Source organism: Iodobacter fluviatilis, from assembly GCF_004194535.1.
Taxonomy (GTDB): Bacteria; Pseudomonadota; Gammaproteobacteria; order Burkholderiales; family Chitinibacteraceae; genus Iodobacter; species Iodobacter fluviatilis_A.
Genome location: NZ_CP025781.1, coordinates 980,414 through 1,036,196, shown reverse-complemented (window position 1 = coordinate 1,036,196; position 55,783 = coordinate 980,414). Strand labels below are relative to the sequence as shown.

The window sequence follows — 55,783 nt, the reverse complement described above, 5'->3', positions numbered from 1 at the left end:
TTGCTCGATGGAGATCGCTGGGCTTAAGCCCTCAATCAGATCGACATCGGGTTTTTCCATCAATTGTAAAAATTGCCGCGCATAAGCCGACAGCGATTCCACATAGCGACGCTGGCCTTCGGCGTAGAGCGTATCAAACGCCAAAGACGATTTGCCCGAGCCAGAAAGCCCCGTAATCACAACTAAACTGCCGCGTGGCAGGTCGAGATTAACGTTTTTTAAATTGTGCGTGCGAGCGCCGCGAATACGAATTTGCGGGGCTTCGGATGATTCGATACGACGGTACGACATAAAGGCCGGTATCTGCAGTAAAGAGGAATCGGATAATATACCGGACTTTCCTGTCAAAAGCGTGTTGGAAGCATTTACTTGACCATGACATTTGCTGCAGATGGGTAGGGTGGGCCGTTTTTATATGCCCACGCGGCTCTGTATGCATAAACGCGTGGGCAAGATACCCACCCCACATTGATCTCTGATATTTGAAGCCCATGACTCCTATAGAACTACGTGCCTCGCTTGGCTTAGCTGGGCTTTATGCCCTGCGTATGCTGGGAATGTTTCTGATCTTGCCGGTGTTTGCTGTCTACGCTGGCAAACTACCTGGCGGTGATAATCACGCCATGGTTGGCTTGGCGTTTGGCGCTTACGGCCTGACGCAAGCCTTATTGCAACTGCCTTTTGGCATGTGGTCGGATCGGGTTGGCCGCAAAAAAGTCATCTATATTGGCCTTGCCCTGTTTGCCGTGGGTAGCGTGATGTGTGCTATGGCGGATCATGTGGCTTGGCTGATTGTGGGCCGCGCGGTGCAGGGCGCAGGGGCTATTTCTGCTGCCATCACCGCCTTATTGGCCGATTTAACCCGCGAAGAAAACCGTACCAAAGCCATGGCGATGATCGGCGGTAGTATTGCCAGCACCTTTGCGATTTCTTTGGTGGCCGCGCCCACGCTGGCTGCATGGATTGGTTTACCTGGCATCTTTTTGCTGACGGCCGGTTTAACCATTGCCGCCATGATCGGTGTGAAGCAGATTATTCCTAATCCAACCATTTCGCGTTTTCATTCTGACGCTGAAATCAGTGCCACCCGCCTGCCCGCTGTATTGCGCCATCCACAGCTTTTACGCATGAACTACGGCGTATTTGCCCTGCACGCTGCGCAAATGGCCATGTTTACCGTCATGCCGCTGCTGCTGACTCAATTAGGCGGGCTAGAGCTTACGCATCACTGGTGGGTGTATTTACCCGTGGTGCTGGTCAGCTTTGTACTGATGGTGCCGGCAGTGATTTATGGTGAAAAAAAACAACACTTAAAAGAAGTGTTTATTTTTGCAATTAGCCTGATGCTACTTGCCCAGCTGGGGATGGCGCTGTATATGCCCAATCTCACCATGATTGTGGTGTGGTTGTCGGTGTACTTTATTGCGTTTAATATTTTAGAAGCCACCCAGCCTAGTTTGATTTCTAAAATTGCCCCAAGCGATGCCAAAGGCACAGCGATGGGCGTTTACAACACTTGCCAATCCTTGAGCATGTTTTTAGGCTCCGCAATTGCAGGTTGGCTGTATCAGCAGCATGGTAGCGTTACCGCCATCTTCTTGCTGTGTGCCGCGTTGATGGTGATTTGGTTGTTTTTTGCCGCAGGCATGCAGCCACCGCTACCCGTTAAAACACAAATGTTCCATATTGGCGATAATTGGGAAGGCAGCGCACAGGCTCTGTCTGTTAAACTTGCCGCTATTGACGGCGTAAAAGAAGCCGTTGTGTTAATTGACGAACGCGTGGCCTTGCTGAAAGTCCTGCAAACAGGCTGGGACGAAGCTGCGGCGCGGCAACTTATTGAAGAGACGCGGCAGATTTAACTCCCCCGTCTATCCCGTAAAAGACAAAAGAAGAGACAAGCAAATGGCTTCATTGAATAAAGTAATTCTGATCGGCAACTTAGGTAAAGATCCTGAAAATCGCTTCATGCCATCGGGCGGCGCAGTGTGTAACTTCAGCATTGCCACTACCGAAAGCTGGAAAGACAAAGCCACAGGCCAAAAGCAAGAAAAAACCGAATGGCACAACATCACCATGTACAACCGCCTAGCTGAAATCGCCGCGCAGTACCTGAAAAAAGGCTCATCGGTTTATATCGAAGGCCGTCTGCAAACGCGTAAATGGCAAGACAAAACCACCGGCCAAGACCGCTACACCACCGAAATTATCGCCGACCAAATGCAAATGTTGGGTGGGCGCAGCGGTAATAGCAGCGGCCCAGCCGATACTGGCTACGACGACGGCGGCTTTAATCAGCAGCCCGCCTATCAGCAACAACAAGCCGCCCCAGCTCCAGCCCGCCAACCAGCACCCGCGCCAGCTGCCGCAGCACCGAAAAGCTTTGATGATTTTGAGGATGATATTCCGTTCTAATCTGCAGCATTTCTTGAGTGAAAAGATTTCAACCCCTCTTTATGAGGGGTTTTTCTTTTTCTTGGCAATGGGAAATGGATGTGGGGGAAATAAGCGTTTGAATTCGGCCTAAGTCTCTGTAGATCCTCGCTCCATGCTGCGCTTTGCCAGTTATAATCTGACGCAACCTTTCGCTAGACATAAAGAAAACAAACATGCTCCAAGACATCCAAAAAACGCTCTGGTCAGCAGCGGATAAGCTGCGTGCCAATGTTGACGCGGCAGAATATAAACACATCGCACTCGGCATGATTTTTCTGAAATTCATTTCTGATTCGTTTTCCGCCCGCCGCGCTGAACTCACGCGCCGCTTTGCTGACGAAAACGACGAATATTTTTTGCATGATTGCGATGAGCAATTACTGGCCGAAGAGCTGGAAGACCGTGATTACTACAAAGAAGTCAACGTATTCTGGGTACCGGAAGGCGCGCGTTGGGAAGCTTTGCGGGCCAATGCTAAGCAGGCCGACATCGGCAAACGCATCGATGATGCGCTGGCGATTCTGGAGCTGGAAAACCCCAGCCTGAAAGGGATTCTGGATAAACGCTACGCCCGTGCGCCCTTGCCGGATGGCAAGCTCGGTGAACTGGTTGATTTGATTTCTACCATCGGTTTTGGCGAAGACCAAGGCAAAGCGCGCGATATTCTGGGACAGGTATACGAATATTTCCTCGGCCAATTTGCCAGCGCCGAGGGAAAAAAGGGCGGGGACTTTTACACACCTTGGAGTGTGGATTGGCTGATCGTGTCAGTCCTTAGTCCAATTCGTGGCAAGGTTTATGACCCGTGTTGCGGTTCAGGAAATACTTTGGCGCTCGCGCAAAAATACTCACAACAAAATGGCGGCAAGGCTGGAGATGTTGCACTGTTTGGTCAAGACTCCAACCCAACTACTTGGCGACTCGCGTCTATGAATCTCGCCCTTCGCGGCATCGACTTCAACCTTGGCCGCGAGCCGGGCGACACCTTCACTAAAAACCAGCATCCAGACCTGCGTGCCGACTTTGTTGTAGCTGGACCGCCGTTCAATATCAGCGATTGGTGGCATGGCAGTTTGGAAGGCGACTCGCGCTGGGTGTACGGCACGCCGCCGCAAGGCAACGCCAACTATGCGTGGCTGCAGCACATGCTTTACCACCTTAAATCCGATGGCCGCGCCGGTATTGTGCTGGCCAATGGCTCGATGTCGTCCAGCCAGAATTCTGAAGGACAAATCCGTGCCGCCATGGTCGATGCCGACGTAGTCGAAGTGATGATTGCGCTGCCCGGTCAGCTGTTCTTCAACACCCAAATTCCCGCCTGCCTGTGGTTCCTCGCCAAAAACAAAACCACCCGCCAAGGTGAAGTGCTGTTCATCGACGCGCGCAAGCTCGGCAAAATGATTTCGCGCGTGCAATGCGAGCTGGATGACGAGGCGATTACCCGCATCGCCAATTTGGTGAAGGCTTGGAGGGGAATAGAAACCGAGAGTACCTACCAAGACATCCCCGGCTTCTGCCGCAGCGTGAAGCTGGCCGAAATCGCCGAACACGGCCACGTACTCACCCCTGGCCGCTATGTCGGCGCGGAAGAAGTCGAAGACAACGACGAAGACTTCGCCACCAAAATGACTGCGCTCACCGAAAAGCTGGGCGAGCAAATGGCCAAAGGCGCAGAACTCGACCTACTGATCCGCAAAAAACTGGGGGAATTAGGGTATGAGTTTTGAATGTGAAGAAACGGTTCTGATTCTTGATGAAATGGTCAACCTTGATAAAACCGAACTGCCCTTTGGAAAACGCTGGGGCGGACAATTAGTGCGATTAACTCCAGCGCACCTTGAAGCGCTGCAAGCTGGGAAATTTCTCGCCATTGATGACCAAAACGAATATGTGGTTTATTTAGCATTGGAAAAGGATAAATCATGAGCGGTCAAACACTCAGCAGTAGTGAATACACGTATTGGCTCCGCGAACTGAAAAGTCGTTTCTCTAGCCTGCAACTCAAAGCCGCCGTAGCCGTTAATACCACGCTGCTGCAGTTTTATTGGGAGCTGGGGCAGGATATTGTGGCCAAACAGCAAAATCACGCATGGGGCGATGGGTTTCTGGCGCAGCTAAGCTAAGACTTAAGGCGTGAATACCCTGAAATTAAAGGATTTTCGCTGCGAAACCTTAAATATATCCGCCAATGGTTTGTATTTTGGAGTGATCAATCAATTGGGCAACAGGCTGTTGCCCAATTATCGCCCCCTGCAATTGCGCAACAGGCTGTTTCGCAATTACACAGCATCCCTTGGGGCCATAATTTAGCTATTATTGCTAAATGCAAAGGCCAGCAAGAAGCGCTTTATTATGTGCAGAACACGCTGGCTTACGGCTGGAGCCGCAGTGTTTTAACCCATCAGATTGCAAGCGGGCTGTGGCAGCGCGAAGGTAAGGCCATCAGCAATTTTGCGCAAACTCTGCCTGCCGCCCAATCTGATCTAGCCACGCAAACGCTAAAAGATCCTTATGTATTTGATTTTCTTTCGCTAAGCAAAGAGCACAGCGAGCGGGAACTGGAGCTGGGGCTGGGGCTAATCCAGCATATCACCCAGTTTTTATTAGAGCTTGGCTCAGGCTTTGCCTATATCGGCCGACAAGTGCCCTTGCAAGTGGGCGAGCGCGATTTCTTCCTCGATTTACTGTTCTATCACACCCGCCTGCACTGCTATTTGGTAATCGAGCTGAAAACGGTTGAATTTGAGCCGGAATACGCTGGCAAGCTTAACTTCTACCTCAAAGCCGTGGACGAGCAGCTGCGCAGCGAGCACGACCAGCCCACCATTGGTCTGTTGCTGTGTAAAAGCAAAGACAAACTGGTCGCCGAATATGCGCTCAGCGACATCCACAAACCCATCGGCATCGCCGAATATCAACTGCTGCGCGAGCTACCCGCAACGCTAATCAGCAATTTGCCGAGTATTGAAGCAATTGAAGCGGAATTAAGTGGCGAGATGGGGAATGGCGATGAGGAGTAATGCAATTGTGCAAGCGGCGCTTGCACAAATTCGGTATGTCAGCGAGAACAAGCCCATATGTAGCTTTGATGAATATACTAATGGAACGATGGGAGGACTGGGGTATGAGTTTTAAACCCTCAATTCATCATCGGCAATCAATTCGCCTGCAAGACTATGACTACAGCCAAGCGGGAGCCTATTTCATCACCATTTGCACACAAGGCCGTGAATACAATTTAGGTGTGATTGAAAATGGCGCCATGCTTCTATCTTTAGTGGGTGAGTGTGTCTGTGCCGCATATCATGATTTACCCAAACGATTCCCGAATATCTCGCTCGACGCTTTCACCATCATGCCCAACCACCTGCACGGTATTTTGGTCATTACCCCCGTAGGGGCGCCGCTTGCTGCGCCCTTATCCACTATTGCGCCAATCACAAGCAAGGTCGCAGCAAGCAGCGCCCCTACGGTCGGCGAAATCATGCGCGCATTCAAATCATTGTCGGCTATTGCCGCAAATCGCCTATTGAACCGTGTAGGTCAGCCGTTCTGGCAACGCAATTATTGGGAGCATGTCATTCGTGATGAGAATGAGTTGAATGCTCTGCGCGAATATATTCACCACAACCCACAGCAATGGGAGCAAGACAAGTTGTATGTTTCCATGGGAGCTGGGGTATGAGCTCTGAACACAATGTCGTAGGGGCGCTGCTTGCTGCGCCCGCCGTTGTGCCCTTTTCCAATATCGCGCCAATCACAAGCAAGGGCGCAGCAAGCAGCGCCCCTACGGTGATTGCACTTATTGGGTATGTGGCTACAGCTTTCTATAAATTTGACCCGCAGAGATATACCTATAGCAACGGATACAGTAATCGATGCGCTGATTCGTCAGAAACAAGGAGGGCTGGGGTATGAGTTCTGATGTGCAAACTTGGCCGCTGGTAAAACTATCTGACTTGATTACCATCAAGCATGGATTTGCCTTTAAGGGTGAGTTCTTTAGTGATGTGCCAACGGAATTTCAATTAACCACGCCTGGGAATTTTGCAATTGGCGGTGGGTTTCAAATTGGAAAAGGGAAGTACTACGCGGGTGAGTGCCCCGCAGAGTATGTTCTAAAGCAAGGTGATTTAATTGTCACCATGACGGACTTGAGCAAGGCTGCTGATACTCTTGGATATGCTGCAATTGTTCCAGAAACAGAAGGAACAACATGGCTTCATAATCAACGCGTTGGCTTGATTCAGATAAAGCCAGATGCGCCTGTGGTACTGGAGTTTTTACATTATTTGATGCGGACAGCAGAGTACCGTCATAGTGTTGTTTCAACAGCAACTGGTTCGACAGTAAAACACACATCACCTGGCCGTATTTGTGAGTATGAATTTCGGTTGCCACCTGAATGGATTCAGGTAGAAATAGGAAAAATACTCACTGCGCATGACGACCGCATTGCGCTGTTGCGTGAGACCAATGCGACGCTGGAGGCGATGGCGCAGGCGCTGTTTAAGTCGTGGTTTGTCGATTTTGATCCCGTCTACGCCAACGCCGGTACCAAGCAAATGATCAACCCTGCGTCATCCCCGAGTGATTTTGTCGGGGATCCAGCCGCGCCACTGGATTCCCGCCTACGCGGGAATGACGATCTACTCCCCCCGAACTCCAAACCCTCTTCCCCGCCACCTTCACCGAAACCCCACAAGGCTTGGTGCCGGAGGGGTGGGAAATAGGGGCTTTACAAGATTTACTAGTCCTTCAACGGGGATTTGATTTACCTGCATCCGATAGAACAGAAGGGCTCTATCCAATTATTGCGGCCAGTGGTCCTAGCGGCTCGCATGAAAAAGCAATGGTAAAAGGCCCCGGAGTGATAACTGGACGCTCAGGTGTTTTAGGAAAGGTATTCTTCACTTTGGAAGACTACTGGCCACTCAACACAACGCTATGGATTAAAGAATTCAAGCGTGCGACGCCGTGCTATGCACTTGAAGTGCTTAATCGACTAGATATGCTGTCATTTAATGCAGGCTCTGCTGTTCCGTCACTCAACCGAAATCACATTCATGGCTTGCCATATTTGTTACCTCCGATTGAATTGGTTAATCACTTTGAATTGATAGCAATGCCTATTCAGCAAAGAATGCATGCAAATAATCAACAAGCCCAAACCCTCGCCACCCTGCGCGACACGCTGCTGCCGCGCCTGATCTCCGGTCAGCTTCGCCGCCTGCCCGAAGCTGCGCTAGCGGAGGTGGTGTGATGTTGAATAGGTCTATATTGCCCCGCTGTGCCTCGGTGGCTTACGCCGCGAAGCATATTTCCTTGAACACATGCATCGCGGCTAACCCACCCTACAAATCGCCTCATCTCCGGCCAGCTCCACCTGCTCGAAGCCGAAGCTGCACTAGCGGAGGTGGTGTGATGTTGAATAGGTCTATATTGCCCCGCTGCGCCAAGGCGGGTTACGCCGCGAAGCACATTTCCTTGAACACATGTATCGCGGCGCGGCTAACCCACCCATTAATTCAAAAACAGGGCTCAATACAATGGCTAAATTAGGTAGATGGCAGCCTGTGCTTGCTGAACAGCTCCACTGATAGAGCGATGAAATCGATACATCAGCAAAACGTGTCGATTTTTGGTGGTTTTTTAAACATATTGTTTGGGCGTGTCGATTAAATCGACATGATTGGGAGTGGTCATGCTGGTTTTTCATTATTCAACAGCGGCGGGTGCGGAATTGAAAGCGCCCGAGAAAAAAGCGGCTCAGTCTGAAGCTGCGCTGGATATTCCTCAGGATGCATGGCATTGGCAGCTGCATGCAGTACGCATTAAGCGCAAGCTGGTGTTTGTGGTCATGGAGCAGCAAAGCCGCTTTGTGATGGTATTTTGGGAGCTGAAAAAAGGCGATGTTGTTGGTTTGGTTCAGCAGTTTTTAGAGCGTCTGCTCTTTTTGCTGGGTATGCAATGCAGGGAAACGGGGGCGCTAGACGAAGCCAGTATGCAGTTGGCTCTGCAGCGGGTGGTGGAAAAGTGTCAGCAAATCCACTTTACCAAGGGAACCGACCGCAGCGTACAGGCGCACATCAACGAAGTCATTATGGTTTGCCGTCGTGAAGTGGGAAGCTGCGGTTGCCTGCCTGATGGTATCGCTGAGGCGGCTTGGTTTGATAATAACCAGAACGGGTTTCTTCGCACGGTACGCGGTGGCGCTTATTTTTATCCGAAAGAAGCGCTGTTTCGTAGCTGGTTACACAGCTACAGCACGCAGAGCGAGGATGATATTAGTGCCGCCATCGCGCGCCATCAGCAATTGCGTCTGGAAGAATTAGCAATGCGACTTAATCCAGTGTTGACGCAGAGCCTGCCGGACGATGTTAACGCGAACGCTGCGGTGCAGGCGATGATGGCGAAGCTGATGAATAGGGCTGGCAACTAGCAGCAATAATCAGATTTAAACAGGATTGAGTATGACCGAAGACCAATTAGAACAAGAAGCCCTGAGCTGGCTCGTTGAAACAGGTTATCGCCATCTCTGCGGCTATGATATTGCGCCCGATGGTAAAGACGCTGAGCGTGGTGATTATGTGCAGCCGGTTTTAATTGAACGTCTGCGGTCTGCTATTGCACGATTAAATCCTTTGATTCCCTTGGTGGCGCGTGAAGATGCTATTAAACAGGTGCTGGATTTAGGAACACCTGCTTTATTGGCGGCGAATCGGCATTTTCATGGCCTGCTGGTGAATGGTGTGCCAGTGCAATATCAAAAAGATGGCGAAACGCGCGGAGATTTTGTGCGGCTGATTGATTTTGCAGAAGTTAGCACAAATGAATTTCTGGCGGTTAATCAGTACACATTGAAAGGCGCAAAACATACCCGTAGGCCGGATATTATTTTGTTTGTAAATGGCTTGCCGCTGGTGCTTTTGGAGCTTAAAAATCCTGCCGATGAAAATGCGGATATTTATAAAGCATTCGAGCAGATTCAAACTTATAAAGCGCAAATTCCTGATGTGTTTCAGTACAACGAAATTCTGGTGATTTCGGATGGGTCTGAGGCGCGGATGGGATCTTTATCAGCTAATGCCGAGCGCTATATGCAATGGCGCACGATTGATGGCATTAGCCTTGATCCATTAGGGCAATTTAATGAATTAGAAACGTTGATTCGCGGCATTCTTGCACCGGAATATCTGCTGGATTATTTGCGCTTTTTTGTACTGTTGGATGATGATTTCTTGGCTGAAGTGCGTAATCTGCCTGAGAGAAATCTGGCCGTAGAATTGCTGGAGCGCTTGCTGGAAGGGGAAATCAAATCCAAGTTTGCCAGCAATGTGGTGCAGCAGAAGAAGTTTTCTGAGCTACTGACTGATGTGGTTAAACGTTATCAAAACCGTAGCATCGAAACCGCACAAGTGATGGAAGAGCTGGTCGCCATGGCCAAGAAATTTCGTGAGGCGGCTTTGCGTGGCGAATCCTTGGGATTATCAGAAGACGAAGTGAAGTTTTATGATGCACTGGCCAATAATGAATCGGCAGTACGTGAGCTGCCGGACGAAACCCTTAAACGCATTGCGCATGAGCTTACGACCAATTTGCGAAAAAATATCAGCGTGGATTGGTCGCAACGGGAAAGCGTGCGTGCCAAATTGCGGATTATGGTGAAACGCATCCTGCGTAAATACGGCTATCCGCCTGATTTTCAGGAAGAAGCGATTCAAATGGTGCTGCAACAGGCTGAGGCACTGGGGGCGGAGTGGGTGTGAGCAAGTAGCCCAATTCTATCAAATGTAGATGTCTGCCACCCACGGTGTGGGTGGCACTTGCTTACAATTGACCAGCTTGGCTGGTTTTGCGTTGCTGAGCCATAGCCCCATGCGCTTACTGATCACCGTGGCCTTGTTCATATTTTTTGATCGAAAAGCCAGCCGAGAAGCGTTATGGCTAGAGGAGCGTTGCCCCACCTATCCGGCTTATAAATTGCGGGTAAAAAAAGTGAATTCCGTGGCTGTATTGATTTTGAATTGCAAGCAATAGATGGGCGTTTTATTTGTGATCGTTATGCCGTTACGCCACTTTGCTAACGCTACGGATAGTAAAACGGGGAGGCATGTGCTCCCCGTTTTTTCTAGTCGCTCATTATTCAATCAGTGTTTTTTACCCCACAGCCATCGCAGCAAACTCACGCCTCCAACGATCATTGCAATAGGGTCTAGCATGGCATCCCATAGGTTGCGGCTTTCTAAAACGCCTAATGAGTAGAGTGCCAGGGCGGCAAGCCAAGCGTAGGCGAGGGCGCGGTGGCCTTGTTGCCAAGCTAGGCCTAGCGAAATAGCACACCAGATTAATATGACTTGGGGTGCATAGCCTAGGGCGTAAATATCGTAAGCGATAAAGCCGAGTGCAGAGGCATAAAGTACTAGGCCGCTTAGCAGCAGCCAAGCTGCCAGTAGTGGGCGTAGTTTGTGCTTCAGTAGCAGGCCAGTGGCCAGCCCCAGCGTGGCCAGGCTGGGGAAGCTAAGCAGGCCCAGCAGCCAGGGGGAAGCCAGCAGAATCAGCAGGCCAAAGCCCCTCTGTAGACGGTTGTTGCCTGCGGCGATCAGGCTGGTGGCGGTCAGCGCCCACAGTAGTAGCCCGCTAAATGAGGCCATCATGGCTGAGCTCCATCTAGCCAAGCGCGGTTAAAGCGCACATGGTGGATCTCAGAGCGTTCCCATGTGTAGACTAAATCCATGATTTCGTCGTTAACCAGCAGGGTGGGGTAGGAGAATTCCATGCCTGGGGTGTTTTCGATCACTTTGATTTTTTTCCAATTTTTGCCGTCTTGCGAAACACTGAGCGCCAGCTCGCTGCGCCCGTCACTGCGCGGGTTATGCGCCATGATGAGCCGGCCATCTGGCATGCGTTCTACTGCAATTGCGGAGTCAGGATTTTTGATGTTGAGCTGTTGAATCGGGCTCCAATGCGCACCGCCATCATGGCTTTGTTGCAGCATTAATTGGCGGCTTGGGCCGCTGTTTCTTAATAGAGCAAAGGCATCGGTTGGGCTGTGGGCGATTACGGCGGGTTGCAGGTTTTCGCCCTCGGCATTCATGCGAATTTTGCGTACCAGCTGGCCTTCGCGGTTAAATTGCAGTAGCTCACCAAATTTACGCGCTAGCTCGTGATACACCGGTAGCAAAAAGCCGCCGTCCTCCAGCTGCACGGCGTGGGTACGCACCAGTGTGGATAAGTTAAAGAAAGGGCTGGTAATTATTTTGCTGGCAGGGCCCCAGCTCTGGCCGTTGTCGGTCGAGGTCATGCGGTTGAGCGTGCTGGTCGCCCAACCGCCCATGGATACCGATACATAAAACAGCTGCAAACGCCCTTGGCTATCGAGCACAGGCACAGGATTGCCCACTTTTTTAATATAGCGCCATTGGTCTTTTGAGCTTTGCGCGGGCGTGGCCACAATCCAAGGCTTAATCCATTTGCCATTTTGATAACGAGAAGCCCAAACGCTGACGTCGGTAGCGCCTTCACGCGAGCCGCCAAACCAAAATGCGATGCGCTCACCGTTACGTAGCGCGATGATGCTGGCGCTATGCGCAGCAGGCACAGGCGCACGCAGGCGTTGCACTTCCATTTGCGGCGTGCTGGCGGATATTTTAGGCTGCTTGGCTAAGGCAAAGCGCATTTCACTTGGCGCTTTTTGGGCGTTGATGGCAAGTAAGCAGGCTGCGGCAAGGCCAAACAGCAAAGTCCCTTTAAACGTCATTATGCTTTGATCAATCGTGTTGGGGCTGCAAGTTTACCTGAAACTTGGCTTAAACCATTCAGCGACATCCTTGATTTGTGCATGAAGCATGCCCATCTCTATTGATATCTTCCGCTGGAATTCGCCTATGTTTGATTTTTTGCGCCAGCGCCGCAGGCGGCAGTATTTATCTAGGCAGCCGATTAAAGACGCTTTATGGCAAAACATGCTGGCACTGCCATTATTGCGCGGCTTAAGCACGGCCGAGCTTGCGCAGCTCAGGGATCATGCCGCGTGGTTTTTACATACAAAAACCATTACACCCGTGCATGGGCTGGAGATTAACGATGAGCTGCGTTTGCTGATCGCGGTGCAAGCCGCCTTGCCGGTGATGAATCTAGGCTTTGATGCCTATGATGATTGGCAAGAAGTGGTGCTCTATCCTGGGCGCTTTATCAGCCGAGATCTATATACAGATTCGATTGGCCTTGTGCATCAGGAAATGCGGGTGTTATCGGGGCAAGCGCGGCATAAAGGCTCGGTATTGCTATCGATGCAAGACGTGATTGAAGCGCCCTATCATCCAAGTAGTAATGTGGTGATTCATGAAATGGCGCATAAGTTGGATATGCGCTCCGGTAGCGCTAATGGCTGCCCGCCTTTGCACCAGGGCATGAGCTATGCTCGCTGGAAAAAAGTGTTTTCTCGCGCTTATTTACAGTTAAGTAGGCGGGCTCAAATGGGGGAAGAAAGCACAATTGATCTCTATGCTGCAGAAAATCCGGCAGAATGTCTGGCTGTGTGCAGCGAAACGTTTTTCGCCGCCCCCCATTTATTGCTTGAGAGTTATCCTGACGTGTACCAACAACTCAATTTATTTTATCGCCAAGACCCAGCTGCACGTAGGCCGCAGTATCAATACAGACCCGTGTTTATGATGGGAGGCTGGGCATGATAGGCCTATTGCAAGCGGGTGCTAGCCCTGAAATATGTGAGCAAATAGCCGCCTTAGGACTGCCGCTTTGGAGTGAGTTGCCTTGTGACGCTGCCCATTATCTTTGCTGGCAAAATGAGCGACTAGAGCTAGTCACGATCGGCGAGAAAGGCACGGTTGCGGTCGATTTTGTTGGCGGAGCGGCGGCGCACCGTCGGCAATTTGGCGGAGGCCGTGGCCAGCCGGTGGCCAAAGCGGTAGGAATTAAAGGCGAGTACGTGCCAAGAGTTCTCGATGCTACGGCAGGTCTTGGCCGGGATGCTTTTGTTTTGGCATCTTTAGGCTGTGAAGTCACGCTGATTGAGCGCTCACCTGTGGCCGTGGCCCTATTACTAGATGGCTTACGCCGCGCTCAGGCCGATACCACCATTGGCAAGATCGTGGGCCGAATGCGTTTAGTGTTTGGTGATGGCCATCAAGAGCTGGCTAAACTACTGGCGGGGCAGGCGTTTAACTATTTATTTAATCCACCTGCTACCGTGCCTGAATTTGACGTAGTGTTTTTAGACCCGATGTTTCCAGACCCAACAAAACGCGCCAAATCTAAAAAAGAAATGGCCGCGTTTCAAACCGTGATTGGCGACGACCCAGATGCGAATGATTTGCTGCTACCCGCAAGGAAAATTGCTAAAAAACGCGTGATTGTTAAACGTCCTCGCATTGCCCCCCTTATGGCAGGGGTAAAGGCTGATTTTGTATTGGGTGGAGAAAGTACGCGTTTTGATGGCTATTTGCCATTGAGCCGCTAGCATCGAATCACGCAGGTGGCTGTGGCATGCGCTAACAGGGTGCTATCGGCTGATTTGATTGATCCTTCTGAAACACCGATGCTCTTGGAAATATGCAAAACCTTAACCTCTGCCAGTAGCTCGGTGTTTTTAGGAATTGCTTTTACCATTTTCACATTTAAATCGACAGTGGCGTAGCTTGCCCCTGCTTCTAGCATGCTGTGTACGGCGCAGGCGGTGACTGAATCTAGCACCATGGCGGCAAAGCCACCGTGTACGTCACACATAGGATTCAAACGTCGCTCATCGGCCTGTGCTGTAAAGCGTACCGAGCCTTCGTTGGTGCACTCCATGCTTTTGCTTTCATGGAATGGTTTGTGTGATGGAAGAAGCAGGAAGCTTGCTATCGGCCATGGCTTGCAGTAATTGCAGTCCGGTGAATTCTTTTGGATGCATAAATTAAGAGTGGTACTTGAAGATAAGGAAAGCTCAAAGTATCACTGTTAGCGGAACATGGGTGCAAAAAAACCACAGCCTAGGCTGTGGTTTTTTTAACTGGCTCCCCGACCTGGACTCGAACCAGGGACCTGCGGATTAACAGTCCGTCGCTCTACCAACTGAGCTATCAGGGAATAAAACTTGGTATTGTTTACTGAGTAACTAAAATATGACTCAGTAATAAGTGCTGTCTTTCAACAGCACTTTGAATTTTGGCTCCCCGACCTGGACTCGAACCAGGGACCTGCGGATTAACAGTCCGTCGCTCTACCAACTGAGCTATCAGGGAATAAACTACTCTACCTCATCGGAGCTTACTATCGTAAAATAGCTTGGCTCCCCGACCTGGACTCGAACCAGGGACCTGCGGATTAACAGTCCGTCGCTCTACCAACTGAGCTATCAGGGAATCGATGAAGGCCCGTATAGTAGAATCCGAAGTTCTTTCTGTCAACACAATGCGTAATATATTCGAGATGGTAATATGAAAAAGATAAGAATGATGTTGATTTGTTTGCTTTTTTTGTTTGTTTTAATTATTAGCTTACCTTTGCTTATTCCCTTAAATAGCTATAAACCGCAGCTAGAAACACGCCTTTCTGCACTACTACAGGCGCAAGTTCAGCTAGAAAACATCGAATTTGCCTATCAACCACTGCCTGTTTTTAGCCTAAATGGCGTAAAAATAGATGGTGGGGCTGGCTCTATTGAAAAAATTCGTGTGCCTTTAAGTGTTTTTAATTTGTTTCATTACGGAAAAAGTTTGAAAAATGTTGAAGTTGATGGGGTGAGATTGTCTCCGTCCTTTGCTTTTTCTTTGCCGAAACGCTTTGCAGCTTTAGAGCAAGGGCGTATTACGCTGGGCGATGTGCTGCTCACTAAATCCAGCGTGGTATGGGATCAAAATGAATTAGGCCCGATTGATGGGCTGATGAAGTTTGCTGCTAATGGGGCGTTTGCTGATTTGCAATTGGCCGATAAGCAAGGTCATATTGAGGTGCATATCCAGCCAAGCGGGGAAAATATTCGGCTGATAATGCAAGCCACAAGCTGGGAGATTCCTTTAGGTTATCCCGTGGTGTTTGAAAAGCTATATATGAGCGGTGAAGGATCATCTACTGGCTTGTTGATCGATGATATCCGTGGTGAATCTTATGGCGGCGTATTACGTGGCAAGGCCCTGCTCACTTGGGACGATGATTGGGTGCTGGCGGGGCAGGTCAGTGTAAAGGGGGTACATACCGAGCCATTTAGCAAAGTATTTAGCACAACAACCTTTGTTTCTGGGCGTATGGATGGGGAGGGGGTGTTTAATTATCATGCTAAAGATTATTTAAAACTGTTTGCTTACCCTATGGTGGATGTCGATTTCTTATTGCGTGATGGTGCTCTGCATAATCTTGATTTAATTACGCAATTAAGGTCTGGTAGCCCAGCATCTGGGCGGGGTGGGCAAACACGTTTTGATACGCTTAAAGGTAAAATGGTGTTTAAAGACAGTACATTACAGCTCAAAAACTTAGCCCTAGATGCAGGTAAATTTAGTGCGCAGGGTGCTGTCAGTATTGCTAAGGCAGGGCGGTTAGAAGGCGGTGTTTCAGCGCGTTTGCAAAGTGGCGTTTTAGCGATTTCTAACCATATTCGTATCGGGGGGATTTAAGCCGCCCAGCGCTTAGCTCCGGAGATGCAGCAAGACCCACAGCAGAGTAGCAGCACCGCATGCCGTGCCGGTGTGCTATCCCAAGGAGGAATGCCACAGCCATGCGTTTTGGTCATTTCTCCACTCTTGCCCCGCCTGATGCATGCCGTGCTGCCTACCAATGTTCTATATAATGGCGGTTTTTCTAGCATACGGCGGGGCATATCATGGCTTGGACTGATCTTTTGGCGCATACACCACTCGATGCGGCTCTCGCCGATTTAGAGCAAGGCGCTGTGATGAGCCCGCTGGATGCGTTTGGCGTGATTGCGTTTAGTGGTGAAGAAACTCAACCCTTTTTGCAAGGGCAGCTTTCTAGCGATGTGCGTGCCTTAAGGGAAAATGCGGCTCAGTACTCTAGCTATTCCACGCCTAAGGGCCGGATGTTGGCGAGCTTTTTAGTGTTTCGCCGTGGGGATGATTATTGCCTGCAAGTGGTCGCAGAGTTGCAAGCCGCCATCCAAAAGCGTTTAAGCATGTTTGTGATGCGCTCCAAAACCAAGGCCAGAGACGCCAGTGGTGAGTTATTTTTACTGGGCGTGGCAGGCCCTTTGGCTGCAGCAAAATTAGCCAGTGTTGTAGGCGCATTGCCTGAGAGTGATTTTAGCAGTGTGCATAGCGAGCAATGCACGGTGATTGCTTTGCCTGGCCAGCGCTATCAATTAGCGATTGCCCACGATGCCGCCCTAGCGCTTTGGCAGCAGTTGTTGGCAGCGGGAATTTTGCCAGCCGATGAATCACTATGGCGTTTAAGCGATATTCGCGCAGGCGCTCCTTGGGTTACCACGGCAACACAGGAAGCCTTTGTTGCGCAGATGGCTAATATGGAGCTAATCGGCGGTGTGAGTTTTACCAAAGGCTGCTATCCAGGGCAAGAAATTGTGGCGCGCACCCAATATTTGGGTAAATTAAAGCGCCGCATGTATCGTGCTAGCCTTGCAGTAGATCACGCTGAAGCTGGGCAAGATGTATTTAGTAGTGAAATGAATGGCCAAGCAAGTGGTAAGCTAATGTTGGCTGCAAAGGCGGGTCAAGGCCGGTGGGAAGTGCTGGTGGTGGCACAAATTGCTAGCTTAGAGCATGGTTTACACCTTGCTGCAGTGGATGGCCCTGCGCTTGAAATCCTTGATTTACCCTATGCATTAGCGTGAAATAGCGCCTTTTTGCGCAGGTTTGCAGCGCTTATCTTACTTTTATCGCCAGTGATGCAAGTAATTGATTTGCTTCATTGGCGTACATTGATGCGGTTTCGTCTATAATCCGCCCCCTGTGTCTTAATTACATATTAAAGGTGTTTGTATGGGCTTTCTCGCCGGCAAAAAAATCTTGATTACCGGTCTATTGTCAGACCGCTCTATTGCCTACGGCATTGCTCAGGCAGCTAAACGTGAAGGTGCTACGCTGGCCTTCACTTATGTAAGTGAAAACTTGCGTCAGCGTGTAGTTGATCTGGCAAAAGACTTTGATACCGATTTGGTACTGCCCTGTGATGTAGCCAGTGATGAGCAGATTACTGATTTATTCGTAGAGCTTGCTAAGCATTGGGACGCAATTGATGGCTTGGTTCACTCGATTGGTTTTGCCCCACGCGAAGCCTTGAAGGGCGATTATCTGGATGCGGTCACGCGTGAATCTTTCCATATTGCGCATGACATCAGCTCTTACAGCTTTGCTGCTTTAGCTAAGGCCGCGCGCCCAATGCTGAGCGATGGTGCTTCGCTCGTGACCATGACTTATCTGGGCGCTGAACGTGCTATCCCTAGTTACAATGTAATGGGCTTGGCAAAAGCATCATTAGAAGCCAATGTACGTTATATGGCTGCAGCATTAGGCCCAGATCGCGCGATTCGTGTGAATGCCGTTTCTGCAGGCCCGATCAAAACGCTAGCCGCTGCTGGGATTGCCAACTTTGGTACGCTGCTGAAAAAAGCGGCCGAGGGCACTCCGATGAAGCGTAATGTCACGCAAGAAGAAGTCGGCAATGTAACCGCCTTCTTGTTATCTTCGCTGTCCTCAGGCATGACGGGTGAAGTTGTGATGGTCGATTGTGGCTTTAGCCATGGTGCGGGCTCAAGCGGTGAATAAGTGGTACTAATCATCGAAAAACGCCCATAAGTGGGCGTTTTTTTTTGTAAAAGGAATACGTATGTGCCAATTACTCGGTATGAATTGTAATGTGCCTACCGATATTGTGTTTTCGTTTGAAGGGTTTCGCCAGCGTGGTGGTTTGACCGATCAACATTCTGATGGCTGGGGCATCGCTTTTTTTGAAGGGGATGGTTGTCGCATGTTTTTGGATTATCTGCCATCGGTTAGCTCACCGATTGCAGAGTTTGTGCGTGCTTATCCCCTCAAATCGACCAATGTGATTGCGCATATTCGTAAAGCCACGCAGGGGCAGGTTAGCCTTGCCAATACCCATCCGTTTCGGCGTGAGCTATGGGGGCGTTATTGGATATTTGCACATAATGGTAATTTACCAGAGCCGCCAAGCTTAACAAGTAGTCGTTTTCTACCTGTAGGAAGCACCGATAGCGAGCATGCATTTTGCTGGATTTTATCTGAGCTAGCCCAACGCTTTGTGAGCTGCCCACCCTTGGCGGTATTAAAACAAGCATTGGCTGAGCTGGCGCAGGTCTTGATGGCTCTAGGCACGTTTAATTTCTTACTTTCTAATGGCAGCGCTCTGTTTGCCCACTGTAGTACCGATTTGCACTATCTGATTAGGCAAGCGCCTTTCACGCTTGCACACTTAAATGATACCGATGTCAGCATCGATTTTTCTGAAGTCACCAGCAAAAATGATAGGGTTGCGGTGATTGCCACCCAGCCACTCACTGATAATGAAACATGGATCAAAATGGCACCGGGAGAATTGCTATGCTTTGTGGATGGCATGCCAAGCGCTTAAAAGAAGCTAAGGGCAAAACGCTTGCCCTCAGCTTGGTGTAGTTTGCTTACAGTTCTAGTGCAATTAATTCTTGTACCGTTTGACGGCGGCGTATTTGGGTGATGGTCTCGCCATCGACCAATACTTCAGGGATTAAGGGGCGGGAATTGTAGTTGGACGACATGCTGGCACCGTAGGCTCCGGTATCGTGAAACACAAACAGATCGCCAATTTCGCAACTGGGTAAGTTCTGGCTGGTCACTTCGCCGCCCTCAATCTGGGTAAATACATCGCCTGATTCACATAGCGGCCCAGCCACAACGGTAGGGTGGGGGGCAGAGCTGCGGGGGGTGCCATCCGGTGCATAAGTGCTGATACGGTGATAGCTACCATACATGGCGGGGCGGGCCAGATCATTAAAACCCGCGTCGACCAGTGCAAAGAAGTTATTCCCCACTTGTTTTTGCGCACGTAACTCAGAAATTAAGCAGCCCGATTGCGCCATTAGAAAGCGGCCAGGCTCGATCTCCATGCTGATTTTATGCCCTAAAAAGGCTTCAATTTCCTGGCGTGCGCTATTCCAAATCTGAAAATAATGATCGGTGTCGACTACATCCTCGCCATCTTGATAAGGGATAGACAAGCCGCCGCCAATAGAAATGGCCGATAAATCGTGAGCGCAGCTTTTTACTTGGGCAATCATCGCATCGCACACGCTTTGCAGGTGATCGTAATCCACGCCGGAGCCAATATGCATATGCAAGCCAATTAGCTTTAGGCTGTACTGATCGATAATGGCTAAGCTTTGCGCGAGGTGTTCAAACCAGATGCCATGCTTACTTTGCTCGCCACCGGTATTGGTTTTACGGCTATGGCCGTGTCCAAAGCCTGGGTTGATTCGTAGCCAGACTGGATGCCCTGGATGAGCTTCACCCAGCTGCTGCAGCATCTGTGGTGAGCCACAGTTCACTGGGATATTGAGCTCAACCACGCGTTGCAGCGCGGTTTTATCTAGCAAATCTGCAGTAAAAACAATCGGTGCGTGCTGGGCTGCATCATCTGGCACGTAGCCCGCCACCAGTGCACGCTCTACTTCACCAACTGAAACCGAATCCACCAGCACGCCTTCCTCACGCATCAGTCTTAATAAATGCACATTGCTGGAGGCTTTTTGCGCAAAGCGAATCACATCAAATTGGCGCAGACGGGCGATTTGTGCGCGGATGACTTTGGCATCATAGGCCCAGCAGGGGGTGGAAAATTGTTCGGCAATCTGGGCAATCTGGCTGTTAGCAATCATGGCGTGACTCTGGCGAGTGTGTGGGTGAGATTGCTGATAATTTAGCAAGTGATTGCCTTGTTATGAAGGGCAAATCATCGGTATATTGCCGAGTAGCCCTTGGATTACCTTGAAATAAGCGATAAATACCTATGAATCCTAAAATTGACTCTTTTGACCAGAAAATCCTGCAACTTTTGCAGCAAGACGCAAGGATATCGCACGCAGAAATTGGCCGGCAGGTGCATCTAAGCCAACCTGCGGTATCGGAGCGGATTAAAAGATTGGAGAGTAATAATGTGATTCGTGGCTATCGGGCCGATATTAACCCACGGGCGCTGGGCTATCAGATTACGGCGATGATCCGGCTTTCTACCCAGCAGGGTAGGCCTTACGAGCAGTTTGCGGCAGATTGCCCAGAAATTATTGATTGCTATACCGTAACGGGCGAAGACGGCGCAGTGATGCGGGTGCTGGCCACCGATGTAGAGCACTTGCAGCGCATTATCAATAGGCTGAACGCCTTTGGCTCCACCTCTACCGCCATCGTATTAACCACGCATGTGGTGGGGAAAACGATTTCAGTGCCGTGATAATGGTTTAAGCCCTCATCTTGAGCCACTGAGTAAATATCACTTTGATTTTCTCTGTGATTCAAGATTTGGCTTTGGGAGGTTTACTGCCCCGACACAGCAGAGGCGACGGGTGCGCTGGCCGTGCTGTTGGACTTCGGTAAGTAAAGGCCGCCTTTAAAGCCGCAGGCGGCGAGGGCGAGGGAAGTCAGCAGTAATATGAGTAGTGCACGCATCATTTGGTGTCGCGAAGTGAGTTAAGTGGCAGAATTGCGATTCTAACAGAGGATTTTCGAATGACCGAATCAGAGTTTCTTGATCTTAGCGATAGTGTATTTGCCAAAATTGAAGCCGCACTGGATAACAGCGATTTAGATGTCGACACACTGCTGTCTGGCAATGTATTAGAAATTGAGTTTGCAGACCGTAGTAAAATCATCGTCAACCGTCATAGCGCTAACCAAGAGTTATGGATTGCGGCGCGTTCTGGTGGCTATCACTACCGCTTGGTGGATGGCGTTTGGCAAAGCACCCGTGAGGCCGGCGAGTTTTTTGCTGATCTAAGTACTGCCATTAGCGCACACGCAAAAGAAGAATTTAGCTTTTGATGTTTGAACCTGCATGGCTGGCTGGGCTGTTTGCTTCGGCCTTTCTTTCCGCCACGCTATTGCCTGGTAATTCTGAGGCGGCCTTGCTGGCGTACCTGCACTTTAATGCCCAAGGTGTGCTGCCTGCGCTGTTGGTCGTGACCGTCGGCAATACCTTGGGAGGCCTGCTTACGGTGTGGATGGGACGTCGATTACCCAAGGCGCCACAGGGCCGAGCTGTGGCCTGGGCCCAGCGGATTGGCCCAGTGAGTTTATTGCTGACTTGGCTGCCTATCGTTGGGGATGTGCTCTGCGCTGTAGCAGGTTGGCTGCGCTGGCCTTGGCGGCAGGTAGTGTTGTGGATGTTATTGGGTAAAGCTGCACGCTATCTATTACTTGCCTTTGCTGCAAATTCAATAGGAGCATGATTTGTCACGACGATTAATCGGTTTAATGTTGGCCATCAGTTTAATGGCTGCTCCTGTGCAAGCAGATCTACCCAATTTGGGCGAATCTTCGCAAGAAAACCTAAGCCCGCTACAAGAACGGCAAATTGGCGAATCGGCTATGCGCGAGTTAAGGCGCAGCGGTGCGATGAGCGAAGATCCTGAACTGGTGGCTTATCTCAGGCAATTAGGTGGGCGTTTGCAAGACGCCAGCGGTGAAACCGAAACCTCGTTTGTGTTCTTTCCCATGCTGGATCGCTCTATCAATGCCTTTGCTATCCCAGGCGGCTTGGTGGGAGTGCATACCGGCTTGATTGTGTTGGCGCAGCATGAATCTGAATTAGCCTCAGTGCTATCACACGAAATTGCCCACGTTACCCAGCATCACTTTGCCCGATTATTAGAAGGGCAAAAAATGGCACCTTGGATGACCTTGGCTGCAATTGGTTTAGCCATCGTGGCGGCCAGCAAAGGCAGCGGTGATGTGGCGATGGCCAGCTTGATGGGTAGTCAAGCTTATATGATTCAGCGTCAACTGGATTACACCTATCAATTTGAGCAAGAGGCGGATCGAATTGGTATGCAAACTTTGCAAAAAGCCGGTTTTGATCAGGCGGCGATGCCGATGTTTTTTGAGCGCATGCAAAAAAGCACTCGCTTAGGCGAGGGTAATGCGCCAGAATTTTTGCGTACTCACCCTGTTAGCTACAAGCGGATTAGCGATGCGCAGTCGCGGCTTAAAGATAAGCCTTATCAGCAGGTAAAAGACTCTTTAGACTTTTTATTTGCGCGGGAAAAAGCACGCTTTTTACAGATGGATGAGCAGGATGCACTGAATTACTACCGCAAAACACTGAGTGAAAAAAAATATACTCATCTGCCCGCCCATTTATATGGCCTTGCCCAAGCGCAGTTGGCGGCATTTGATGCCGAAGAGGCATGGGCTACTTTACAAAAAGCAAAGCAAGCCCTAGGTAAAACGCATGCTTCATTAGAGTATCTGGCTGGCAGCATCCGCCTTTCGCAAAAGCGCCCAACGGAGGCGCTGCAAATATTTAAAGATGGCAGTAAACGCTTCCCCGCCAGCAGAGCACTGGTTTACGGCGAAATTGATGCGCTGATTGCTAATAATCAACTGGCCGATGCATTGGCTAGTACGCAATACGCGATCGAGCTTTACCCTTCAGATGCTTATCTATATCAACGCATCTCTAAAATCCAAGGCGCGCGTGGTGATGTCATCAGGCAACACCAAGCGCAAGCTGAGTATTACAGCCGCCTTGGTGAATACACTGCCGCTATCGAGCAATTACAGCAGGCACAAAACACCGGCAATAATGATTTTTACCTGCTGTCAGCCGTGGAGGCGCGTTTGAAAGAGCTTAAGCAACTACAAATGCCTTTGAGCAAATAGCTATTTCAACTGCCTCACCTTAAAACGCAAAATCTCTAGATAAACTTCTGGATCGGGTGGGGTGTTGTTTCTTTGGGCTTGCCACATCATTTCACCCAAGCCATCCATCATGGCGTGCAGGGCGGTGTGCTCTAGGGATAATCGTTCACAAAGCTGCTGGTACAAGGCTTTTACCCCAGCAGGCTGATCGATTGAGATTTGCTCTTCAATTGCCAGATGCATGCTGATATGTAAAAAAGGATTGGTTTCACCATATTCTGGTGGCCAGTCTTTATCTAAATATTCTTCAGCTAAAATGGGCTGGTATTCTGGGTGATGTAGCAAAATGCCCGCGATTATTTTTTCGATGCCGGCCAGTGGTGCATTGGCCTGATGCTTTTGCCAAGCTTGAATAAAAAAGCGGCGGGCTTCATCGCGGGACGGGTTAAATAGCATATTTTCTCTACTAAGGATAAATGATGAGCAATATCGGTGATTTTAGCGTGCAAGGCATAGCAGGGGAAACGGTTGATTTGGCTCAGTACGCCGGTTCGGTGGTTTTGGTGGTGAATGTGGCTAGTCAATGCGGCTTTACGCCGCAATACGAGGGCTTACAAGCGCTCTATGAGCGGTATAAAGATCGTGGCTTGGTGGTGCTGGGCTTTCCATGCAATCAGTTTGGTGCGCAGGAGCCGGGGAATGAGGCGGAAATTTTGGATTTTTGTACGACTAAATTTAACGTGAGTTTTCCGCTGTTTGCCAAGGTGGATGTGAACGGCGAAAACGCTGCACCGCTCTTTACGTGGTTGAAGGGAGAGAAGCCAGGTTTATTGGGTATTGAGGCGGTTAAATGGAATTTCAGTAAATTTTTACTAGACAAGCAAGGTAAGGTGGTCGATCGCTTTGCCCCGATGACAAAACCGGAAGATCTGAGCGCCGAGATTGAAAAGCTGCTGTAAGCCTGCAATCTATTCGTAATGAATTTGGCTTCACATTGATAGATAAGGGTTTTTGCGGTAGAATGTGGCTCAATTTTGTGCGGGCGGGATAGCGGAAGCTATCCCGTTTTGCCATCCTCAGAAATATCCGAACTCAATCTTGTGGGCGCAACGCCCAGGAGCCGCCTGTGTCAAAACCAGCCCTTCTTGCGCTTGCCGACGGCACCCTCTTTCATGGTATTTCCATCGGAACCGATGGCACAACCATTGGTGAGGTCGTGTTCAATACGGCGATGACCGGTTATCAGGAAATCCTGACAGACCCTTCGTATACCAAGCAAATGATCACTTTGACCTATCCTCATATCGGTAATTACGGCGTAAGCCCGGAAGACGTAGAGTCGCATTCCGTGTTTGCCGCTGGCCTGATCATCCGTGATTTACCACTATTACATTCTAATTTCCGCGCTGATATGAGCCTTGGCGAGTACCTCGTTAAGAATAATGTTGTGGCGATTGCAGATATTGATACGCGTAAGCTCACTCGTATTTTGCGCAGCAAAGGCGCTCAGCCAGGTTGTATCGTTACTGGTGATAATATTGATGCAGCCGCTGCCGTAGAAAAAGCTAAATCGTTTGGCTCCATGGCTGGGCAAGATCTTGCCAAGGTCGTCACGTGCAAAGAATCATTTGCATGGACAAAGCGCGAATGGAAGCTGGGCGCGGGTTACTCCGAGCAAACTAATCCAAAATTTCATGTCGTGGCTTACGATTACGGTGTGAAGTACAACATTCTGCGCATGCTGGCTGAGCGCGGTTGCAAGCTCACCGTCGTGCCTGCGCAAACACCGGCTGCAGATGTACTGGCACTGAAACCTGATGGCGTGTTTTTATCCAATGGCCCTGGCGATCCTGAGCCTTGTGATTATGCGATTAAGGCGATTCAAGCCATCTTAGCAACTGATGTGCCTGTATTTGGTATCTGTCTGGGGCATCAGCTCTTGGGCCTTGCCAGCGGTGCTAAAACCAGCAAGATGAAGTTTGGTCATCACGGTGCCAATCATCCGGTGCAAGATTTGGCCAGCAAACATGTGATGATCACCAGCCAGAATCACGGTTTTCAAGTAGACGAAACCAGCTTGCCTACCAATGTGAAAGTAACTCATCGCTCCTTGTTTGACGGCACAGTGCAAGGGATCGCACTCACCGACAAACCAGCGTTTTCTTTCCAAGGCCACCCAGAAGCAAGCCCAGGGCCGAATGACGTGGCGTATTTGTTCGATAAATTTATCGCACTGATGGCTGAGCGTAAGCCAGCTTAATGATGTGCGACCAGCCGCAGGCTGGTCGTATTCGATAAAATTCGCGCAAATTAAGCGTAAGCAGTTTGAGGGAAGAGCAATGCCAAAACGTACAGATTTAAAAAGCATCTTAATCATTGGTGCTGGCCCGATTGTGATCGGTCAGGCGTGTGAGTTCGACTATTCCGGTGCACAAGCGTGTAAGGCGCTGCGTGAAGAGGGTTACCGCGTTATTTTGGTGAATAGCAATCCTGCCACCATTATGACTGACCCCAATATGGCGGACGTGACGTACATCGAGCCAATTACTTGGCAGGTTGTCGAAAAAATTATTGAGAAAGAGCGCCCAGATGCGCTGCTGCCTACTATGGGCGGCCAAACCGCACTGAACTGTGCGCTTGATTTATGGCGTCAGGGTGTGCTGGAAAAGTATAACGTCGAGATGATCGGTGCTAAGCCCGATGCGATTGATAAAGCCGAAGATCGTGGCAAGTTTAAAGATGCAATGACCAAAATTGGCCTCTCCACGCCAAAATCGGGCATTGCGCACAATATGGAACAAGCCCTAGCCGTACAGGCTTCGGTTGGTTTTCCAACGCTGATTCGCCCATCCTTCACTATGGGTGGCTCGGGTGGCGGTATTGCTTATAACCGCGAAGAGTTCTTAGAAATCTGTGATCGTGGTTTTGAAGCATCGCCAACCAACGAATTGTTGATCGAGCAATCGGTCTTAGGTTGGAAAGAGTATGAAATGGAAGTTGTTCGCGACCGCGCCGACAACTGCATCATCATCTGCTCTATCGAAAACTTCGATCCGATGGGCGTGCACACCGGTGATTCGATTACCGTTGCCCCTGCACAAACGCTAACGGATAAAGAATACCAAATCATGCGTAACGCCTCTTTGGCGGTATTGCGTGAGATTGGTGTGGATACCGGTGGCTCGAATGTGCAGTTTGCGACCAATCCAGAAAATGGCGAGATGATCGTCATTGAAATGAACCCACGCGTAAGCCGTTCTTCTGCGCTGGCTTCTAAAGCAACGGGTTTCCCGATTGCTAAAGTGGCAGCCAAGCTGGCGGTGGGTTTTACGCTGGATGAGCTGCAAAATGAAATCACGGGCGGCAAAACACCGGCTTCGTTTGAGCCTTCGATTGATTACGTTGTAACTAAAATTCCACGTTTTGCTTTCGAGAAATTTCCACAAGCCAACAATAAACTGACTACACAAATGAAGTCAGTTGGCGAAGTGATGGCCATTGGCCGCTCTGTTCAAGAGTCTATGCAAAAAGCCCTGCGTGGCTTAGAAACCGGCATGTCTGGTTTTGATGAAATGACAACCGATCGCAGCGTGATCGAAGCAGAGATTGCCAATCCAGGCCCTGAGCGTATTTGGTATGTCGCCGATGCTTTCCGCGTGGGCATGAGCTTAGATGAAGTGTTTGCGCTCACTAAGATTGATCCATGGTTCCTGCGTCAGATTGAAGACTTGGTTCAAGAAGAAAACGCGATTCGCGGTACAGCGGTTGAAAGCATCGATTACGCAACTATGCGTCGCCTTAAGCGTAAAGGTTTCTCTGATCGTCGCTTAGCGGTCTTGCTCGAAACAGATCAAGCTGCAGTACGTAAGGCCCGTCACGCGTTGAAAATTCGCCCTGTGTATAAGCGGGTGGATACTTGCGCGGCAGAATTCTCGACGGATACCGCTTATATGTATTCGACTTATGAAGAAGAGTGCGAAGCGGCTCCAACTGATAAACGCAAAATCATGATCCTTGGCGGTGGTCCAAACCGTATCGGCCAAGGGATTGAGTTTGACTACTGCTGCGTACACGCGGCGCTGGCGCTGCGTGAAGATGGCTTTGAAACCATCATGGTTAACTGCAATCCGGAAACCGTATCGACCGATTACGATACTTCGGATCGTCTTTACTTTGAGCCGCTAACGCTCGAAGACGTGCTAGAAATCGTTAATATCGAAAAGCCAGAAGGCGTGATCGTGCAGTACGGTGGCCAAACACCACTGAAACTGGCGCGTGCCTTAGAAGCGAATGGCGTGCCGATTATCGGTACAACGCCAGACATGATCGACGCTGCGGAAGACCGTGAACGCTTCCAAAAGCTGCTACAAGACTTAGGCTTGCGTCAGCCGCCTAACCGCACTGCACGTAATGAGCGCGATGCCTTGTTGCTGGCTGCTGAAATCGGCTATCCGCTGGTGGTTCGTCCTTCTTATGTATTGGGTGGCCGCGCGATGGAAATCGTGCACCAGCAATCCGATCTAGAACGCTATATGCGTGAAGCCGTTAAGGTTTCTAACGATAGCCCTGTACTGCTGGATCGCTTCTTAAATGATGCGATTGAAGTGGATGTAGATGCGATTTGCGATGGCACCGATGTGTTGATCGGCGGCATTATGGAACACATCGAACAAGCTGGCGTGCACTCCGGTGACTCGGCTTGCTCTTTGCCACCCTTTAGCCTATCGAAAGAAATTCAGGACGAGCTGCGTCGCCAAACTGTTGCTATGGCCCACGGTTTGAACGTGGTTGGCCTAATGAATGTGCAGTTTGCGATTCAGGGCAAGGGTGACGATGCGGTGGTGTTTGTGCTGGAAGTCAACCCACGTGCATCCCGTACCGTGCCTTATGTTTCTAAAGCCACAAGTTTGCCGATTGCTAAGATTGCCGCACGTTGCATGGCTGGCCAAAGCCTAGTTTCGCAAGGCATGACCAAGGAAGTGATTCCACCTTATTACTCGGTAAAAGAAGCGGTATTCCCGTTTATTAAATTCCCTGGTGTAGATTCAATTCTGGGACCAGAAATGAAATCAACCGGCGAAGTGATGGGCGTGGGTGACACGTTTGCCGAAGCTTTTGTAAAATCACAATTGGCCGCAGGTGTTGCTTTACCTACACAGGGCAATGTGTTTATTTCGGTGCGTGATGGTGATAAAAACGGCGCGATTGAATGTGCACATGTGCTAGTGGCTCTTGGCTTTAAAGTCTTTGCAACTAAGGGCACTGCAGCGGCCATTGCTGGGGCGGGTGTGGCTGTACAGAGCGTCAATAAGGTGACTGAAGGCCGCCCACATATTGTGGATATGATCAAAAATGGTGAAATTGCCATGATTGTGAATACTGTCGACGAACGTCGCCAAGCGATTCAAGATTCTTATTCTATTCGACATGAAGCCATGAAGGCCCGCTTACCCGTGTTTACAACGATTGCTGGTGCTAAAGCAGCGTGTATTGGTATGCGTGATTTAGGTGAAATGCGAGTTTATGATCTGCAGGGCTTGCATCGCAGGATCAAACACTGATAATTTACGCCCTAAGGTTCGTGAATCGTGTTTCATTTTAATGAAGCATAAGCACTAGAACTTAAGTAAAAGCCGCCGTCCTCTTGTGACGGCGGCTCTTCTTTTTGGATGGAGACTGTAAAGAAATGATAAAAATTCCGCTCACCGTACAAGGTGCGGTAAAACTGAAAGCCGAACTGCAAAACCTAAAGAGCGTAGAACGTCCTTCAGTGATTGCAGCAATTGCCGAAGCACGCTCACACGGTGATTTATCGGAAAACGCTGAGTATGACGCAGCGAAAGAGAGGCAGGGCTTTGTAGAAGGCCGTATTGCTGAGCTAGAAAGCAAGCTTTCTAATGCACAGTTAATTGAGCCCGCTAGCCTTGCTGAAACCGCTGAAGGCCGCGTAGTGTTTGGGGCAACAGTTGATTTAGAAGACTTAGAAACCAGCAATAAAGTCACTTACCAGATCGTGGGTGATGAAGAAGCTGAAATCAAAGAATTTAAAATCTCAGTGTCTAGCCCGATTGCACGAGCGCTAATCGGTAAGTATGCCGGTGATGTGGCCGAAGTGATGGCTCCAGGCGGCATCCGCGAATATGAAGTGCTCAATGTAAAATACATTTAATACTCCTAAAGGGAATGCAATGGGCTTAGGTTTAGGTTTAAAAAACCTACTCACCGTACTGTGGATTGGCGGTATGTGGACCATTGGCGTCATCGCAGCCCCTGCGCTATTTGCTGGCTTAGATAAAGCCACAGCAGGGATGGTGACCGGAAAGTTATTTCATGCGATTGGTTGGGTAGGAATTGTAGCTGGTGTATATCTGGCGATTTGGTGTATCTGGCAGATGGGGATGCGCGGCTTTCAAAGTGGAAAATTCTGGCTGGTGATGGGGATGCTGTTATGTACCTTGGTAAACCAGTTTGCGATTTTCCCAATGATTTCTAGCTTAAAACCCGCTGTAAGCACTGCCGCAGAAGGTATGTTTGGAGGGGGTTTAGCGCAATGGCATACTCTTTCTAGCTTGATTTATCTGTTGCAGAGTGTGTTTGGTATAATTTACATCTGGTCTGATACCGATCGCTAAGCGAGCAAATAGTGCCGCTTGGGTGATGTGTTTTAATGCATAGATGGAAAAAAACGCTAAAGTATTAGGGCGACCTGAGTCGCCCTATTTACATTAAAGCCCGTTTATTTGGCTTTTTTTGCCTTGGGTAGTACGATTCGAGGCTTATCACTATTTGAAGCGCGATAAACAATTAATAACTTACCAATGTGTTGAACGGCTGATGCGCCCAGTTCAGAGCAGATCTTTTGCATGTATTCTTCACGCAGGGCACGATCATCACCTAAAACTCGAATTTTAATGAGTTCATGTGCATCTAAATTAACAGCAATTTCGCGGATTACCGCGTCTGCTAGGCCATTATTACCGATCATCACGACTGGATCGATATGATGAGCCAAGCTTTTCAGATGGCGACGCTGATCCGATGTGAGTTCCATTGTTTCAAATCCTTGACTAAACAGGCAATTTTACCTCATGGCTCGTAGCAATTCCAGTAATGCGTGGTTGAAGGAACACGTCAACGATCATTATGTCCATCAAGCAAAAAAAGAGGGTTACCGCGCACGTGCGGCTTTCAAACTGCTAGAGATCAATGAAAAAGATAAATTACTTAAACAAGGACTATGGGTTGCCGATCTTGGCGCTGCACCAGGAAGCTGGTCGCAAGTTGCCAGTCAGAATGTAGGTGATTCAGGCCGCGTTTTTGCGCTAGACTTACTGGATATGATGCCGATTCGTGGCGTCGATTTTATTCAGGGCGATTTTCGTGATGATGAAGTATTAGCGCATTACACTGAATTACTCGGCGGTCGTCAGGTAGACCTTGTGATTTGCGATATGGCCCCCAATATAACGGGGAATGCCGTCATGGATCAGGCGCGCAGTATGCTTCTATGTGAACTAGCCTTAGAATTTGTTCGTGAGCAATTGAAACCAAACGGTTCTTTTCTGGTCAAGGTATTCCAAGGTTATGGTTTTACCGAGTACATGACTGCGATGCGTGAAACATTTACGACGGTGGTGACGCGTAATCCTAAGGCTTCACGAGATCGTAGCAATGAAACTTATTTGCTCGGCAAACAGAAAAAAGCTTGAGTAGTATATAAACGTGTAGAATTTTTTTCTTTCATCCCGAATAGCCGGTCTAGTTTAAGCGTGTGCATTGCACTTGCTCGGTAGGCTGCCAGGGGATAATCAGGAGTAGCGCCGTGAACAATCTCGGCAAGAACATCGCCATTTGGCTCGTTATTGGTCTGGTACTGATGACAGTCTTTAACCAATTTTCTCGCAAGCAAGATGCAAGCGGGCAGGTGGCGTATTCGCAGTTTATGGCTGATGTAGAGGCTGATCGAATTGCCAGCGCAGAAATAGAGGGAAACCCGATTCGCGGCCAGATCATTAAAGGCAAGCGTAACGATGGCAGTGCATTCTCTACCCTGGCTCCGTTTGATTTCCGTATGGTTGATACGCTTATCAAACATAACGTTAAATTTGCGGCTAAAGCTGAGGAAGAACCAAGCTTCTTGATGAATTTATTCATCAACTGGTTCCCTATGCTGCTCTTGATTGGCGTATGGGTGTTCTTTATGCGCCAGATGCAGGGCGGTGGTAAAGGCGGTGCATTTAGCTTTGGTAAATCAAAGGCGCGTCTTTTAGACGAAGCGACCAATGTGATTACCTTTGCTGATGTAGCGGGCTGCGATGAAGCCAAGGCGGATGTATCAGAGATCGTTGATTACCTGCGTGATCCAACTAAATACCAAAGCTTAGGTGGCCGTATGCCCCGTGGTATTTTGCTGGTTGGCCCTCCGGGGACTGGTAAAACGTTGTTGGCGAAAGCAATTGCCGGTGAAGCTAAAGTGCCGTTCTTTAGTATCTCTGGTTCAGATTTCGTTGAAATGTTTGTCGGTGTGGGTGCTGCCCGCGTTCGTGATATGTTTGAAAACGCGAAGAAAAATGCACCATGCATTATCTTTATCGATGAAATCGATGCGGTGGGGCGTCAACGCGGTGCTGGTATGGGCGGCGGTAATGATGAGCGCGAGCAAACGCTTAATCAGATGCTGGTTGAGATGGACGGTTTTGAAGGCAATTCCGGCATTATGGTGATTGCAGCAACTAACCGCCCTGACGTGCTTGATCCTGCGCTGCTGCGTCCAGGTCGTTTCGATCGCCAAGTGATGGTGTCATTACCAGATATTCGTGGCCGTGAGCAGATTCTTGGCGTGCATATGCGCAAAGTGCCGATTTCAAACGATGTTGATGCCCAGGTGATCGCGCGTGGTACTCCAGGTTTCTCTGGTGCTGATTTGGCGAATTTGGTGAATGAAGCTGCGTTGTTTGCTGCTCGCCGTGTGAAGCGTCTGGTTGATATGGACGATTTTGAATCGGCTAAAGATAAAATCATGATGGGCTCGGAACGTCGCTCCATGGTGATGAGCGAAGAAGAAAAGCAAAATACGGCGTATCACGAATCAGGCCATGCTGTAGTAGCAAAGCTACTGCCTAAGTCTGATCCGGTGCACAAAGTGACGATTATTCCTCGTGGCCGCGCACTAGGAGTAACAATGCAGCTGCCTGAAGCCGATCGTTACGCTTATGACCGTGGCTATCTGATGGATCGTATTGCGATTTTATTCGGTGGACGTATTGCTGAAGAATTGTTTATGAATCAGATGACTACTGGCGCATCGAACGACTTTGAGCGTGCTACTTCATTAGCCCGCGATATGGTGACGCGTTACGGTATGACCGATGCTTTAGGCCCTATGGTGTATGGCGAGAACGAAGGCGAAGTATTTTTAGGCCGCTCGGTAACGACGCATAAAAACATGTCTGAAGCGACCATGATGCAGGTTGACGCTGAAATTCGCCGTATTATCGACGAGCAATATGGCTTAGCTCGCCGTTTGCTGGAAGATAATCGTGATAAGGTTGAAGCCATGACTGCCGCACTGCTGGAATGGGAAACCATTGACGCAGAGCAAATCGAAGACATCATGCAAGGCCGCACTCCTAAACCACCAAAGGCGTTGCCAGTGAAAACGCCTGCGAGCGGTGGTGGTGATCGCCCAAGTGGTGAAGCACCAGCTACTCCAGTTATTACGACACCAGCAACCGAAGCTTAAAGCTGAGTTGTGAATAAAATGGCGGCCTGATGGGCCGCCTTTTTTTGTGTTGCTTAAAGGTATCAAGAGATAAAAAGTGCCAAAACAGTGTTTTAGATGAGGGCAAAGATGAATATATTGCAATGTGGGCGTTTTAGTCTGCAGTTGAATCGCTCACTAGTGATGGGAATTGTGAATGTCACTCCCGATTCGTTTTCTGACGGTGGGCATTTTCAGCAGGTGGGTGCTGCGCTCGCTCATGCCGAAAAGCTACTTGCCGATGGCGCGGATATTTTGGATATTGGTGGCGAATCAACCCGCCCAGGCGCAGCAATTGTGCCTGAAGCAGAAGAAATTCGCCGCGTGATTCCTGTTATTACTGCACTGCAAGCTCTGAATGTGCCGCTTTCTGTAGATACCCGTAAAGCTGCTGTAATGCGTGCTGCCTTAGACTCGGGAGTAGATATAGTTAATGATATTTCTGCCCTAGAAGAAGAGGGGGCACTAGCGCTGCTGGCTAAAAGCAATGCTGCAGTTTGCTTAATGCATAAGCAGGGTGAGCCACAAAATATGCAATTTACGCCAAGCTATACCGATGTTCTGGCAGAAGTAATAGATTATTTGCGGCAAAGACGAGATGCGGCATTGGCGGCGGGCATTGCCCACCAGCGTTTATTGCTGGATCCTGGTTTTGGATTTGGTAAAAGTTTAGAACATAATGTAGCGCTATTTCGTGGTTTACCTCAGCTCTTGCAAAGCTTAGCCACCCCTTTATTGGTTGGGGTATCGCGTAAGAGCATGTTGGGGCAGATTACCGGTCAAGCTGTGCAGGAACGTATGCCTGCTAGCATTGCTGCTGCGCTTATGGCTGCACAGGCAGGTAGCGCGGTGATTCGGGTACACGATGTGCGGGAAACAGTGGATGCGTTAAAAGTATGGCGTGCCTTAAAATAAACGTCAGTTTTTTATAATAATTTGTTATCCAGCAATGCACCTGATTAAAAGTTGGGGTAAAAGTAGCTGGAAGCAAGTTTGGCCAAGCTTATTATCGGAGTGAATGATGGGGCGCAAGTATTTTGGAACAGACGGTGTACGTGGTTTAGTGGGTGAATATCCGATTACACCTGAGTTTGCTATGAAGCTGGGTTATGCCGCTGGTAAAGTACTTGCGGCAGAAAGTAAGCGTGGCAATGGTGATCATGCCGCTGTGCTGATCGGTAAAGACACGCGTGTGTCAGGTTATATGCTAGAAGCTGCGTTGCAAGCGGGTTTAAATGCTGCTGGGGTGGATGTATACCTAACAGGTCCTCTCCCTACCCCAGGTATCGCTTATTTAACCCGTGCCCTGCGTCTATCCGCTGGCGTGGTGATCTCTGCATCGCATAATCCTTATCACGATAATGGGATTAAATTTTTTGGTGCAGGTGGGAAAAAACTGGCTGATGACGTTGAATTGGCGATTGAAGCGGCAATCGATCAAGTACAGCCCTGCGTTTCGCCTAAGCGTATTGGTAAATCTTGGCGAGTGGATGATGCGGCTGGCCGTTATATTGAATTTTGTAAATCAACGTTCCCAAATGAGCTTGATCTACGCGGTTTAAAGCTGGTGGTGGATTGTGCGCACGGTGCTACCTATGATATTGCCCCGCATGTGTTTCATGAGTTAGGTGCAGAAGTCGTCAAGATCGGTGTAACGCCCAATGGCTACAATATTAACGAAGATGTTGGCGCTACTCACCCAGAAACAGCGCGTAAAGCCGTACTGGCTGAAGGCGCTGATTTTGGAATCTCCTTAGATGGTGATGGTGATCGTCTTATTATGATCGACCGTGATGGCACGATTGTGGATGGTGATCAATTGCTCTACGCATTGGCGTGTTATCGCCAAGATAAAGGCACATTAGGTGAAGGTGTGGTTGGCACCTTAATGACGAATCTAGGTGTAGAAAACGGCCTGAAAGCACGTGGTATTGGTTTTGAGCGTGCAAAAGTAGGAGACCGCTATGTGCTTGAAAGATTATTGGCAAATAACTGGTTGGTAGGTGGGGAAGGCTCTGGGCATTTACTTTGCTTAGATAAACACTCCACAGGGGACGGCATTGTGTCTGCACTACAAGTACTGCAGGCGCTTAAAGAAAGCGGCAAGACCTTGGTACAGTATTGCCATGATCTAGTACTGTCAACACAGGTGCTAAAAAATGTCCGTATCGCTAAGGGCTTTGATTGCCATGCCTCAGAGCTGATTAAAGCGGCTGTAAGCAAGGCTGAGATGGTGATGGGCTCGGCTGGCCGTGTGTTATTACGCCCATCAGGCACAGAGCCTGTGGTGCGTGTAATGGTAGAGCACACTGATGCCACTATCGCACGTGAATGGGCAGAGCAGATTGCTAAAGTAGTTAGTAGCGAGGCAAATGCCGAATAAGCAGGGCGGGGCATTGCCCCGCTTTTTAACGGCATATTTGAAATCTGGTAGGCTTCTAAAATGGGAAGTGTTGTAATAAATTCATTTAACTATTTGTCATGCTAATTAAACAATTCTGTAACTTAAAACTTTTAGAATCGTACTAGGTTATCTGTTGTCACAACAATCTGAGAGAATGATCTTATGAAACTAGTCCGCCTGATTTTGGTATCCAGTACTTTAGTATTTGCTATGGGCACAGTGAGTGCTGCAGATGCTCCTGCTATTGCCGCATTAACGGGTGATGCACTTGCTGCTGCTGTCAAAGGTAATTTAGATAACGATTTAGTTTTACAAAAATTTAACTTAAAAGTTAAAGGTAAAGATGCAGATGTCACCATTGAAGGTAGTGTTGATGAGGGCGAGCAAATGGCCCTTGCAGGTAATGTGGCTGAAAATGTAAAAGGCGTGCGCTACGTATTCAACAATATTGTTCCAAAAAACTAATTGTTTAAATAAAAAAAGGACGCTTAGACTGCCTTTTTTATGCCTAATAATAGTTAGAGTAGCAATGTTTTAGATAAAAAAATGGCAAGCCTAAGGCTTGCCATTTGCTTTAGGAGAGCAATAATTTAACCAAATTTACCGGTAATATAATCTTCAGTCGCTTTTACTTTAGGTGTAGTAAAAATACTATCTGTTTCGCCTACTTCAATCAGCTCGCCTAAATACATATAAGCGGTGATATCAGAAACACGGGCGGCTTGTTGCATATTATGTGTCACGATTGCAATCGTATAATCTTGCTTTAATTCATGCACTAATTCTTCTACGTGTGCTGTAGAAATTGGATCAAGCGCCGAAGTTGGCTCATCGAGTAGTAATACTTCGGGTTTAACAGCAACCGCGCGTGCAATACAGAGGCGTTGCTGTTGACCGCCAGATAAGCTTAAACCAGATTGCTTCAGTTTATCTTTTGCTTCGTTCCACAGCGCTGCTTTTTGTAAGGCCCATTCAACGCGATCATCCATTTCGGATTTAGGCAGGTTTTCATAGAGCTTTACACCAAAAGCTATATTGTCATAAATAGACATAGGAAACGGCGTTGGTTTTTGAAATACCATGCCTACTTTTGCACGTAGCATATTCAAATCTACATCATTATCTAAAACATTTTTACCGTTTAATATGATTTCACCTTCTGCACGTAGCTTTGGGTAAAGGTCATACATCCGGTTAAATGTACGCAGCAGAGTAGATTTACCACAACCAGATGGGCCAATAAAGGCGGTTACTTTACCTTCCTGAATATCTAAATTTACATTCTTTAGCGCATGAAAATTACCGTAAAAGAAGTTCAGGTTTTTAATAGCGAGCTTTGCTGGGTTTGCTTGATTTTTCATGATTAAACTTATCCGTATTGGTTTGTTAGTTTTGTTTCGGTTCACGCAGCATCACGCGCGCAACAATATTTAAACCGAGCACAAATAGGCCAATTAATAAAGCACCCGTCCAAGCTAATTGATGCCATTCTTCATAAGGGCTCATGGCGAATTGGAAGATGACAACAGGCAAATTAGACATCGGTTGATTCATATTTGAATAGAATTGGTTATTCAGCGCAGTAAATAATAGCGGCGCTGTTTCACCCAAGATACGAGCAATGGCGAGCAAAATACCTGTTGCAACGCCGGCCTTGGCTGCACGTAATGTAACCAAAAGCACCATTTTCCATTGTGGCGCGCCTAGGGCATAGGCGGCTTCACGCATTGCGGTGGGGACTAGGCGTAGCATATTTTCTGTGGTTCTTAATACCACTGGAATTACCAAAATCGCTAAAGCAAATGAGCCGGCCCAGCCAGAAAAATGCTGTACTCGTGCTACATACATTTCAAAAATAAATAAGCCAATAACAATCGATGGTGCAGAAAGTAAAATATCATTAATAAAGCGAGTAGTAGGGGCTAGCCAGCCTTTATTACCAAACTCAGCAAGGTAAGTTCCTGCCAAAATACCAATTGGCGTGCCAATCGCAACGCCCACAATTGACATTTGTAAGCTGCCTAAAATGGCATTAGATAAACCACCTGCACTGCTTGGAGCTGGCGTTGTTTGGGTAAAGGTCGCTAATGTTAAACCCGGTAGGCCATTTTTAAATAGGGTAAACATAATCCAAAATAACCAAAACAAACCAAATGCCATGGCAATAATGGAAAGTGTTAGGCTTAGATAATTGATTGCGCGACGGCGCTTATAAATATTCATGGCCTTACTCATGAGTTAGCGCCCTCATTGTGTTGTAAGCGCAATAATAATAACTTGGAAAGAACAAGAACGATAAAGGTAATAAAAAACAACAGTAAACCTAATTCAATCAGCGATGAAACATATAGCTCGCCATTGGCCTCGGTAAATTCATTAGCCAGCGTGGCAGATATCGTGGTGGCGGGGTCAAAAAGTGAACTCATTTTTGCTTGGGAATTACCAATCACAAAGGTAATGGCCATGGTTTCACCAAGTGCACGGCCTAAGCCCAGCATTACACCGCCGATAATGCCATTTTTAGTAAATGGCACAACGACATTCCAAACGACTTCCCAAGTCGTCGCGCCTAGGCCATAAGCTGATTCTTTCAGCATTGGCGGAACAACTTCAAATACATCGCGCATAACCGAGGTAACGTATGGGATAACCATAATAGAAAGAATTAAGCTGGCTGTGAACATCCCGATGCCCATCGGAGCACCTACAAATAGCTCACCAATCAATGGCCAATTTTCCGTTGTTTCGGTAAGCCATGGCTGTGCATAGTCAGCAAACAGCGGCGCAAAAACAAATAAGCCCCACATGCCGTAAATAATAGAAGGCACACCGGCAAGTAACTCAATCGCAATCCCAAGAGGGCGGCGTAGCCAAGTGGGAGATAATTCAGTTAGAAAAATGGCAATACCAAAACTAACGGGCACAGCAATAATCAATGCAATAAATGAGGAGATTAAAGTACCGCGAATTGATGGCCATGCACCGAATTCTTCTGTAACAGGGTTCCAGCTTTCTGAAGTAATAAAGCTAAAGCCAAAGTGTTTAATGCTTGGCATTGCACCATAGAGCAATGAAAGGATAATACCGCTTAGTAAAGCAAGTACAAAAAAAGCAAAAAAACGTGTACTTCCGACGAACAGCATATCTTGCAATCGCTGCTGTTTCATTCGTTGTGTTTGATTCGGCATTAAAATCTCCATTCCACCGATGCTTCATAACAACACAACAGGAGCTTTATGGCTCCTGTTGTGTGTTTAGACGTATAGCGGTACTGCCGCTACCGTAATGACAAATTACTTCCAGATTGGATTTGCACCATCTGTTAATTGTGCTTTCCAGTTGGCTTTAATCATATTCACTACGTTATCTGGCATAGGGATGTAGTCTAAATCAAGCGCAACTTTATCTGCATCATTGCCGTAAGCCCAATCAAAAAATTTCAATACGTCTACTGCTTGTGCTGGTTTGTCTTGCTTTTTGTGCATCAAAATGAATGTTGGATTAGCAATAGGCCATGATGTTTTGCCCGCTGAGTTTGTCGTCAGCAAATACATGCCTGGTGCATTTTTCCAATCTGCGCCAGCAGCAGCAGCAACAAAGGCTTCTTCAGAAGGCTGGACAAAAACACCATCACGGTTTTGCAGTGCAGCGTGTGCTAATTTGTTTTGTTTTGCGTAAGCAAACTCAACGTAGCCAATCGCACCTTTAATGCGTTGTACATAGTTGGAAACGCCCTCGTTACCTTTGCCACCTACACCAACTGGCCATTGCAAGGAAGTATTTGCGCCAACTTTTTCTTTCCATTCTGCTGATACTTTTGACAGGTAGTCAGCAAATACGAATGTAGTGCCTGAGCCGTCTGAGCGGCGAACAACAGTAATGTTTTGGCTAGGCAAGTTAACGCCTGCGTTAATTGCAACGATGGCTGGGTCATTCCACTTTTTAATCTTGCCAAGGAAAATGTCAGCCAGAACTTGTGGATTCATTTTTAGCTGGCCAGGCTTAATACCTGGAATATTTACCACCGGCACTACGCCACCGATCACTGTAGGGAATTGCAACAGGCCTTGTTTGCTTAATTCTTCTGGCTTAAGTGGCATGTCAGACGCGCCAAAATCAACTGTTTTAGCTTGGATTTGCTTAATACCGCCACCAGAACCAATTGATTGATAGTTCAGACCAATACCGGTCTTTGCTTTGTACATTTCAGCCCACTTTGCGTAGAGCGGGTACGGGAAGGTCGCACCTGCACCAGTAATGTCTGCCGCGATAGCATGTGTGAACAGGCCGGCAGTAAGGCCGATGGTAACAATCAGTTTGCGAACAAATGCCATTACAGAGAACTCCGAGGGCTAAAGCGTTTGGATTGAAATGATATTTCGCTATGCTAGCTGCTGATTGTTGCTGAAATATTACAAGTCACTCAGTTTGGGTGAGCTTCTGTTGAAAATCAATATAATTGACGCGTGTTCTTTATGTCAGCAAGCACGCCTCGGTTTGACTGGGGGTAGGGGTGGGAATACAATCTGCAGCTTTTGAAGTGGGTGCTTCACGTCGTATGACAGGACAGCTAGTAATTGGTAACTGGAAGATGCATGGCAGCATCGGTAAGATTCGTTCGGTATTGCCCGAGTTGGCTCGCGCTAAGCTAGGCTCCAACGTGGCGGTATGCATCCCTTATCCTTATGTCATGCTTGCTAAGAGTTTACTGAAAGATAGCCAGGTTCAGGTTGGAGCTCAGGATGTCAGCGAGTATCATGTTGGGGCTTACACAGGCGCAGTTTCTGCATCTATGTTGGCAGACATTGGTTGCGAGCTGGTTATTGTGGGGCACTCAGAACGTCGCCGTTATTTTGGCGAGAGCAGTGAAAATGCTGCACGTAAGCTGCGTGCATGTTTAGATGCAGGCCTTTTCCCCGTGTATTGTGTTGGAGAAGATGCAGATGAGCGCGCAAGTGGCCGGCATAAAGAAATTATCGCTGCAGAATTAGCCGTTTTACGTGGTTTGCCGATTGGGCTTTATGCCGTTGCTTACGAGCCATCATGGGCAGTAGGTACGGGCGTGATCGCTACATCAGCGCAAATTGCAGAAATGCACGCGTTTATCAAAGAAACTTTAGAGCCTCGCACCCGTGTCTTATACGGCGGCAGTGTAAAAGGCAGTAATGCTGAAGAGGTTTTGGCTGTAGACGGGGTAGATGGTGTACTTGTTGGCGGAGCAGCCCTTTCGGCTTCCGAGTTTTTAGAAATCTGCATGGCTGCGCGCTAGTCAGGGGATACAAAACCCGCTAGAATGCGCGCCGCATAGAATTGAGAAATTAATGGAACTTATTAAATCACTCGTGCTCATTTTGAACGTGGTTTCAGCGATTGCCACTATCGTTTTGGTGCTGATGCAGCATGGTAAAGGTGCGGATATGGGCGCTGCATTTGGCAGTGGTTCTGCGGGTAGTCTGTTTGGATCGTCTGGTTCAGCTAATTTTTTAAGCCGGACTACGGCGGTGACTGCTACGCTGTTCTTTGCAAGCTGCCTTGCTCTGGTTCTTCTTGTAAGCCCAGCGAAGAAGGCTGATCTAGGCGTAATGGGTGCGCAAAAACCTGCGGTAGAGCAGCCTGTGCAGCCGAGTAAAATTCCTGAATAAGTTTTAGTTTTAGGAAGATTAATTTGTGTTTAATGCCGACATGGTGAAATTGGTAGACACGCTATCTTGAGGGGGTAGTGACTTCGGTTGTGAGAGTTCGAGTCTCTCTGTCGGCACCAGATTCAAAACGCCCGCGCAATGTTGGCGAATACAACATATAAAAATATCCTTAACCTTCAAATCTGGGGAGTGCCATGCTCGCTAACTATTTCCCCATCCTGATGTTTCTGGCTGTAGGACTCTTGGTGGGCGTCGTCCCTCTTGTTCTTGGCTGGGGGGTGGGCAAGATTCTCGGGACCAATCGGCCTGATCCTGAAAAACGCTCGCCTTACGAGTGTGGCTTCGAAGCTTTCGAAGACGCGCGCATGCAGTTTGATGTGCGCTACTACCTCGTTGCAATCCTGTTTATTTTGTTCGATCTCGAAGTGGCCTTCCTTGTGCCATGGGCTGTTGTGCTTAAAGAGCTCGGCATGTTCGGCTTCCTTACGATGATGATTTTCCTGACCGTGCTGGTTGTGGGTTTTGTCTTTGAGTGGAAGAAAGGCGCACTGGAATGGGAGTAATGAAATGAATGCTCAAACAAGTTTGCCAACGGCAGACAAGGGATTCGTCACTACATCACTTGATACTGTCATCAACTGGACCCGTACCGGTTCCCTATGGCCTATGACCTTTGGCTTGGCCTGTTGTGCGGTAGAAATGATGCATGCCGGCGCTGCCCGCTATGACTTGGATCGTTTTGGTATTGTTTTTCGCCCAAGTCCGCGTCAGTCTGATCTGATGATTGTTGCAGGTACTCTGTGCAATAAAATGGCACCAGCCTTGCGCAAAGTTTACGATCAGATGCCTGAGCCACGCTGGGTGATCTCGATGGGATCCTGTGCCAACGGCGGCGGTTACTATCATTATTCATATTCTGTAGTTCGTGGTTGTGATCGGATTGTGCCAGTTGATATCTACGTGCCGGGCTGTCCTCCGACAGCTGAAGCTTTGCTTTACGGCATTATTCAGCTACAGAATAAGATTAAGCGTACAAACACTATTGCACGATCAGGTGTTGTAGCAAGTGAGCGAGGGTAATCAGTGGATCGTAAACTTTCCATCCTAATGGACAGCCTGAAGTCTGTTCTAGGTGAGGTGGGGGGGGCTAACCTCTCCAAAATGGTTTGTGCTTTAGACGAAGTTACTATTGAAGTGCCGGTTGTTGCATGGCCCGCTGTGGCTCTTATGCTGCGTGATGATGCCGCATTGCACTTTGAATCCTGTCTGGACGTTTGCGGTGTGGACTACAGCACTTACAAAGACGCGGCATGGGAAGGTCATCGTTTTGCAGCGGTTTATCATTTCTTGTCGTATAAACACAATGTTCGCTTACGTGTACGTGTGTTCTGTACTGATGATGATTTCCCTGTTGTGCCATCGGTTGTGACTGTTTGGCCTGGCCTGAATTGGTTTGAGCGCGAAGCGTTTGATTTATTTGGGATTATGTTCCAAGGCCACCCAGATTTACGCCGTATTCTGACCGATTACGGTTTTGTTGGTCATCCTTTCCGTAAGGATTTCCCGCTGTCAGGTTACGTAGAAATGCGTTATGACCCAGAACAAGGCCGCGTGATCTATCAGCCTGTCACTATCGATCCGCGTGAAACAACTCCGCGTATCATCCGCGAGGAGAACTACGGTGGCTGCTGAAATCCGCAACTACACGCTTAACTTCGGACCACAACACCCCGCCGCGCACGGCGTGCTTCGCCTTGTGCTAGAGCTTGATGGTGAAGTGGTTGAACGGGCTGACCCGCATATCGGGCTTTTGCACCGTGGTACTGAAAAACTAGCTGAATCCAAAACTTATATCCAATCACTGCCTTATATGGACCGCCTCGACTATGTGTCGATGATGTGCAATGAGCATGCTTACTGCATGGCGATTGAAAAAATGACTGGCATTGAAGTGCCACTGCGTGCTCAGTATATCCGTGTGATGTTTGATGAAATCACGCGGATACTGAACCACCTGATGTGGATTGGTGCACACGGTATTGACTGTGGCGCGATGACGATCTTCTTGTATGCATTCCGTGAACGCGAAGACCTGATGGACTGTTATGAAGCCGTGTCAGGTGCACGTATGCACGCGGCCTATTATCGTCCGGGTGGCGTTTACCGTGATTTACCAGATCAAATGCCACAGTACCAAGCTTCTAAGGTGCGTAACGCCGCTGCGATCAAAAAATTAAATGGCAATCGGAACGGTTCTTTACTCGATTTTATCGAAGACTTCACCAATCGCTTCCCAACCTATGTTGACGAATACGAAACATTGTTGACAGATAATCGAATCTGGAAACAGCGTACCGTGGGTATTGGCATTATCACACCTGAACGCGCTTTGGCGCTGGGTCTAACTGGCCCAATGCTGCGGGGCTCGGGTATTGAGTGGGATTTGCGTAAGAAACAGCCCTACGAAGTTTACGGCTCGCTTGATTTTGATATACCAGTGGGTACTAATGGCGATTGTTATGATCGCTATCTGGTTCGCGTGGAAGAAATGCGCCAGTCTAACCGCATTATCAAGCAGTGTGTGGCATGGTTGAAAGCCAATCTTGGCCCTGTGATTGTGGATAATCATAAGGTGGCATCGCCTTCACGTGGCGGCATGAAAGCCAATATGGAAGAGCTGATTCACCACTTCAAACTATTTACCGAAGGCATGCATGTTCCAGAGGGTGAAGCTTACGCCGCTGTTGAGCATCCTAAGGGTGAGTTTGGTATCTATATGGTGTCCGATGGGGCGAATAAGCCTTACCGCATGAAAATTCGTGCACCGGGTTTTGCCCATTTAGCCTCCCTAGATGAAATGGCGCGTGGCCATATGTTGTCCGACGTGGTGGCGATCATTGGAACTCAAGACGTTGTATTCGGGGAGATTGACCGCTGATGTTAACTACTCAATCCCTAGCGTTGATTGATCGTGAAGTAGCCAAGTACCCAGCAGAACAAAAGCGCTCTGCAGTCATGGGTGCTCTGCGTATTGCGCAAACTGAACATCGCTACTTAAGTAATGAAATGATCGAATTCATCGCTAACTATCTGGGCATTGCCCCGATGATGGCGCTGGAAGTGGCTACTTTCTACAATATGTATGATTTAAAGCCCGTCGGTAAACATAAGATCACGGTATGTACCAATCTGCCCTGTGCTTTGTCCGGCGGCTATACTGCGGCGCATTACATCAAGCAAAAGTTGGGCATAGGTTTTAATGAAACCACGCCTGACGGCAAATTTACACTGAAAGAAGGGGAGTGCATGGGAGCCTGTGGTTATGCGCCAGTTATGCTGGTAAACAACCATTCCATGTGCAGCCATATGACGCCTGAGGCGATCGACAAAAAACTGGCGGAGCTCGAATAATGACCGTCTACGTATCCGGCGTTGTATTTGAAGACGTCAACTTTGAAGATCCAAACTGCTGGAAGCTTGACGAATACGTTAAGCGCGGCGGTTATGCTGCACTGAAAAAAATCCTGAGTGAAAACATTACTCAAGATGAAATCATTGCGCAAATGAAAACATCTGGCCTGCGTGGCCGTGGTGGTGCAGGTTTTCCGACTGGCTTGAAATGGTCGTTTATGCCGCGTAGTTTCCCAGGGCAAAAATACCTTGTATGTAATACCGACGAGGGTGAGCCGGGCACCTTTAAGGATTTAGACATTATTGTGTCTAATCCACATGCGCTGATCGAAGGCATGATTATTGGTGCTTACGCGATGGGCATTACCGTGGGTTACAACTATATCCACGGTGAAGTGTTTGAAGCTTACGAGCGCTTTGAAGAAGCACTCGAAGAAGCCCGCAAGGCAGGCTTTTTAGGCGATAAAATTCTGGGTTCAGAATTTAGCTTCGAGCTGCATGCGCATCATGGCTACGGCGCTTATATTTGCGGTGAAGAAACGGCACTGCTGGAATCCTTAGAAGGCAAAAAAGGTCAGCCGCGCTTTAAGCCGCCTTTTCCGGCCAGCTACGGCCTCTACGGCAAGCCAACCACAATTAATAATACCGAGACGTTTGCCTCCGTACCTTACATTATCCGCGAAGGCGGGCAGAAATTTCTTGAGCTAGGTAAACCTAATAACGGTGGCACTAAGTTATTTTCGGTTTCTGGCCATGTAAACCGTCCTGGAAACTACGAAGTGCCGCTGGGCATGCCGTTTTCGGAGCTGCTTGAGCTTTGCGGTGGTATGAAAGATGGCAAAAAACTCAAGGCGGTGATTCCTGGTGGATCATCTTCGCCGGTCTTGCCTGCTGACATCATGATGCAATGCACGATGGACTACGATTCGATCGCTAAGGCGGGATCGATGCTGGGTTCGGGCGCGGTAATCGTGATGGATGAAACCGTCAATATGGTGCAGGCGCTGGAGCGTTTGTCATATTTCTACTTCGAAGAATCGTGTGGCCAATGTACACCGTGTCGTGAAGGCACCGGTTGGTTGTATCGCATTGTTCATCGTATCGCACAGGGCCATGGCGTTCCGGAAGACTTGGAGCTATTGGATAGTGTCGGTAATAACATCGCAGGGCGAACCATTTGTGCCCTCGGCGACGCAGCTGTTTTCCCGGTGCGCGGAATGCTTAAACACTTCCGTAGCGAATTTGAATACCTTATTAAACACAAGACTGCTCTGCAGGCTTGGGTTTAATTTGAGCCACTGAGTCGAAGCATGCTGGAAATTGAAATCGACGGTAAGAAACTGACAGTGCCAGGTGGTAGCACGGTGATGGACGCAGCCAATTCTGTTGGCGTGCACATCCCGCATTTTTGCTATCACAAAAAGCTGTCTATTGCCGCAAACTGCCGTATGTGCCTTGTTCAGGTTGAGAAAGCGCCTAAGCCTTTGCCAGCCTGTGCAACCCCCGTCACGGACGGGATGAAAGTCTGGACCCACTCTGATCAGGCCGTGAAGGCGCAGCAGGGGGTGATGGAATTCTTACTGATTAATCACCCGCTCGATTGCCCGATTTGCGATCAGGGCGGTGAATGTCAGCTGCAAGATCTTGCGGTTGGCTACGGTCAGTCTGGCTCGCGTTACACAGAAGAAAAGCGTGTTGTGGTTAATAAAGACCTAGGCCCGTTGATTTCTACTGATATGACGCGTTGCATCCATTGCAGCCGCTGCGTTCGCTTTACCGAAGAAATTGCTGGCTTCCAAGAGCTGGGTATGGCTGGTCGCGGTGAATTTACCGAAGTCATGTCCTTTGTTGGCAAGGCGGTTAAGTCAGAAATTTCCGGTAATGTGATTGATCTTTGCCCAGTTGGTGCGTTGACTAGCAAGCCGTTCCGCTACTCCGCCCGCACATGGGAATTATCGCGTCGTAAATCGGTAAGCCCGCATGATGGTTTGGGTTCAAATCTAGTTGTGCAGGTAAAAAACAACAAAGTAATGCGTGTATTGCCGCTGGAAAACGAAGCCATTAATGAATGCTGGCTGAGTGATCGTGATCGTTTCTCTTATGAAGCGCTAAATAGTAGCGAGCGTCTGCAAAAGCCAATGATTAAGCAGGGTGGCGTTTGGCAAGTTACAGATTGGCAAGCCGCGCTTGAATACGTGGCAAATGGCCTGAAGCAAGTGGTATCAGACCACGGTGCTGCATCTGTGGCTGCAGTTGCAACGCCTAATAGCACAGTTGAAGAGCTATTTACTCTGCGTAAATTGATGGCAGGTTTAGGCGTAGAAAACGTTGAGACTCGCTTACGCAACGCAGACTTCAGCCTGAATACGACTGGCGCTACTTGGTTAGGCCAATCGATTGTTGATTTGGCTGCTTCTGAAGCGGTGCTGGTGATTGGTTCGTCATTACGCCAAGAGCAGCCTTTGCTTGCACAGCGCCTACGTCAATCGGTTAAGAAAGGCTTGAAGCTTTCTTTAGTGAATGTGCATAGCGATGATTTGCTGACTAAAGTCGCCGCGCAATCTGTTGTTCGCCCTGATCAGCTGGTTGAAGGCGTGTTGGCTGTGATTAAGGCTGTTGTTGAAGCTGACACCAGCAAGACGGCTCCTGTACATATCGATTTAGCTGGCGTTGAAGTCACTGATACAGCTCGAAGGATTGCTGCAACGCTCGCCGGTAAATCGGCCGTATTGCTAGGCAATATCGCAACGCACAACCCACGCTCTGCTGAGTTATACGCTGCAGCTGCTGCATTGGCTGAGCTAACTGGCGCAACGCTAGGTGTGATGAGCGAAGCGGCTAATACCGTGGGCGCTCAGCTGATTGGTGCAACGGTTGGCGGTAATGTCTTCGCTACACCGAAAAAAGCTTATGTGCTTTTAAATGCTGAAACCGAGTTTGATACACACAACGGCCAAGAAGCGCTGGCGGCAGTGAAGTCCGCTGAAATGGTTGTGGTGATGTCAGCATTCAATAGCTGCGCACTGGATTTTGCTGATGTGATTCTGCCGATCTCACCGTTCTCCGAAACATCGGGTACGTTTGTGAATATGGAAGGCAAGCCACAAAGCTTTAACGGTGTGGTGCGTCCACTTGGTGAGACTCGCCCAGCTTGGAAAGTATTCCGCGTTTTAGGCAATGTGCTTGGCTTTAATGGTTTTGATTACGAATCGTCCGAACAGATTCGCGATGAAGCCCTCGCTGGCGATACAGCTGCGCGCTTAAATAACGCACTAGTTGCTGCTGTTGCCGTTAAGGCGCGTGCTGCAAGTGGCTTGGTTCGCTTAGGCGAAGTGCCTATGTATCAGGCAGATAGTTTGGTTCGCCGTGCGCAAAGCCTACAGGCAAGCACCGCTGCACCTGCGCTGAAAGCCAACGCGGCAACACTCGCTGCATTGGGCTTGGCTGTGAATGATCTAGCCAAAGTAGAGCAGGGCGGTGCGACAGTTTCCTTGTTTGCGGAGCTGGATAATGGCCTCGCCGACAATGTGATTCGTGTGCTAGCTAGCCATTCCGCGACGCGAGAGCTCGCTGGCATGTATAGCAGCCTGTCGGTTTCTAAAGCTTAAAGGGCGCCCAATATGGAAATGTTACAAGGGTTGTTCGGCGCAGAGATCGCGTTTGTCCTCTGGACCTTACTGAAGATCGTTTGCATTGTTGCGCCTTTAATGGGCGCGGTGGCTTACTTGACTCTGGCCGAACGTAAAGTCATTGGTTATATGCAGATTCGTATCGGCCCAAATCGGGTTGGTCCGTTTGGGCTGCTGCAGCCGATTGCTGACGGTGTAAAGCTGCTGCTGAAAGAAATTATTTCTCCATCAGCGGCGAGTACCGGTCTGTTTTTTCTAGCGCCAATTATGGTTCTGGTACCGGCGCTGGCGGCTTGGGCCGTGGTGCCGTTCTATCCAGGCTATGTGTTAGCGGATGTAAACGTTGGCTTGCTTTACGTGATGGCTATCACTTCGATGGGCGTTTATGGCGTGATTCTGGCTGGCTGGGCATCTAACTCTAAGTATGCCTTTTTGGGTGCGATGCGCGCTGCGGCTCAGGTGATCTCTTACGAGCTAGCTATGGGTTTTGCGCTGGTTGGCGTGATGATGGTTTCAGGCAGTTTGAATATGACTGAGATCGTAAATCAGCAGGGCCAAGGCATGGCAGGTGGTTCTATCCTGTCGTGGAACTTAATTCCGTTGCTGCCTTTGTTCGTGATTTACTTTATTTCTGGCGTGGCTGAAACCAACCGTGCACCGTTTGATGTAACCGAAGGCGAATCAGAAATTGTTGCGGGTCATATGGTCGAATACTCGGGCATGAGCTTTGCGCTGTTTTTCTTGGCCGAATACGCCAATATGATTTTGATTTCAGCCATGACATCGATCATGTTCCTTGGTGGTTGGCTTAGCCCGTTCCCAGCAAGCTGGAGCGTTCTGGGTGCTCCGTCAGTATTGTGGTGGGTACTAAAAGTAGCCTTTATGCTGTTCTGCTTCTTGTGGTTCCGCGCTACTTTCCCTCGCTATCGTTACGATCAGCTGATGCGTTTGGGTTGGAAGATTTTTATTCCAGTGACCTTGATTTGGATTGTGGTAGTGGGCGCTTGGATGCAGACGCCGCTGTCTCTCTGGAAATAAACAGGACCGACAATGGAAAAGATTGCTTATTTCTTTAAAACGTTCTTGCTCGTGGAACTGGTAAAAGGTCTGATGCTGACCGGTCGCCATATGTTCCAGACCAAGATCACAGTGCAGTTTCCGGAAGAAAAAACACCGTATAGCCCGCGTTTTCGTGGCCTGCATGCGCAACGTCGCTACGCCAATGGTGAAGAGCGTTGCATCGCCTGTAAGCTTTGCGAAGCAGTTTGCCCAGCTCAAGCGATTGTGATTGAGTCTGATAAGCGTGAGGACGGCACACGCCGCACCACACGCTATGACATCGACCTGACCAAGTGCATTTTCTGTGGTTTTTGTGAAGAAGCTTGCCCGGTGGATGCCATCGTGGAAACGCATATTCTTGAATATCACGGCGAAAAACGGGGCGATCTCTACTACACCAAGCCGATGTTGCTGGCTGTCGGTGATAAGTACGAGAGCGAAATTGCAGAACGCAAAGCGCAAGACGCTAAGTACCGTTAAGGGGTGGACATGACACAAGCTCTATTTAGTTTCTTTGCCTTGGTGCTGCTCTTGTCTGCACTTGGGGTGGTGAGTACCAAAAACCCAGTGCAAGCCGCGTTGCTGCTGATTTTGTCCTTTTTTACCGCAGCCATGCTGTGGATGCTGATGAAGGCTGAATTTCTCGCTGTCTCGCTGGTACTGATTTATGTGGGCGCCGTCATGGTGCTGTTCTTGTTTGTGGTGATGATGCTCGATATCAACTTTGAGGAATTGCGTAAAGGCTTCTGGAAGTTCGCCCCGATTGCAGGTTTGGTCGCCGGAACAATGCTGCTGGAAATGGTCCTAGTGATTACTCATGGCGCAAGCCAGCTGAATGGCGCTGCCATCGTTGATCATCCAGCGGGTTATAGCAATGTACATGAGCTGGGCCGTTTGATTTACACCCAGTACTTCCTGCCTTTCCAATTGGCTTCGTTTATTTTGCTGGTGGGTATGATTGCCGCCATTGCGCTGACTCTACGCAAGCGTAAAAGCAGCAAATATATCGATCCAGCTGATCAGGTTCGCGTAAAAGCAAGCGATCGCTTGCGCATCGTTAAGATGGCCACAACAGTAAAAGAGCTGGCAGATGCTCCTGCCAACGACGATAAACCAGCAGCCTAAGGGGAAGATATTTCATGCTTGAGTTGACGCATTATCTTGTACTGGCGGCTTGTTTATTTGCCATCAGTATTTTCGGTATCTTTATGAACCGCAAAAACCTCATCGTGCTGTTAATGGCGATTGAGTTGATGTTGCTTGCGGTGAATATGAATTTCATTGCTTTCTCGCAGTTTTTAGACGATCCAGCAGGACAGGTTTTCGTATTCTTTATCTTGACGGTGGCCGCGGCTGAAGCTGCAATCGGGCTGGCGATCCTGATCGTGTTATTCCGCAATCTACGATCGATCAACGTCGAAGATCTCGACAGCCTGAAGGGTTAAGGGGACAGGATTACAAATGGATATGAAAACGATTTATCTCTTAATCCCACTGGCGCCTCTTTTCGGTGCGCTGGTTGCTGGGCTATTTGGCTGGGCAATCGGGCGGCGGGCATCACATATCGTCACGATTGGCGGTGTTGCTGCTTCGTTTCTGATGTCGGCTTATGTTTTAAACCACTTGGTTGCAGGTGGCGATAACTTTAACGGTACGGTTTACACTTGGCTAACTGTTAATGGCGTCGATTTTAACGTTGGTTTCTTGGTTGATAAGCTCACCGCAATGATGATGTGCGTGGTGACCTTTGTATCCTTGATGGTGCATATCTACACCATCGGTTATATGTCTGAAGACCCAGGCTATCAGCGTTTCTTTAGTTATATCTCGCTGTTTACCTTCTCGATGTTGATGCTGGTGATGGCGAATAACTTCGTTCAGCTCTTTTTCGGTTGGGAAGCGGTAGGTTTAGTTTCTTATCTCTTGATCGGTTTCTGGTTCAAAAAGCCAACGGCAACTTTCGCCAATATGAAGGCTTTCTTGATCAACCGTGTGGGTGACTTTGGTTTCCTCTTAGGGATTGGCTTGGTACTGGCTTACTTTGGCTCGCTCGATTATGTCGATGTATTTGCTAAAGCGCCTGAGCTGAAAGACGCCACTATTAGCTTGTTCCCAAATGTCACTTGGTCCTTGATGTCGGTGACTTGCATCTTGCTGTTTATCGGTGCGATGGGTAAATCGGCTCAGTTCCCGCTACATGTTTGGTTGCCAGATTCGATGGAAGGCCCAACGCCTATTTCTGCGCTGATTCATGCGGCAACAATGGTAACGGCAGGTATCTTTATGGTGGCACGGATGTCGCCATTGTTTGAGCTATCCGATACGGCACTGAATTTTGTGATGGTGATTGGTTCGATCACCGCCTTGTTTATGGGTTTCCTCGGGATTATCCAAAACGATATCAAGCGCGTTGTAGCTTATTCAACGCTATCGCAGCTGGGTTATATGACGGTCGCCTTAGGTGCGTCGGCTTACTCGGTCGCGGTATTTCACTTGATGACACACGCTTTCTTTAAAGCGCTGTTATTCCTTGCTGCAGGTTCAGTGATCATTGGCATGCATCACGATCAGGACATCCGCAGGATGGGTGGCTTGCGTAAATACATGCCGATTACTTGGATTACTTCTTTGATTGGCTCCTTGGCCTTGATCGGTACGCCGTTCTTGTCAGGTTTCTACTCTAAAGATTCGATTATTGAAGCGGTGCATGCTTCTAACTTGCCAGGCGCTGGTTTTGCTTATTTCGCGGTTGTGGCGGGTGTGTTTGTAACGGCTTTCTATTCTTTCCGTATGTACTTCCTCGTATTCCACGGTGAAGAGCGTTTCGGTAAAGCGCATGATCACGGCCATGAGGCGCATGCACATGATGATGATCACGCCGCAGATGAGCACCATCATGGCTTGGCTCCTGGGCAAAAACCACACGAAACACCTTGGGTTGTGACCTTGCCATTGGTGATGCTGGCAATCCCGTCGCTGGTGATTGGTTACTTCGCGATCGACCCTATGCTTTACGGTGACTTCTTCAAGGGTGTGATTTTTGTAAATCATGAAGCGCATCCGGCAATGGAAGTCATGAAAGAAGAGTTCCATGGTGCGGTTGCAATGGGGATCCACTCACTGACTACCCTACCATTCTGGTTAGCCTTGGCAGGTGTGGTGGTGTCCTGGTACTTCTATTTAGTGAAGCCTAGCATTCCTGATGCACTCGATCGCTTCTTTACCTCGATCGGCATCAAGAAATTGCTGGACGAGAAGTACTACATGGATCATCTGTATATCAATGGTTTTGCCGCAGGTGGCCGAGTGCTTGGTACTTTGTTCTGGAAAGTAGGCGATACCTTTATCATTGATGGCTTGCTTGTCAATGGCACGGCCAAGTTGGTGGGCTTGTTTTCAGTAGCGGCACGTAAGCTGCAAACGGGTTATATCTACCACTACGCTTTTGCCATGATTATCGGTGCAATTGGCCTGATGACATGGTGGATTGCTGGCCTGCTGGCCTAATTAGATGGCCGGCTTATCGCCGGGGATCGGGGGGGAAGGTCTTGAATAGATCGAATCCCCCTTACGAATTAAATTAACAAGTAGGTTGACTATGACGGGTAATCTTCTAAGCCTCGCGATCTGGCTGCCGATCGTGGCGGGCCTTGTAGTACTCGCGACAGGCGGGGACAAAAATGCGACGGCAGCGCGCTGGTTGGCGTTGATTGGCGCTTTGCTGAGTTTCTTGGTAACCATTCCGCTGTATACGCAGTTTGAGTCTTTACATGGCGGTATGCAGTTCGAAGAAATGAAGCCGTGGATCGCTTCATTTAATATCAACTACCACCTTGGTGTTGATGGCATTTCGATGCTGTTTGTGATCTTGAATAGCTTTATTACCTTGATGGTGATTTTGGCTGGCTGGCAGGTGATCGAAAAGCGTGTCGGGCAATATATGGCCGCGTTCTTGATTATGTCGGGCTTGATCAATGGTGCATTTGCCGCCATGGATGCAATTTTATTCTACGTATTCTTTGAAGCCATGCTGATTCCTATGTACCTGATTATCGGTATTTGGGGCGGTCCACGCCGCGTGTACGCATCGGTTAAGTTTTTCCTTTACACATTGCTTGGCTCCTTGCTGACCCTGGTTGGGTTTATCTACCTTTATCAGCAAACTGGTGGTAGTTTTGAAATTGCGGACTTCCAACGTCTGCCTTTAGGCATGACTGCACAGACTTTAGTGCTGATCGCTTTCTTCTTTGCCTTTGCTGTAAAAGTGCCGATGTGGCCAGTTCATACTTGGTTGCCGGATGCCCACGTTGAAGCACCTACTGGTGGTTCGATGGTGTTGGCTGCGATTACCCTCAAGCTGGGTGCTTATGGCTTTTTACGGTTTGCTCTGCCGATTGCACCAGACGCTGCGCGTGAATACGCATGGGTGTTTGTAGCGCTATCTTTAGTTGCAGTGATTTACATTGGTTTGGTTGCACTTGTTCAAACTGATATGAAGAAACTGGTCGCTTATTCTTCGATCTCGCACATGGGCTTTGTCACACTGGGCTTCTTTATGTTTGCCGGTGGCACACAGATGAACCAGTACGCGGTAGAAGGCGCATTACTGCAAATGATCTCGCACGGCTTTGTTTCAGCCGCGATGTTCTTCTGTATCGGTGTGATGTACGACCGTGTACACAGCCGCAAGATTGCAGATTACGGCGGTGTGGCTAATAAAATGCCGATCTTCGCCAGCTTTATGATGTTGTTTGCAATGGCCAATTCAGGTCTGCCAGGTACTTCGGGTTTTGCCGGTGAGTTTATGGTGATTCTGGGCGCGGTACAGGTCAACTTCTGGTACGCCTTTGCGGGTGCGAGCACGCTGATTTTTGGCGCAGCTTATACCTTGTGGATGTACAAGCGGGTGCTGTTTGGTGAAGTGGCGAATGCACATGTTGAGCATCTGAAAGATGTTAACAGCCGCGAATTCCTGATTCTGGCTGTGCTGGCTGTTGCTGTGCTTGGCATGGGTCTCTATCCGAAGCCATTTGCAGATGTGATGCATGTGTCAGTGAATGATTTAATCTGGCATGTTTCACAAAGCAAATTGCACTGATGAGCGATAGTCGGAAGCCTGAATGGGCTTCCCGATTTTATCCTGAGGTTTTATACCTTCGGACCACAATACTATTTGATAGGGTTGCATAATGACCTGGACGAGCCTTAATGCTTGGGTGGCAATGCCGGAAATTTTCCTGCTATTTGCTACCTGTGTGGTACTTCTTCTCGATTTATTTGTATCTGATGCAAAGCGGCACATTACTTATGTGCTGACATTGCTTGTGCTGGGCGTTACGGCATTGCTAGTGGTGAATGGCATGCATCCCGTTCCACATTTGGCATTTAATGGCCTGTTTATTAGTGATCCCATTGCGCAACTTGCCAAGCTTGGCATGATTTTAGGCGTGGCACTGGTGCTGATTTATGGCCGTGATTACGCCATTGTTCGTGGTTTGTTCCGTGGCGAGTTGTTCACGCTCACCTTGTTTGCTTTAGCTGGCATGATGATCATGGCCTCAAGCGTTAATTTCTTAACGCTGTATATGGGGCTTGAATTACTTTCATTGTCTTTGTATGCGCTAGTTGCGCTGCAACGCGATTCAATTGCTTCCACAGAAGCGGCAATGAAGTACTTTATTCTGGGCGCTTTGGCGTCTGGGATGCTGCTCTACGGTATGTCGATGATTTATGGCGCAACCGCATCGCTGGATGTGTTTGTCATTGCACATAAAATCACCAGTGGTGAAGCCAACCTTATGCTGGGCGCTTTTGGTCTGGTGTTCTTGGTAACAGGTATTGCCTTTAAGCTGGGCGCTGTACCGTTCCATATGTGGGTGCCTGATGTGTATGAAGGCGCGCCTACGCTAATTACTCAGCTGATTGGTTCAGCGCCAAAGCTTGCGGCGTTTGCTTTTGTGATTCGCCTGTTGGCTCAGGGTATGGAAGGCTATGCTTTTGACTGGCGCAGTATGCTGGTTGTGCTGTCGGTACTATCGATGGCGATTGGTAACCTGACTGCGATTGCGCAAACCAGTATGAAACGCATGATGGCTTATTCAACCATCTCGCATATGGGCTTTTTACTATTAGGTATTTTGGTTGCCAGCCCGATTGGTTACTCCGCATCGTTCTTTTATGCCATGGTTTACGTGATTACCGCCGCCGCTGGTTTTGGCATGGTGATGCTGCTGTCTCGTACCGGTTTTGAAGCTGATAAGATTGATGACTTCAAAGGTCTTGCCGCCCGTAGCCCCTGGTTTGCGTGCATGATGATGTTTGTGATGTTCTCAATGGCTGGTATTCCTGTCTTTGTTGGCTTCTTTGCTAAGCTGTCGGTACTACAAGCCGTCGTTAATTTAGGCTATGTGTGGCTGGCGGTGATTGCGGTGATGTTCTCGCTGGTTGGCGCGTTTTATTACCTACGTATCGTGAAGATTATGTACTTTGACGAAGCAACAGATACCGCGCCGATTGAAGCAGGCTTTGATACCAAGCTCGTGTTATCAGTAAACTGCTTATTGCTGCTGGTTTTAGGCTTAATGCCTGATCGCTTGATGGCCGTGCTTTCGCAAGCC

General features: G+C 48.8%; 59 protein-coding genes, 4 tRNA genes and 1 pseudogene (2 of these 64 cut by a window edge). 49 read left to right on the top strand and 15 right to left on the bottom strand.

Annotated features, from left to right (window positions below; genetic code table 11):
* On the bottom strand, positions 1–291 hold the 5' portion of the coding sequence (uvrA, locus tag C1H71_RS04570) for an excinuclease ABC subunit UvrA (protein WP_130105509.1). The gene continues 2,565 nt to the left of window position 1, outside the view; the window shows 291 of its 2,856 coding nt (coding positions 1–291); the start codon lies at positions 289–291; the stop codon falls past the left edge of the window.
* A 200-nt stretch (positions 292–491) separates the two neighbouring features.
* On the opposite strand from uvrA, the gene C1H71_RS04565 reads away from it, so the two are divergent.
* From C1H71_RS04565 to C1H71_RS04510, 12 genes and pseudogenes are all read left to right on the top strand, one after another.
* Positions 492–1,862 (top strand): MFS transporter, encoded by a 1,371-nt coding sequence (locus tag C1H71_RS04565; RefSeq protein WP_130105508.1) that lies wholly within the window; start codon positions 492–494, stop codon positions 1,860–1,862.
* Positions 1,863–1,905: 43 nt separating this feature from the next.
* Entirely contained in the window at positions 1,906–2,415 is a 510-nt protein-coding gene (gene ssb / locus C1H71_RS04560) for a single-stranded DNA-binding protein (protein WP_130105507.1), read from the top strand.
* A 194-nt stretch (positions 2,416–2,609) separates the two neighbouring features.
* Complete coding sequence (locus tag C1H71_RS04555; RefSeq protein WP_130105506.1) at positions 2,610–4,163, top strand: type I restriction-modification system subunit M; 1,554 nt, start codon at positions 2,610–2,612, stop codon at positions 4,161–4,163.
* Positions 4,153–4,362: a hypothetical protein gene (locus C1H71_RS04550; RefSeq protein WP_130105505.1), complete on the top strand. Its 210-nt coding sequence runs from the start codon at positions 4,153–4,155 to the stop codon at positions 4,360–4,362. Before C1H71_RS04555 ends, C1H71_RS04550 begins: the two co-directional genes overlap by 11 nt.
* Positions 4,359–4,853: pseudogene (locus C1H71_RS21280) on the top strand (DUF1016 N-terminal domain-containing protein); the annotation flags it as partial. The gene C1H71_RS04550 and the pseudogene C1H71_RS21280, both read left to right, overlap by 4 nt.
* Positions 4,842–5,456 (top strand): PDDEXK nuclease domain-containing protein, encoded by a 615-nt coding sequence (locus C1H71_RS20925; RefSeq protein ID WP_262488436.1) that lies wholly within the window; start codon positions 4,842–4,844, stop codon positions 5,454–5,456. The pseudogene C1H71_RS21280 and the gene C1H71_RS20925, both read left to right, overlap by 12 nt.
* A gap of 104 nt (positions 5,457–5,560) precedes the next feature.
* Entirely contained in the window at positions 5,561–6,121 is a 561-nt protein-coding gene (locus tag C1H71_RS20600; RefSeq protein ID WP_188053583.1) for a transposase, read from the top strand.
* 229 nt (positions 6,122–6,350) lie between these two features.
* A complete protein-coding gene (locus C1H71_RS04530; protein WP_130105502.1) occupies positions 6,351–7,169 on the top strand; it encodes a restriction endonuclease subunit S in 819 nt (272 codons plus the stop codon).
* A gap of 137 nt (positions 7,170–7,306) precedes the next feature.
* Positions 7,307–7,699: a hypothetical protein gene (locus C1H71_RS04525; protein ID WP_130105501.1), complete on the top strand. Its 393-nt coding sequence runs from the start codon at positions 7,307–7,309 to the stop codon at positions 7,697–7,699.
* Positions 7,700–8,140: 441 nt separating this feature from the next.
* Entirely contained in the window at positions 8,141–8,878 is a 738-nt protein-coding gene (locus C1H71_RS04520) for a DUF6933 domain-containing protein (protein ID WP_130105500.1), read from the top strand.
* A gap of 31 nt (positions 8,879–8,909) precedes the next feature.
* On the top strand, positions 8,910–10,205 hold the full coding sequence (locus C1H71_RS04515; RefSeq protein ID WP_130105499.1) for a type I restriction enzyme endonuclease domain-containing protein: 1,296 nt from the start codon (positions 8,910–8,912) through the stop codon (positions 10,203–10,205).
* Between the two features lie 28 nt (positions 10,206–10,233).
* Positions 10,234–10,476 (top strand): hypothetical protein, encoded by a 243-nt coding sequence (locus C1H71_RS04510; RefSeq protein ID WP_130105498.1) that lies wholly within the window; start codon positions 10,234–10,236, stop codon positions 10,474–10,476.
* Between the two features lie 110 nt (positions 10,477–10,586).
* On the opposite strand, the gene C1H71_RS04505 is transcribed toward C1H71_RS04510, so the two are convergent.
* Entirely contained in the window at positions 10,587–11,093 is a 507-nt protein-coding gene (locus C1H71_RS04505) for a hypothetical protein (RefSeq protein ID WP_130105497.1), read from the bottom strand.
* Positions 11,090–12,196 (bottom strand): sialidase family protein, encoded by a 1,107-nt coding sequence (locus C1H71_RS04500; protein ID WP_130105496.1) that lies wholly within the window; start codon positions 12,194–12,196, stop codon positions 11,090–11,092. The genes C1H71_RS04505 and C1H71_RS04500 overlap by 4 nt, the downstream gene beginning before the upstream one ends.
* An 88-nt stretch (positions 12,197–12,284) precedes the next feature.
* Here C1H71_RS04500 and C1H71_RS04495 point away from each other — a divergent pair, with 88 nt between their 5' ends.
* Both C1H71_RS04495 and C1H71_RS04490 read left to right on the top strand, forming a co-directional pair.
* Positions 12,285–13,130, top strand: coding sequence for a M90 family metallopeptidase (locus tag C1H71_RS04495; RefSeq protein ID WP_130105495.1), 846 nt, complete (start codon positions 12,285–12,287; stop codon positions 13,128–13,130).
* Positions 13,127–13,918, top strand: coding sequence for a class I SAM-dependent methyltransferase (locus C1H71_RS04490; protein WP_130105494.1), 792 nt, complete (start codon positions 13,127–13,129; stop codon positions 13,916–13,918). Before C1H71_RS04495 ends, C1H71_RS04490 begins: the two co-directional genes overlap by 4 nt.
* On the opposite strand, the gene C1H71_RS04485 is transcribed toward C1H71_RS04490, so the two are convergent.
* The 4 genes from C1H71_RS04485 to C1H71_RS04470 form a co-directional block, all read right to left on the bottom strand.
* Positions 13,915–14,250 (bottom strand): PaaI family thioesterase, encoded by a 336-nt coding sequence (locus C1H71_RS04485; protein WP_223145984.1) that lies wholly within the window; start codon positions 14,248–14,250, stop codon positions 13,915–13,917. The genes C1H71_RS04490 and C1H71_RS04485 overlap by 4 nt on opposite strands.
* A gap of 203 nt (positions 14,251–14,453) precedes the next feature.
* Positions 14,454–14,529, bottom strand: a tRNA-Asn gene (locus tag C1H71_RS04480).
* Between the two features lie 79 nt (positions 14,530–14,608).
* Positions 14,609–14,684 (bottom strand) — tRNA-Asn (locus tag C1H71_RS04475).
* Positions 14,685–14,728: 44 nt separating this feature from the next.
* Positions 14,729–14,804: transfer RNA gene (locus C1H71_RS04470), tRNA-Asn, on the bottom strand.
* A 75-nt stretch (positions 14,805–14,879) separates the two neighbouring features.
* Between C1H71_RS04470 and C1H71_RS04465 the strand changes: the two genes are divergently transcribed.
* The 4 genes from C1H71_RS04465 to C1H71_RS04450 all read left to right on the top strand — a co-directional run bounded on the left by C1H71_RS04465 (position 14,880) and on the right by C1H71_RS04450 (position 19,005).
* Complete coding sequence (locus C1H71_RS04465; protein ID WP_130105493.1) at positions 14,880–16,055, top strand: AsmA family protein; 1,176 nt, start codon at positions 14,880–14,882, stop codon at positions 16,053–16,055.
* Between the two features lie 206 nt (positions 16,056–16,261).
* Positions 16,262–17,245 carry a CAF17-like 4Fe-4S cluster assembly/insertion protein YgfZ gene (ygfZ, locus tag C1H71_RS04460; RefSeq protein ID WP_130105492.1) on the top strand — a complete coding sequence of 328 codons (984 nt, stop codon included), beginning with the start codon at positions 16,262–16,264 and terminating at the stop codon, positions 17,243–17,245.
* Positions 17,246–17,393: 148 nt separating this feature from the next.
* A complete protein-coding gene (locus C1H71_RS04455) occupies positions 17,394–18,179 on the top strand; it encodes an enoyl-ACP reductase FabI (RefSeq protein WP_130105491.1) in 786 nt (261 codons plus the stop codon).
* 61 nt (positions 18,180–18,240) lie between these two features.
* The gene (locus C1H71_RS04450; protein WP_130105490.1) at positions 18,241–19,005 is read left to right on the top strand and encodes a class II glutamine amidotransferase; all 765 of its coding nucleotides are present in this window, start codon (positions 18,241–18,243) and stop codon (positions 19,003–19,005) included.
* A 46-nt stretch (positions 19,006–19,051) separates the two neighbouring features.
* Here C1H71_RS04450 and lysA read toward each other — a convergent pair whose 3' ends face one another.
* Positions 19,052–20,332 (bottom strand): diaminopimelate decarboxylase, encoded by a 1,281-nt coding sequence (gene lysA, locus C1H71_RS04445; RefSeq protein ID WP_262488393.1) that lies wholly within the window; start codon positions 20,330–20,332, stop codon positions 19,052–19,054.
* 83 nt (positions 20,333–20,415) lie between these two features.
* On the opposite strand from lysA, the gene C1H71_RS04440 reads away from it, so the two are divergent.
* Entirely contained in the window at positions 20,416–20,856 is a 441-nt protein-coding gene (locus C1H71_RS04440) for an Lrp/AsnC family transcriptional regulator (protein WP_130105488.1), read from the top strand.
* A gap of 83 nt (positions 20,857–20,939) precedes the next feature.
* Here C1H71_RS04440 and lptM read toward each other — a convergent pair whose 3' ends face one another.
* The gene (gene lptM, locus C1H71_RS04435; protein ID WP_262488392.1) at positions 20,940–21,074 is read right to left on the bottom strand and encodes an LPS translocon maturation chaperone LptM; all 135 of its coding nucleotides are present in this window, start codon (positions 21,072–21,074) and stop codon (positions 20,940–20,942) included.
* Positions 21,075–21,131: 57 nt separating this feature from the next.
* Here lptM and cyaY point away from each other — a divergent pair, with 57 nt between their 5' ends.
* From cyaY to C1H71_RS04420, 3 genes are read left to right on the top strand one after another with little or no spacing between them, the layout of a single operon-like run.
* Complete coding sequence (cyaY, locus tag C1H71_RS04430; RefSeq protein ID WP_130105487.1) at positions 21,132–21,443, top strand: iron donor protein CyaY; 312 nt, start codon at positions 21,132–21,134, stop codon at positions 21,441–21,443.
* Positions 21,443–21,850: a YqaA family protein gene (locus C1H71_RS04425; RefSeq protein WP_130108135.1), complete on the top strand. Its 408-nt coding sequence runs from the start codon at positions 21,443–21,445 to the stop codon at positions 21,848–21,850. Before cyaY ends, C1H71_RS04425 begins: the two co-directional genes overlap by 1 nt.
* 1 nt (position 21,851) lies before the next feature.
* Positions 21,852–23,282 (top strand): M48 family metalloprotease, encoded by a 1,431-nt coding sequence (locus tag C1H71_RS04420; RefSeq protein ID WP_130105486.1) that lies wholly within the window; start codon positions 21,852–21,854, stop codon positions 23,280–23,282.
* On the opposite strand, the gene C1H71_RS04415 is transcribed toward C1H71_RS04420, so the two are convergent.
* Positions 23,283–23,717: a DUF1841 family protein gene (locus C1H71_RS04415; RefSeq protein ID WP_130105485.1), complete on the bottom strand. Its 435-nt coding sequence runs from the start codon at positions 23,715–23,717 to the stop codon at positions 23,283–23,285.
* A gap of 20 nt (positions 23,718–23,737) precedes the next feature.
* On the opposite strand from C1H71_RS04415, the gene C1H71_RS04410 reads away from it, so the two are divergent.
* The 5 genes from C1H71_RS04410 (at position 23,738) to C1H71_RS04390 (ending at position 29,893) form a co-directional block, all read left to right on the top strand.
* Complete coding sequence (locus tag C1H71_RS04410; protein ID WP_308418299.1) at positions 23,738–24,220, top strand: glutathione peroxidase; 483 nt, start codon at positions 23,738–23,740, stop codon at positions 24,218–24,220.
* A 167-nt stretch (positions 24,221–24,387) separates the two neighbouring features.
* Positions 24,388–25,521, top strand: a complete 1,134-nt coding sequence (gene carA / locus C1H71_RS04405; RefSeq protein ID WP_130105484.1) for a glutamine-hydrolyzing carbamoyl-phosphate synthase small subunit — start codon at positions 24,388–24,390, stop codon at positions 25,519–25,521.
* A gap of 79 nt (positions 25,522–25,600) precedes the next feature.
* The gene (carB, locus tag C1H71_RS04400; RefSeq protein WP_130105483.1) at positions 25,601–28,822 is read left to right on the top strand and encodes a carbamoyl-phosphate synthase large subunit; all 3,222 of its coding nucleotides are present in this window, start codon (positions 25,601–25,603) and stop codon (positions 28,820–28,822) included.
* Positions 28,823–28,947: 125 nt separating this feature from the next.
* A complete protein-coding gene (greA, locus tag C1H71_RS04395; RefSeq protein WP_130105482.1) occupies positions 28,948–29,430 on the top strand; it encodes a transcription elongation factor GreA in 483 nt (160 codons plus the stop codon).
* 19 nt (positions 29,431–29,449) lie between these two features.
* The gene (locus C1H71_RS04390) at positions 29,450–29,893 is read left to right on the top strand and encodes a DUF4149 domain-containing protein (protein ID WP_130105481.1); all 444 of its coding nucleotides are present in this window, start codon (positions 29,450–29,452) and stop codon (positions 29,891–29,893) included.
* Positions 29,894–29,997: 104 nt separating this feature from the next.
* Here C1H71_RS04390 and yhbY read toward each other — a convergent pair whose 3' ends face one another.
* Entirely contained in the window at positions 29,998–30,312 is a 315-nt protein-coding gene (yhbY, locus tag C1H71_RS04385) for a ribosome assembly RNA-binding protein YhbY (protein WP_099398517.1), read from the bottom strand.
* A 37-nt stretch (positions 30,313–30,349) separates the two neighbouring features.
* Here yhbY and rlmE point away from each other — a divergent pair, with 37 nt between their 5' ends.
* The 5 genes from rlmE to C1H71_RS04360 all read left to right on the top strand — a co-directional run bounded on the left by rlmE (position 30,350) and on the right by C1H71_RS04360 (position 35,890).
* Positions 30,350–30,970, top strand: coding sequence for a 23S rRNA (uridine(2552)-2'-O)-methyltransferase RlmE (gene rlmE / locus C1H71_RS04380; protein WP_130105480.1), 621 nt, complete (start codon positions 30,350–30,352; stop codon positions 30,968–30,970).
* Positions 30,971–31,083: 113 nt separating this feature from the next.
* Positions 31,084–33,003, top strand: coding sequence for an ATP-dependent zinc metalloprotease FtsH (gene ftsH / locus C1H71_RS04375; RefSeq protein ID WP_130105479.1), 1,920 nt, complete (start codon positions 31,084–31,086; stop codon positions 33,001–33,003).
* A 108-nt stretch (positions 33,004–33,111) separates the two neighbouring features.
* On the top strand, positions 33,112–33,936 hold the full coding sequence (gene folP, locus C1H71_RS04370; RefSeq protein ID WP_130105478.1) for a dihydropteroate synthase: 825 nt from the start codon (positions 33,112–33,114) through the stop codon (positions 33,934–33,936).
* Between the two features lie 106 nt (positions 33,937–34,042).
* On the top strand, positions 34,043–35,404 hold the full coding sequence (glmM, locus tag C1H71_RS04365) for a phosphoglucosamine mutase (RefSeq protein ID WP_130108133.1): 1,362 nt from the start codon (positions 34,043–34,045) through the stop codon (positions 35,402–35,404).
* A gap of 183 nt (positions 35,405–35,587) precedes the next feature.
* Positions 35,588–35,890, top strand: a complete 303-nt coding sequence (locus tag C1H71_RS04360) for a BON domain-containing protein (protein WP_262488391.1) — start codon at positions 35,588–35,590, stop codon at positions 35,888–35,890.
* A 125-nt stretch (positions 35,891–36,015) separates the two neighbouring features.
* On the opposite strand, the gene pstB is transcribed toward C1H71_RS04360, so the two are convergent.
* The 4 genes from pstB to pstS form a co-directional block, all read right to left on the bottom strand.
* Complete coding sequence (pstB, locus tag C1H71_RS04355) at positions 36,016–36,786, bottom strand: phosphate ABC transporter ATP-binding protein PstB (RefSeq protein ID WP_130105477.1); 771 nt, start codon at positions 36,784–36,786, stop codon at positions 36,016–36,018.
* Positions 36,787–36,811: 25 nt separating this feature from the next.
* Positions 36,812–37,660: a phosphate ABC transporter permease PstA gene (gene pstA, locus C1H71_RS04350; RefSeq protein WP_262488390.1), complete on the bottom strand. Its 849-nt coding sequence runs from the start codon at positions 37,658–37,660 to the stop codon at positions 36,812–36,814.
* The gene (pstC, locus tag C1H71_RS04345; RefSeq protein ID WP_130105476.1) at positions 37,657–38,613 is read right to left on the bottom strand and encodes a phosphate ABC transporter permease subunit PstC; all 957 of its coding nucleotides are present in this window, start codon (positions 38,611–38,613) and stop codon (positions 37,657–37,659) included. Before pstC ends, pstA begins: the two co-directional genes overlap by 4 nt.
* 105 nt (positions 38,614–38,718) lie before the next feature.
* A complete protein-coding gene (gene pstS / locus C1H71_RS04340; RefSeq protein ID WP_130105475.1) occupies positions 38,719–39,759 on the bottom strand; it encodes a phosphate ABC transporter substrate-binding protein PstS in 1,041 nt (346 codons plus the stop codon).
* A gap of 224 nt (positions 39,760–39,983) precedes the next feature.
* Between pstS and tpiA the strand changes: the two genes are divergently transcribed.
* The 17 genes from tpiA to nuoN form a co-directional block, all read left to right on the top strand.
* Positions 39,984–40,694, top strand: a complete 711-nt coding sequence (tpiA, locus tag C1H71_RS04335) for a triose-phosphate isomerase (RefSeq protein WP_130105474.1) — start codon at positions 39,984–39,986, stop codon at positions 40,692–40,694.
* A 52-nt stretch (positions 40,695–40,746) separates the two neighbouring features.
* The gene (secG, locus tag C1H71_RS04330; RefSeq protein ID WP_130105473.1) at positions 40,747–41,067 is read left to right on the top strand and encodes a preprotein translocase subunit SecG; all 321 of its coding nucleotides are present in this window, start codon (positions 40,747–40,749) and stop codon (positions 41,065–41,067) included.
* A 34-nt stretch (positions 41,068–41,101) separates the two neighbouring features.
* Positions 41,102–41,186: transfer RNA gene (locus C1H71_RS04325), tRNA-Leu, on the top strand.
* Between the two features lie 75 nt (positions 41,187–41,261).
* A complete protein-coding gene (locus tag C1H71_RS04320; protein WP_130105472.1) occupies positions 41,262–41,630 on the top strand; it encodes an NADH-quinone oxidoreductase subunit A in 369 nt (122 codons plus the stop codon).
* Positions 41,631–41,634: 4 nt separating this feature from the next.
* Positions 41,635–42,147 (top strand): NuoB/complex I 20 kDa subunit family protein, encoded by a 513-nt coding sequence (locus C1H71_RS04315; RefSeq protein ID WP_130105471.1) that lies wholly within the window; start codon positions 41,635–41,637, stop codon positions 42,145–42,147.
* A gap of 27 nt (positions 42,148–42,174) precedes the next feature.
* Complete coding sequence (locus tag C1H71_RS04310) at positions 42,175–42,759, top strand: NADH-quinone oxidoreductase subunit C (protein WP_130108130.1); 585 nt, start codon at positions 42,175–42,177, stop codon at positions 42,757–42,759.
* Positions 42,749–44,005, top strand: coding sequence for an NADH-quinone oxidoreductase subunit D (locus C1H71_RS04305; protein ID WP_130105470.1), 1,257 nt, complete (start codon positions 42,749–42,751; stop codon positions 44,003–44,005). Before C1H71_RS04310 ends, C1H71_RS04305 begins: the two co-directional genes overlap by 11 nt.
* Positions 44,005–44,478, top strand: a complete 474-nt coding sequence (nuoE, locus tag C1H71_RS04300; RefSeq protein WP_130105469.1) for an NADH-quinone oxidoreductase subunit NuoE — start codon at positions 44,005–44,007, stop codon at positions 44,476–44,478. Before C1H71_RS04305 ends, nuoE begins: the two co-directional genes overlap by 1 nt.
* Positions 44,478–45,767, top strand: a complete 1,290-nt coding sequence (nuoF, locus tag C1H71_RS04295) for an NADH-quinone oxidoreductase subunit NuoF (protein WP_130105468.1) — start codon at positions 44,478–44,480, stop codon at positions 45,765–45,767. Before nuoE ends, nuoF begins: the two co-directional genes overlap by 1 nt.
* Positions 45,768–45,788: 21 nt before the next feature.
* Positions 45,789–48,086, top strand: coding sequence for an NADH-quinone oxidoreductase subunit NuoG (gene nuoG / locus C1H71_RS04290; protein WP_130105467.1), 2,298 nt, complete (start codon positions 45,789–45,791; stop codon positions 48,084–48,086).
* A 12-nt stretch (positions 48,087–48,098) separates the two neighbouring features.
* Entirely contained in the window at positions 48,099–49,145 is a 1,047-nt protein-coding gene (nuoH, locus tag C1H71_RS04285; protein WP_130105466.1) for an NADH-quinone oxidoreductase subunit NuoH, read from the top strand.
* A 12-nt stretch (positions 49,146–49,157) separates the two neighbouring features.
* Positions 49,158–49,646 (top strand): NADH-quinone oxidoreductase subunit NuoI, encoded by a 489-nt coding sequence (gene nuoI / locus C1H71_RS04280; RefSeq protein WP_046352280.1) that lies wholly within the window; start codon positions 49,158–49,160, stop codon positions 49,644–49,646.
* Positions 49,647–49,655: 9 nt separating this feature from the next.
* The gene (locus C1H71_RS04275) at positions 49,656–50,291 is read left to right on the top strand and encodes an NADH-quinone oxidoreductase subunit J (RefSeq protein WP_130105465.1); all 636 of its coding nucleotides are present in this window, start codon (positions 49,656–49,658) and stop codon (positions 50,289–50,291) included.
* 14 nt (positions 50,292–50,305) lie between these two features.
* On the top strand, positions 50,306–50,611 hold the full coding sequence (gene nuoK / locus C1H71_RS04270; protein WP_130105464.1) for an NADH-quinone oxidoreductase subunit NuoK: 306 nt from the start codon (positions 50,306–50,308) through the stop codon (positions 50,609–50,611).
* A 16-nt stretch (positions 50,612–50,627) separates the two neighbouring features.
* A complete protein-coding gene (nuoL, locus tag C1H71_RS04265; protein ID WP_130105463.1) occupies positions 50,628–52,673 on the top strand; it encodes an NADH-quinone oxidoreductase subunit L in 2,046 nt (681 codons plus the stop codon).
* Positions 52,674–52,764: 91 nt separating this feature from the next.
* The gene (locus C1H71_RS04260; protein WP_130105462.1) at positions 52,765–54,264 is read left to right on the top strand and encodes an NADH-quinone oxidoreductase subunit M; all 1,500 of its coding nucleotides are present in this window, start codon (positions 52,765–52,767) and stop codon (positions 54,262–54,264) included.
* Between the two features lie 91 nt (positions 54,265–54,355).
* On the top strand, positions 54,356–55,783 hold the 5' portion of the coding sequence (gene nuoN / locus C1H71_RS04255) for an NADH-quinone oxidoreductase subunit NuoN (protein ID WP_130105461.1). Its footprint extends 27 nt past the window's final position; the window shows 1,428 of its 1,455 coding nt (coding positions 1–1,428); its start codon is at positions 54,356–54,358; the stop codon falls past the right edge of the window.

Excerpts from the sequence above, each read along its gene's own strand:
- tpiA (WP_130105474.1), top strand. The coding sequence starts at position 39,984 with ATGACAGGACAGCTAGTAATTGGTAACTGGAAGATGCATGGCAGCATC.
- nuoH (WP_130105466.1), top strand. The coding sequence starts at position 48,099 with ATGGAAATGTTACAAGGGTTGTTCGGCGCAGAGATCGCGTTTGTCCTC.
- C1H71_RS04455 (WP_130105491.1), top strand. The coding sequence starts at position 17,394 with ATGGGCTTTCTCGCCGGCAAAAAAATCTTGATTACCGGTCTATTGTCA.
- C1H71_RS04440 (WP_130105488.1), top strand. The coding sequence starts at position 20,416 with ATGAATCCTAAAATTGACTCTTTTGACCAGAAAATCCTGCAACTTTTG.
- C1H71_RS04520 (WP_130105500.1), top strand. The coding sequence starts at position 8,141 with ATGCTGGTTTTTCATTATTCAACAGCGGCGGGTGCGGAATTGAAAGCG.
- carB (WP_130105483.1), top strand. The coding sequence starts at position 25,601 with ATGCCAAAACGTACAGATTTAAAAAGCATCTTAATCATTGGTGCTGGC.
- yhbY (WP_099398517.1), bottom strand. The coding sequence starts at position 30,312 with ATGGAACTCACATCGGATCAGCGTCGCCATCTGAAAAGCTTGGCTCAT.
- pstS (WP_130105475.1), bottom strand. The coding sequence starts at position 39,759 with ATGGCATTTGTTCGCAAACTGATTGTTACCATCGGCCTTACTGCCGGC.
- C1H71_RS04500 (WP_130105496.1), bottom strand. The coding sequence starts at position 12,196 with ATGACGTTTAAAGGGACTTTGCTGTTTGGCCTTGCCGCAGCCTGCTTA.
- C1H71_RS04485 (WP_223145984.1), bottom strand. The coding sequence starts at position 14,250 with ATGGAGTGCACCAACGAAGGCTCGGTACGCTTTACAGCACAGGCCGAT.
- C1H71_RS04425 (WP_130108135.1), top strand. The coding sequence starts at position 21,443 with ATGTTTGAACCTGCATGGCTGGCTGGGCTGTTTGCTTCGGCCTTTCTT.
- C1H71_RS04510 (WP_130105498.1), top strand. The coding sequence starts at position 10,234 with ATGTCTGCCACCCACGGTGTGGGTGGCACTTGCTTACAATTGACCAGC.
- nuoF (WP_130105468.1), top strand. The coding sequence starts at position 44,478 with ATGACCGTCTACGTATCCGGCGTTGTATTTGAAGACGTCAACTTTGAA.
- C1H71_RS04415 (WP_130105485.1), bottom strand. The coding sequence starts at position 23,717 with ATGCTATTTAACCCGTCCCGCGATGAAGCCCGCCGCTTTTTTATTCAA.
- lptM (WP_262488392.1), bottom strand. The coding sequence starts at position 21,074 with ATGATGCGTGCACTACTCATATTACTGCTGACTTCCCTCGCCCTCGCC.
- C1H71_RS04515 (WP_130105499.1), top strand. The coding sequence starts at position 8,910 with ATGACCGAAGACCAATTAGAACAAGAAGCCCTGAGCTGGCTCGTTGAA.
- C1H71_RS04505 (WP_130105497.1), bottom strand. The coding sequence starts at position 11,093 with ATGATGGCCTCATTTAGCGGGCTACTACTGTGGGCGCTGACCGCCACC.
- C1H71_RS04320 (WP_130105472.1), top strand. The coding sequence starts at position 41,262 with ATGCTCGCTAACTATTTCCCCATCCTGATGTTTCTGGCTGTAGGACTC.
- C1H71_RS04465 (WP_130105493.1), top strand. The coding sequence starts at position 14,880 with ATGAAAAAGATAAGAATGATGTTGATTTGTTTGCTTTTTTTGTTTGTT.
- pstB (WP_130105477.1), bottom strand. The coding sequence starts at position 36,786 with ATGAAAAATCAAGCAAACCCAGCAAAGCTCGCTATTAAAAACCTGAAC.
- ssb (WP_130105507.1), top strand. The coding sequence starts at position 1,906 with ATGGCTTCATTGAATAAAGTAATTCTGATCGGCAACTTAGGTAAAGAT.
- secG (WP_130105473.1), top strand. The coding sequence starts at position 40,747 with ATGGAACTTATTAAATCACTCGTGCTCATTTTGAACGTGGTTTCAGCG.
- C1H71_RS04275 (WP_130105465.1), top strand. The coding sequence starts at position 49,656 with ATGACACAAGCTCTATTTAGTTTCTTTGCCTTGGTGCTGCTCTTGTCT.
- C1H71_RS04410 (WP_308418299.1), top strand. The coding sequence starts at position 23,738 with ATGATGAGCAATATCGGTGATTTTAGCGTGCAAGGCATAGCAGGGGAA.
- C1H71_RS04260 (WP_130105462.1), top strand. The coding sequence starts at position 52,765 with ATGACGGGTAATCTTCTAAGCCTCGCGATCTGGCTGCCGATCGTGGCG.
- C1H71_RS04360 (WP_262488391.1), top strand. The coding sequence starts at position 35,588 with ATGAAACTAGTCCGCCTGATTTTGGTATCCAGTACTTTAGTATTTGCT.
- C1H71_RS04490 (WP_130105494.1), top strand. The coding sequence starts at position 13,127 with ATGATAGGCCTATTGCAAGCGGGTGCTAGCCCTGAAATATGTGAGCAA.
- folP (WP_130105478.1), top strand. The coding sequence starts at position 33,112 with ATGAATATATTGCAATGTGGGCGTTTTAGTCTGCAGTTGAATCGCTCA.
- C1H71_RS04390 (WP_130105481.1), top strand. The coding sequence starts at position 29,450 with ATGGGCTTAGGTTTAGGTTTAAAAAACCTACTCACCGTACTGTGGATT.
- pstA (WP_262488390.1), bottom strand. The coding sequence starts at position 37,660 with ATGAGTAAGGCCATGAATATTTATAAGCGCCGTCGCGCAATCAATTAT.
- C1H71_RS04550 (WP_130105505.1), top strand. The coding sequence starts at position 4,153 with ATGAGTTTTGAATGTGAAGAAACGGTTCTGATTCTTGATGAAATGGTC.
- C1H71_RS04450 (WP_130105490.1), top strand. The coding sequence starts at position 18,241 with ATGTGCCAATTACTCGGTATGAATTGTAATGTGCCTACCGATATTGTG.
- nuoI (WP_046352280.1), top strand. The coding sequence starts at position 49,158 with ATGGAAAAGATTGCTTATTTCTTTAAAACGTTCTTGCTCGTGGAACTG.
- C1H71_RS04315 (WP_130105471.1), top strand. The coding sequence starts at position 41,635 with ATGAATGCTCAAACAAGTTTGCCAACGGCAGACAAGGGATTCGTCACT.
- greA (WP_130105482.1), top strand. The coding sequence starts at position 28,948 with ATGATAAAAATTCCGCTCACCGTACAAGGTGCGGTAAAACTGAAAGCC.
- C1H71_RS20600 (WP_188053583.1), top strand. The coding sequence starts at position 5,561 with ATGAGTTTTAAACCCTCAATTCATCATCGGCAATCAATTCGCCTGCAA.
- C1H71_RS04565 (WP_130105508.1), top strand. The coding sequence starts at position 492 with ATGACTCCTATAGAACTACGTGCCTCGCTTGGCTTAGCTGGGCTTTAT.
- C1H71_RS04555 (WP_130105506.1), top strand. The coding sequence starts at position 2,610 with ATGCTCCAAGACATCCAAAAAACGCTCTGGTCAGCAGCGGATAAGCTG.
- nuoE (WP_130105469.1), top strand. The coding sequence starts at position 44,005 with ATGTTAACTACTCAATCCCTAGCGTTGATTGATCGTGAAGTAGCCAAG.
- C1H71_RS04530 (WP_130105502.1), top strand. The coding sequence starts at position 6,351 with ATGAGTTCTGATGTGCAAACTTGGCCGCTGGTAAAACTATCTGACTTG.
- rlmE (WP_130105480.1), top strand. The coding sequence starts at position 30,350 with ATGGCTCGTAGCAATTCCAGTAATGCGTGGTTGAAGGAACACGTCAAC.
- nuoL (WP_130105463.1), top strand. The coding sequence starts at position 50,628 with ATGGATATGAAAACGATTTATCTCTTAATCCCACTGGCGCCTCTTTTC.
- C1H71_RS04495 (WP_130105495.1), top strand. The coding sequence starts at position 12,285 with ATGCCCATCTCTATTGATATCTTCCGCTGGAATTCGCCTATGTTTGAT.
- nuoG (WP_130105467.1), top strand. The coding sequence starts at position 45,789 with ATGCTGGAAATTGAAATCGACGGTAAGAAACTGACAGTGCCAGGTGGT.
- C1H71_RS04310 (WP_130108130.1), top strand. The coding sequence starts at position 42,175 with ATGGACAGCCTGAAGTCTGTTCTAGGTGAGGTGGGGGGGGCTAACCTC.
- pstC (WP_130105476.1), bottom strand. The coding sequence starts at position 38,613 with ATGCCGAATCAAACACAACGAATGAAACAGCAGCGATTGCAAGATATG.
- glmM (WP_130108133.1), top strand. The coding sequence starts at position 34,043 with ATGGGGCGCAAGTATTTTGGAACAGACGGTGTACGTGGTTTAGTGGGT.
- nuoK (WP_130105464.1), top strand. The coding sequence starts at position 50,306 with ATGCTTGAGTTGACGCATTATCTTGTACTGGCGGCTTGTTTATTTGCC.
- ygfZ (WP_130105492.1), top strand. The coding sequence starts at position 16,262 with ATGGCTTGGACTGATCTTTTGGCGCATACACCACTCGATGCGGCTCTC.
- cyaY (WP_130105487.1), top strand. The coding sequence starts at position 21,132 with ATGACCGAATCAGAGTTTCTTGATCTTAGCGATAGTGTATTTGCCAAA.